The sequence below is a fragment of the Gilliamella sp. B2911 genome (genome assembly GCF_026536965.1).
Taxonomy (GTDB): Bacteria; Pseudomonadota; Gammaproteobacteria; order Enterobacterales; family Orbaceae; genus Gilliamella; species Gilliamella apicola_E.
Window position 1 is genome coordinate 1 of the sequence record NZ_JAFNNA010000016.1, and the last position, 50,696, is coordinate 50,696.

General features: G+C 35.0%; 49 protein-coding genes and 1 pseudogene. 35 read left to right on the forward strand and 15 right to left on the reverse strand.

The window, feature by feature from the left end:
* Positions 1-111 precede the first annotated feature (111 nt).
* From J3U27_RS10870 to J3U27_RS10900, 7 genes and pseudogenes are all read left to right on the forward strand, one after another.
* On the forward strand, positions 112-678 hold the full coding sequence (locus J3U27_RS10870; RefSeq protein WP_267331078.1) for a pseudouridine synthase: 567 nt from the start codon (positions 112-114) through the stop codon (positions 676-678).
* Positions 679-831: 153 nt separating this feature from the next.
* Positions 832-1,755, forward strand: a pseudogene (ftsY, locus tag J3U27_RS10875) (signal recognition particle-docking protein FtsY); the annotation flags it as partial.
* A 9-nt stretch (positions 1,756-1,764) separates the two neighbouring features.
* Positions 1,765-2,424: a cell division ATP-binding protein FtsE gene (gene ftsE / locus J3U27_RS10880; protein ID WP_267331079.1), complete on the forward strand. Its 660-nt coding sequence runs from the start codon at positions 1,765-1,767 to the stop codon at positions 2,422-2,424.
* Entirely contained in the window at positions 2,424-3,392 is a 969-nt protein-coding gene (gene ftsX, locus J3U27_RS10885) for a permease-like cell division protein FtsX (protein WP_267337744.1), read from the forward strand. Before ftsE ends, ftsX begins: the two co-directional genes overlap by 1 nt.
* 163 nt (positions 3,393-3,555) lie before the next feature.
* Entirely contained in the window at positions 3,556-4,416 is an 861-nt protein-coding gene (gene rpoH, locus J3U27_RS10890; protein WP_065733540.1) for an RNA polymerase sigma factor RpoH, read from the forward strand.
* Positions 4,417-4,584: 168 nt separating this feature from the next.
* Positions 4,585-5,166, forward strand: a complete 582-nt coding sequence (locus J3U27_RS10895; RefSeq protein WP_267377449.1) for a DUF2975 domain-containing protein — start codon at positions 4,585-4,587, stop codon at positions 5,164-5,166.
* Between the two features lie 75 nt (positions 5,167-5,241).
* Positions 5,242-5,451 (forward strand): helix-turn-helix domain-containing protein, encoded by a 210-nt coding sequence (locus J3U27_RS10900; protein WP_065733542.1) that lies wholly within the window; start codon positions 5,242-5,244, stop codon positions 5,449-5,451.
* A gap of 4 nt (positions 5,452-5,455) precedes the next feature.
* On the opposite strand, the gene J3U27_RS10905 is transcribed toward J3U27_RS10900, so the two are convergent.
* Positions 5,456-6,145: an aspartate/glutamate racemase family protein gene (locus J3U27_RS10905; RefSeq protein ID WP_267377450.1), complete on the reverse strand. Its 690-nt coding sequence runs from the start codon at positions 6,143-6,145 to the stop codon at positions 5,456-5,458.
* Between the two features lie 204 nt (positions 6,146-6,349).
* Here J3U27_RS10905 and J3U27_RS10910 point away from each other — a divergent pair, with 204 nt between their 5' ends.
* Genes J3U27_RS10910 through cobB form a run of 3 tightly spaced genes read left to right on the forward strand, consistent with a single transcriptional unit; the run spans position 6,350 to position 8,727 of the window.
* On the forward strand, positions 6,350-7,189 hold the full coding sequence (locus J3U27_RS10910; RefSeq protein WP_267377451.1) for a VanW family protein: 840 nt from the start codon (positions 6,350-6,352) through the stop codon (positions 7,187-7,189).
* Complete coding sequence (locus tag J3U27_RS10915) at positions 7,182-7,988, forward strand: hypothetical protein (RefSeq protein WP_267362557.1); 807 nt, start codon at positions 7,182-7,184, stop codon at positions 7,986-7,988. The genes J3U27_RS10910 and J3U27_RS10915 overlap by 8 nt, the downstream gene beginning before the upstream one ends.
* A gap of 46 nt (positions 7,989-8,034) precedes the next feature.
* On the forward strand, positions 8,035-8,727 hold the full coding sequence (gene cobB, locus J3U27_RS10920) for a Sir2 family NAD+-dependent deacetylase (RefSeq protein WP_267377452.1): 693 nt from the start codon (positions 8,035-8,037) through the stop codon (positions 8,725-8,727).
* On the opposite strand, the gene mtgA is transcribed toward cobB, so the two are convergent.
* Together mtgA and mobB are read right to left on the reverse strand one after the other, a co-directional pair.
* Positions 8,724-9,416, reverse strand: a complete 693-nt coding sequence (gene mtgA, locus J3U27_RS10925) for a monofunctional biosynthetic peptidoglycan transglycosylase (protein ID WP_065563836.1) — start codon at positions 9,414-9,416, stop codon at positions 8,724-8,726. The two genes, cobB and mtgA, sit on opposite strands and share 4 nt — an antisense overlap.
* Before the next feature lie 45 nt (positions 9,417-9,461).
* Entirely contained in the window at positions 9,462-9,956 is a 495-nt protein-coding gene (gene mobB / locus J3U27_RS10930) for a molybdopterin-guanine dinucleotide biosynthesis protein B (RefSeq protein ID WP_267354181.1), read from the reverse strand.
* 62 nt (positions 9,957-10,018) lie between these two features.
* Between mobB and J3U27_RS10935 the strand changes: the two genes are divergently transcribed.
* Positions 10,019-11,050 carry a threonine aldolase family protein gene (locus J3U27_RS10935; protein ID WP_065563834.1) on the forward strand — a complete coding sequence of 344 codons (1,032 nt, stop codon included), beginning with the start codon at positions 10,019-10,021 and terminating at the stop codon, positions 11,048-11,050.
* A gap of 117 nt (positions 11,051-11,167) precedes the next feature.
* Here the strand turns inward: J3U27_RS10935 and mobA are convergent, their stop codons facing one another.
* The gene (gene mobA / locus J3U27_RS10940; RefSeq protein WP_267339237.1) at positions 11,168-11,761 is read right to left on the reverse strand and encodes a molybdenum cofactor guanylyltransferase MobA; all 594 of its coding nucleotides are present in this window, start codon (positions 11,759-11,761) and stop codon (positions 11,168-11,170) included.
* 229 nt (positions 11,762-11,990) lie between these two features.
* On the opposite strand from mobA, the gene J3U27_RS10945 reads away from it, so the two are divergent.
* Both J3U27_RS10945 and J3U27_RS10950 read left to right on the forward strand, forming a co-directional pair.
* Positions 11,991-12,260, forward strand: coding sequence for a YihD family protein (locus J3U27_RS10945; RefSeq protein ID WP_065563832.1), 270 nt, complete (start codon positions 11,991-11,993; stop codon positions 12,258-12,260).
* A 14-nt stretch (positions 12,261-12,274) separates the two neighbouring features.
* Positions 12,275-13,018 (forward strand): DsbA family protein, encoded by a 744-nt coding sequence (locus J3U27_RS10950; protein WP_065563831.1) that lies wholly within the window; start codon positions 12,275-12,277, stop codon positions 13,016-13,018.
* Positions 13,019-13,094: 76 nt separating this feature from the next.
* Here J3U27_RS10950 and J3U27_RS10955 read toward each other — a convergent pair whose 3' ends face one another.
* Both J3U27_RS10955 and J3U27_RS10960 read right to left on the reverse strand, forming a co-directional pair.
* Entirely contained in the window at positions 13,095-15,062 is a 1,968-nt protein-coding gene (locus tag J3U27_RS10955; protein ID WP_065563830.1) for a MacB family efflux pump subunit, read from the reverse strand.
* A 1-nt stretch (position 15,063) separates the two neighbouring features.
* A complete protein-coding gene (locus tag J3U27_RS10960) occupies positions 15,064-16,254 on the reverse strand; it encodes an efflux RND transporter periplasmic adaptor subunit (RefSeq protein WP_220225368.1) in 1,191 nt (396 codons plus the stop codon).
* Between the two features lie 579 nt (positions 16,255-16,833).
* Here J3U27_RS10960 and J3U27_RS10965 point away from each other — a divergent pair.
* Positions 16,834-17,088, forward strand: a complete 255-nt coding sequence (locus J3U27_RS10965) for a YfhL family 4Fe-4S dicluster ferredoxin (protein ID WP_065563848.1) — start codon at positions 16,834-16,836, stop codon at positions 17,086-17,088.
* Here the strand turns inward: J3U27_RS10965 and ispH are convergent.
* The 6 genes from ispH to folE all read right to left on the reverse strand — a co-directional run bounded on the left by ispH (position 17,085) and on the right by folE (position 23,725).
* A complete protein-coding gene (gene ispH, locus J3U27_RS10970; RefSeq protein ID WP_065563829.1) occupies positions 17,085-18,035 on the reverse strand; it encodes a 4-hydroxy-3-methylbut-2-enyl diphosphate reductase in 951 nt (316 codons plus the stop codon). The two genes, J3U27_RS10965 and ispH, sit on opposite strands and share 4 nt — an antisense overlap.
* Before the next feature lies 1 nt (position 18,036).
* Positions 18,037-18,501, reverse strand: a complete 465-nt coding sequence (lspA, locus tag J3U27_RS10975) for a signal peptidase II (RefSeq protein WP_065733549.1) — start codon at positions 18,499-18,501, stop codon at positions 18,037-18,039.
* A 102-nt stretch (positions 18,502-18,603) separates the two neighbouring features.
* Positions 18,604-21,411 carry an isoleucine--tRNA ligase gene (ileS, locus tag J3U27_RS10980; RefSeq protein ID WP_267343016.1) on the reverse strand — a complete coding sequence of 936 codons (2,808 nt, stop codon included), beginning with the start codon at positions 21,409-21,411 and terminating at the stop codon, positions 18,604-18,606.
* 38 nt (positions 21,412-21,449) lie between these two features.
* A complete protein-coding gene (ribF, locus tag J3U27_RS10985) occupies positions 21,450-22,388 on the reverse strand; it encodes a bifunctional riboflavin kinase/FAD synthetase (protein WP_220225364.1) in 939 nt (312 codons plus the stop codon).
* Between the two features lie 165 nt (positions 22,389-22,553).
* Positions 22,554-23,033 carry a hypothetical protein gene (locus J3U27_RS10990; protein WP_267377453.1) on the reverse strand — a complete coding sequence of 160 codons (480 nt, stop codon included), beginning with the start codon at positions 23,031-23,033 and terminating at the stop codon, positions 22,554-22,556.
* Positions 23,034-23,068: 35 nt separating this feature from the next.
* On the reverse strand, positions 23,069-23,725 hold the full coding sequence (gene folE, locus J3U27_RS10995) for a GTP cyclohydrolase I FolE (protein ID WP_267331093.1): 657 nt from the start codon (positions 23,723-23,725) through the stop codon (positions 23,069-23,071).
* A gap of 205 nt (positions 23,726-23,930) precedes the next feature.
* Between folE and polA the strand changes: the two genes are divergently transcribed.
* From polA to J3U27_RS11055, 12 genes are all read left to right on the forward strand, one after another.
* Positions 23,931-26,705 carry a DNA polymerase I gene (polA, locus tag J3U27_RS11000; protein ID WP_267377454.1) on the forward strand — a complete coding sequence of 925 codons (2,775 nt, stop codon included), beginning with the start codon at positions 23,931-23,933 and terminating at the stop codon, positions 26,703-26,705.
* 230 nt (positions 26,706-26,935) lie between these two features.
* Positions 26,936-28,360: a glutamate--tRNA ligase gene (gltX, locus tag J3U27_RS11005; RefSeq protein WP_267331095.1), complete on the forward strand. Its 1,425-nt coding sequence runs from the start codon at positions 26,936-26,938 to the stop codon at positions 28,358-28,360.
* 44 nt (positions 28,361-28,404) lie between these two features.
* Positions 28,405-29,991: an intermembrane phospholipid transport protein YdbH family protein gene (locus J3U27_RS11010; RefSeq protein ID WP_267377455.1), complete on the forward strand. Its 1,587-nt coding sequence runs from the start codon at positions 28,405-28,407 to the stop codon at positions 29,989-29,991.
* A gap of 18 nt (positions 29,992-30,009) precedes the next feature.
* Positions 30,010-30,195, forward strand: a complete 186-nt coding sequence (locus J3U27_RS11015) for a YnbE family lipoprotein (protein WP_065563820.1) — start codon at positions 30,010-30,012, stop codon at positions 30,193-30,195.
* A 106-nt stretch (positions 30,196-30,301) separates the two neighbouring features.
* Positions 30,302-30,640: a YdbL family protein gene (locus J3U27_RS11020; protein ID WP_267337758.1), complete on the forward strand. Its 339-nt coding sequence runs from the start codon at positions 30,302-30,304 to the stop codon at positions 30,638-30,640.
* 158 nt (positions 30,641-30,798) lie between these two features.
* On the forward strand, positions 30,799-32,472 hold the full coding sequence (asnB, locus tag J3U27_RS11025) for an asparagine synthase B (RefSeq protein WP_065563818.1): 1,674 nt from the start codon (positions 30,799-30,801) through the stop codon (positions 32,470-32,472).
* Positions 32,473-32,784: 312 nt separating this feature from the next.
* Positions 32,785-33,765 (forward strand): D-isomer specific 2-hydroxyacid dehydrogenase family protein, encoded by a 981-nt coding sequence (locus tag J3U27_RS11030; RefSeq protein ID WP_065733558.1) that lies wholly within the window; start codon positions 32,785-32,787, stop codon positions 33,763-33,765.
* Positions 33,766-33,813: 48 nt separating this feature from the next.
* Positions 33,814-34,632, forward strand: a complete 819-nt coding sequence (locus J3U27_RS11035; protein WP_081303305.1) for a PTS mannose/fructose/sorbose/N-acetylgalactosamine transporter subunit IIC — start codon at positions 33,814-33,816, stop codon at positions 34,630-34,632.
* 38 nt (positions 34,633-34,670) lie between these two features.
* On the forward strand, positions 34,671-35,531 hold the full coding sequence (locus J3U27_RS11040) for a PTS system mannose/fructose/sorbose family transporter subunit IID (RefSeq protein WP_065563815.1): 861 nt from the start codon (positions 34,671-34,673) through the stop codon (positions 35,529-35,531).
* Positions 35,532-35,557: 26 nt separating this feature from the next.
* The gene (locus J3U27_RS11045; protein WP_065563814.1) at positions 35,558-36,055 is read left to right on the forward strand and encodes a PTS system mannose/fructose/N-acetylgalactosamine-transporter subunit IIB; all 498 of its coding nucleotides are present in this window, start codon (positions 35,558-35,560) and stop codon (positions 36,053-36,055) included.
* Between the two features lie 16 nt (positions 36,056-36,071).
* Positions 36,072-36,515 carry a PTS sugar transporter subunit IIA gene (locus tag J3U27_RS11050; RefSeq protein WP_065733560.1) on the forward strand — a complete coding sequence of 148 codons (444 nt, stop codon included), beginning with the start codon at positions 36,072-36,074 and terminating at the stop codon, positions 36,513-36,515.
* 126 nt (positions 36,516-36,641) lie between these two features.
* Complete coding sequence (locus J3U27_RS11055; RefSeq protein ID WP_267331098.1) at positions 36,642-37,583, forward strand: hypothetical protein; 942 nt, start codon at positions 36,642-36,644, stop codon at positions 37,581-37,583.
* A gap of 72 nt (positions 37,584-37,655) precedes the next feature.
* Here the strand turns inward: J3U27_RS11055 and satP are convergent, their stop codons facing one another.
* Complete coding sequence (satP, locus tag J3U27_RS11060) at positions 37,656-38,228, reverse strand: acetate uptake transporter (RefSeq protein WP_065733562.1); 573 nt, start codon at positions 38,226-38,228, stop codon at positions 37,656-37,658.
* Between the two features lie 227 nt (positions 38,229-38,455).
* Here satP and dnaK point away from each other — a divergent pair, with 227 nt between their 5' ends.
* Positions 38,456-40,369: a molecular chaperone DnaK gene (gene dnaK, locus J3U27_RS11065; RefSeq protein WP_267377456.1), complete on the forward strand. Its 1,914-nt coding sequence runs from the start codon at positions 38,456-38,458 to the stop codon at positions 40,367-40,369.
* Between the two features lie 126 nt (positions 40,370-40,495).
* On the forward strand, positions 40,496-41,632 hold the full coding sequence (dnaJ, locus tag J3U27_RS11070; protein WP_065563809.1) for a molecular chaperone DnaJ: 1,137 nt from the start codon (positions 40,496-40,498) through the stop codon (positions 41,630-41,632).
* A gap of 200 nt (positions 41,633-41,832) precedes the next feature.
* Here dnaJ and grcA read toward each other — a convergent pair whose 3' ends face one another.
* The gene (gene grcA / locus J3U27_RS11075) at positions 41,833-42,216 is read right to left on the reverse strand and encodes an autonomous glycyl radical cofactor GrcA (RefSeq protein ID WP_065563808.1); all 384 of its coding nucleotides are present in this window, start codon (positions 42,214-42,216) and stop codon (positions 41,833-41,835) included.
* 167 nt (positions 42,217-42,383) lie between these two features.
* The gene (locus tag J3U27_RS11080; protein WP_267377457.1) at positions 42,384-42,950 is read right to left on the reverse strand and encodes a DJ-1/PfpI family protein; all 567 of its coding nucleotides are present in this window, start codon (positions 42,948-42,950) and stop codon (positions 42,384-42,386) included.
* 243 nt (positions 42,951-43,193) lie between these two features.
* Here J3U27_RS11080 and J3U27_RS11085 point away from each other — a divergent pair, with 243 nt between their 5' ends.
* From J3U27_RS11085 to J3U27_RS11115, 7 genes are all read left to right on the forward strand, one after another.
* Positions 43,194-44,714: an MFS transporter gene (locus J3U27_RS11085; RefSeq protein ID WP_267331102.1), complete on the forward strand. Its 1,521-nt coding sequence runs from the start codon at positions 43,194-43,196 to the stop codon at positions 44,712-44,714.
* Positions 44,715-44,752: 38 nt separating this feature from the next.
* A complete protein-coding gene (locus J3U27_RS11090; RefSeq protein WP_065563806.1) occupies positions 44,753-45,892 on the forward strand; it encodes a glycoside hydrolase family 88/105 protein in 1,140 nt (379 codons plus the stop codon).
* A gap of 95 nt (positions 45,893-45,987) precedes the next feature.
* Complete coding sequence (gene ung / locus J3U27_RS11095; protein WP_065733565.1) at positions 45,988-46,677, forward strand: uracil-DNA glycosylase; 690 nt, start codon at positions 45,988-45,990, stop codon at positions 46,675-46,677.
* Positions 46,674-47,672, forward strand: a complete 999-nt coding sequence (gene gntR, locus J3U27_RS11100) for a gluconate operon transcriptional repressor GntR (RefSeq protein ID WP_065733566.1) — start codon at positions 46,674-46,676, stop codon at positions 47,670-47,672. Before ung ends, gntR begins: the two co-directional genes overlap by 4 nt.
* A gap of 149 nt (positions 47,673-47,821) precedes the next feature.
* Positions 47,822-48,448, forward strand: coding sequence for a uracil phosphoribosyltransferase (upp, locus tag J3U27_RS11105; protein ID WP_065563803.1), 627 nt, complete (start codon positions 47,822-47,824; stop codon positions 48,446-48,448).
* A 98-nt stretch (positions 48,449-48,546) separates the two neighbouring features.
* Positions 48,547-49,785, forward strand: coding sequence for a uracil-xanthine permease family protein (locus J3U27_RS11110; protein WP_065733567.1), 1,239 nt, complete (start codon positions 48,547-48,549; stop codon positions 49,783-49,785).
* A 535-nt stretch (positions 49,786-50,320) separates the two neighbouring features.
* The coding region (locus tag J3U27_RS11115) for a hypothetical protein (protein WP_267377458.1) at positions 50,321-50,696 on the forward strand (376 nt) is incomplete at its 3' end.

Sequence of the window (50,696 nt, forward strand, 5' to 3'; positions counted from 1 at the left end):
ATTACCCATGTGAGAGTAGGGTGCCGCCAGACTTTTAAATTAGAGCGAAAGCCCAGCAGCAATGCTGGGCTTTTTTGCATTCTAAGGTTATTTAATTCTTCTGAGGATAGAATGAGTTCATTAATCGCTTTTAATAAACCATTTAATGTCGTGACACAGTTTTCTGCTCATGAAAAATATCAGACATTAAAAGATTATATATCCATGCCTAGATTTTATCCTGCTGGTCGTTTAGATACTGACAGTGAAGGATTATTATTACTGACCAATGATGGTAAATTGCAGTCTAAAATTAGTTCTCCAAAATTTAAATTACCTAAAACCTATTGGGTACAAGTTGAAGGGTTAATTGATAAGCAAGCGATTGATAAATTAATCAGCGGTGTACAATTGAAGGAATTTCATACCGCACCTGCAATCGTGGATTTTTTGGAAGAGCCTATTAATTTGTGGCAACGAGTCCCACCTATTCGAGAACGCAAAACAATTCCCACTTCATGGATAAGTGTTACTATAACAGAAGGAAAAAATCGACAAGTTAGAAGAATGTGTGCCGCCGTTGGATTTCCTTGCTTACGTTTAATTCGAGTTCAGATTGGCAAGTATAATTTATTTACTCACAACCTACCCCAAGGCGAATGGCGATCTATTACTCTCAACGATCTTTATATTAAATAATTAAATTTAATTCACGAACCTTAAAAGATTCAAGGATCAAATAGATCAATAATATGACTCTCTTTGATCGAATACGTTGGGCTTTATAATAAAATAAGATAAAATGATCATTGATATTGATCATGGGATAAGTTATTTATGATTGAACAAAAAAAAGAAGGTTTTTTTTCTCGTTTAAAAAAAGGTCTTTTTAAAACTAAACAAAATATAGGATCTGGCTTTCTTAGCTTATTTAAAGGAAAAAAGATCGATGATCAACTGTTTGAAGAATTAGAAGAGCAATTGATCATTGCTGATGTCGGTTTCGATACCACACAAAAATTAATAAGCACATTAACACAACAAGCTTCAAGAAAAGAATTAAAAGATGCTGATGCATTACATGATCTATTAAAAAATGAAATGAAATCTATTTTAGATGGTGCTCAACAACCTCTAAACATAGAAAGTCATAAACCTTTTGTTATATTGATGGTTGGTGTAAACGGTGTTGGAAAAACGACGACAATTGGCAAATTAGCTCGTCAATTTCAGCAACAAGGTAAATCAGTTATGCTTGCAGCTGGCGATACTTTTCGCGCTGCTGCTGTTGAACAATTACAGGTTTGGGGTGAACGTAATAATATCCCAGTAATCGCACAACACATTAATGCTGATTCTGCATCGGTAATTTTTGATGCCATTCAAGCTGCAAAAGCGAAAAATATTGATGTATTAATTGCTGATACTGCAGGACGTTTGCAAAATAAATCACATCTGATGGATGAATTAAAAAAGATTGTACGAGTAATTAAAAAACAAGATGAAACTGCTCCTCACGAAATCATGTTAACAATAGATGCTGGAACAGGCCAAAATGCTATTAGCCAAACTAAATTATTTAATGAAGCTGTTGGTGTAACAGGGATGACATTGACTAAATTAGATGGTACTGCGAAAGGTGGTATTATATTCAGCATTGCTGATCAGTTTAATATTCCAATCCGTTATATCGGTGTCGGTGAAAAAATAGAAGACCTAAGACCATTTGTGGCTGATGATTTTATTAACGCACTGTTTGATGAAGCAGAAGAATAGAGATAAATCATGATTCGATTTGAACGTGTTAGTAAAGTTTATTCTGGTGGAAAGCCAGCTTTGCAAAATATAACATTTACTTTATCGCAAGGGGAAATGGCTTTCTTAACAGGCCATTCAGGTGCAGGTAAAAGCACATTAATGCGTTTGATTTGTGGTTTAGAAAAAGCGAATGATGGTAAAGTATTACTTAATGGTGTTGATGTTTCTCGTTTAAAAAAACATCAAGTGCCGTTTTTGCGTCGTACAATAGGTATGATATTTCAAGATCACCAATTATTATTAGATCATACTGTTTATGAGAATGTGGCTTTTCCATTAATCATTTTAGGAAAGCCAGCCGAAGAAATTAAAAAACGAGTTTCAGCAGCATTAGATAAAGTTGGATTGATTGATAAAATGAAATTTTATCCAATACAGTTATCTGGCGGGGAGCAGCAGCGCGTAGGAATAGCTCGAGCTATTGTTAATCGCCCAACCGTATTACTTGCTGATGAACCTACTGGTAATTTAGATGATAAACTTTCAAAAGATATATTGAAATTATTTGAAGAGTTTAACCAGACAGGTGTAACTGTACTGATGGCAACGCATAACATGGGGCTTATTCGTCGAAAACACCATCGAATACTCAATTTAAATCAAGGACGTTTAGAGGTTAAAAGTTGATGATAAAGGCCAAGATTAAACCATCTAAACAAAAAAAGAATAATAGCTTTTTAGGGCGTTGGAAAAGGCAGATTGGCTATGCATGGCATAATGTATTTAACTATTTTTATCAAAATATATTTGCCTCTTTGCTGACTATTTTTGTTATTGCTATTTCAATTACTTTACCGACAATAGGCTATTTACTATTAAAAAATGCAAATCAAGCAGCAGAGCAATGGTATCCAACTCCTAACGTAACAGTTTATATAAACAAAACACTTACGCCAGAGCAAACTAATAATTTAATTGACCAATTTAAAACGATTCCTGAAGTTCAAAATGTGACTTATCTTTCTCGAGATGAAACACGCGATGAATTCAAAACTTGGTCAGGATTTGATGATGCACTTGATTTACTTGCTGACAATCCATTGCCTGCAGTTGCTATCATTTTTCCAGTTGAAGAAGCTAAGCAAACTAATAAATTACACGATCTACAAGCACGATTACGAAAAATAGATGGTGTCGATGATGTACAGCTTGATGACAGTTGGTTTACGCGATTAACGGCATTAACCAATATGGTCAAATCAATAGTATGGACGATTTCAATCTTTATGATCATTGCTGTGTCACTGGTTATTGGGAATAGCATTCGGTTAAATATATTTGCTCGCAGGCAAACGATTATGGTTATGCAATTGATTGGGGCAACGGAAGGCTTTATTTTACGACCATTTTTATATAATGGTATTTTTACTGGATTAATTAGTGCTATTTTGGCTTTGGTTCTATCGAAAGTATTTATCCTTCAAATAGATTCAACCATGTTGCATGTATCGGATGTTTTTGGAACAATAGTTAATATAAATGGTCTTTCATGGGATGAAAGCTTATTAATTATTTTATTCTCGATGATTATAGGTTGGTTTTCAGCATTTATTGCTACTAAAAAGTATTTGAATAAAATGGTTATAGCTTCATAATGGTGGATTAAATATTTGCCATTTTTACCAGATCCTACATAATAAAAATTATGATAAAAATGTGAACTAAATCACATTTTAGTGGTCTAAATTAAAAGAAAGAATTTAAATTGTTACACAAGTAAGATGTAACAAAATTAGTCTAATTTAAGGGGGGAATTAAATGAGTACTGATTTAAAAATGCAAGCAGGTGCTTTAATCCCACAAGGAAATATTGAATCATATCTTCGTATGATAAATACTTATCCGATGCTAACAGCTGAGGAAGAAAAGTCTCTAGGTGAAAGACTTTATTATCATGATGATGTTGATGCAGCAAGACAATTAATTTTGTCTCATTTACGCTTTGTTGCGCATATTGCGCGTGGATATTCTGGTTACGGTCTACCACAAGCTGATTTGATTCAAGAAGGTAACATTGGTTTAATGAAAGCGGTACGTCGTTTTAATCCAGGAATGGGAGTACGTTTAGTCTCTTTTGCGGTACACTGGATAAAAGCTGAAATTCACGAATACGTACTAAAAAACTGGCGTATTGTGAAAGTCGCAACCACTAAAGCGCAAAGAAAATTATTTTTTAATTTGAGAAAAAATAAACAACGTTTAGGTTGGTTTAATAGTGCTGAAGTTGATATGGTTGCTGATGAGCTTGGCGTAAGTCGTAAAGATGTACTAGAGATGGAATCACGAATGTCAGCGCAAGATATGTCATTTGATATTGATAGTGATGACGATGATAATTCAATTGTTGCTCCTGCGCTTTATTTAGAAGATGTTAATTCTGATTTTTCTAAATCAATTGAAAATGACAATTGGGAAAATGATGCAACTGATAAATTACATGATGCATTATCTCAATTAGACGAGCGTAGCCAAGATATTATTAAAGCGCGTTGGTTAGATGCTGATGATAGCAAATCAACATTGCAGGTTTTGGCTGATAAATATAGTGTTTCGGCTGAGCGTATACGCCAACTCGAAAAAAATGCAATGAAAAAACTACGTGTTGCTATTGAAGCATAAATAATTAGTTAATTTTTTGAAGCCTTGCCGTTAAACAGCAAGGCTTTTTTATAATCACAAATAAGTGAATAACGATAAATTATTATCGTTTTATTTTAATAAATTGTTGTTTTTTTATTTCCCTCAGCTTATACTCTATTTGGTAAATTTAACCAAAAGGAAATAAAAATGAACACAGATATAGCTAGAAATCAGACTCGCTTAAATCAATATTGTAAATTGATGTCAGTATTAATTTTGATCCCTATCTTATGTATGCTGATTGGAACGATATCGCCTTTGTTATATTACTTTTTTGATAAGAACAATATTGGGTTTGGATCGGATGGATATTCTTTTTTCATTTCCACGACAATGGATGATAGTATCGACATTTCCACAGGCCTAAACTTTTGGCAAGCTGCCTTAGCAACACTTATTGATACCGGCAGAATTGTTATTTTAATTTATGCTTTTAATCAACTACGATTAATGCTGGTTAATTTTGCGCAAGCGGACTATTTTTCCGTTAAATCAACAAAATACTGTTATAACTTTGGTAAATTTTTGGTAATTTGGGCGATAATAGGCATACTTTCAGAACCGGTAATAACGGCAATATTAAGTTATAATCAACCTGAGCGTTATTTTACGGTATCGTTTACTAGCGAAGATTTTATGACACTGCTTTTAGCAATCAGTATTATGCTAATTGGTCAGATCTTAAAAAAAGCCAGTCAGATCGCTGAAGAAAATAGACAGTTTATCTAAATATGGCATATAAATAATAACGTTGAGTACGATACAATGATGTTAACCTAGAAACCGATTTAATAGGATCTTAATGTGGCAATTATTATAAATTTAGATGTAATGCTGGCTAAACGCAAAGTTAAATCCAAAGACTTAGCAGCCGCAATCGGTATTACTGAACAAAATTTATCATTACTAAAGCAAGGTAAAGTAAAAGGATTCAGACTGGCAACCCTCGAGGCAATCTGTAAACACTTAGATTGCCAACCGGGCGATATACTGGAATATACTGATAAAGAGTAAATGATTAACTTATTGCAAGTAAGGCCGCTTGCTCGGCATGCAATAAAGCGGTATCAAAAAATGGCGTCAGGCAATCTGTCTGTTGGATTAACAAGCCAATTTCAGTGCAGCCCAGTATAACGCCTTGTGCACCTTGGTTAACAAGTTTTTCAATAATATCAAGATAAGCTTGCTTAGCGCTTGGCTTAATTATGCCATGGCAGAGTTCATCATAAATAACCCGATTGATGATTATTCTATCTTGCTCATCAGGAATCAGTACTTTCAAACCTTTATTAGTCAGTTTTGATTTATAAAAGTCTTGTTCCATCGTATATTTTGTTCCTAGCAAAGCAACCGTTTGAATATTGCCTTTGATTAAGTGCTGTGCCGTAACATCAGCAATATGGAGAATGGGAATATCAATGGCTGCTTGAACCTGATCAGCGACTTTATGCATCGTATTGGTACAAATCACGATAAAATCTGCCCCAGCTAATGCTAGTCTTTTCGCTGCATCAATTAAAATGAGCGCACTTTTATCCCACTCACCATGGGACTGACAATGTTCAATTTCTTGAAAGTCGACACTATATAAAAGTGTCTTGGCGGAATGTAATCCTCCTAATGATTTTCCTACCATTTGATTGATCACTTGATAATAAGTCACTGTGCTTTCCCAGCTCATCCCGCCGATTAAACCTATTGTTTTCATTTTATCCATTTCCTAAAAGTATTAAGCGAACTGTATGATTAAAATTATGTCGAAAAGATTAAATTTGTTTAATGTTAAGGTATTTTGGTAAATAAACCAAAGCGTCTTGTAACAATCTTTTAAACTTAAAAAACTTATATAACATAGTATATAAATCTTTTGATGCTATAATCGATATTAGTAGAATATAAGGAAAAAGCAATAATGCTAAAGCCGTTATCCAGTTATCATCCCTTACTTTATTGGTTAAGGGTAAATCAGCGTCGCTTGTTTCGTCATTTGTTTTGGTATTATTCTTCACGTCAATATAGCTTAGAACGAAGTCATGATTTACGTTTACCATATCGTTATAAAAAACATACATCCAAATTAATACGTCGATTGGGTAACAGCGATATTCAGCTTCAATACAATAAAGTCACAAACCTAAAAATTGCCGTTGATTCATTAAATGGAATCTTAATTAAACCTGGTGAATATTTCTCGTTTTGCCGATTAGTCGGAAAACCAACTAAAAAGCGAGGATTTGTGAATGGAATGGAACTTTCATTTGGCGTAGCTCGTTCAGGTATTGGCGGTGGTATATGTCAGATCAGTAATTTAATTCATTGGTTAGCTCTCCATTCAGAACTCCAAATAGTCGAACGAGCAAATCATAGCTTTGATCCTTTTCCTGATGATGGTCGAGTGTTACCTTTTGGTTCGGGTGCCGCTATTTTTTATAATTATATTGATCTTATTATTCATAATCCTACCGATAAAATGTTTCAAATTATGCTTCATGTTGGCGATCACCAACTAGAGGGTGAGCTATTATGTGATGCAGAAAGACTATACAGCTATCATGTTTATGAAAAGCAGCATGCCTTTATTAAAAGGCAAGGTGTTATCTATAGAAAAAATGAAATCTGGAGAGACACCATCACCAAAAACAATGTCGGTGGTGCCCCGGCATGTATTCGTTCTGAAATGATGTATAAAAATAATGTAATTGTAAAATACGAAGTGAATGGAGATTTGATAATAAATGGAGAAAATGAGTAAATACCTATTATTAATACCAATAATGTGTTTAGTTTTATCTTTTTCATGTTTTGCTGATTCAAAAGTGATTCATGTTGTTGTCGCTTTATGTGATAACAAATATCAGCGAATAGCTCCGGTTCCTAAAGCAATTGGTAATGGTCAAGATCCAAAAAATAATCTTTATTGGGGGGCGGCCTATGGTTTTAAAACCTATTTTGATAAACAAAAAGAGTGGCAACAGATAAAAATAAATAAACCAGAGAATAGTAAAATTTTGGAAGAAATAATTTATAAACATAAAACAAAAGATGTTTATATTATAGCACAGGCTTATGATGGTAAATATATTGATGATGCTGTTAATGATTTTATAACCTATTCAGCTGGGAAGAAAGAAGCGTCTTATTCAATCGATAATACTCAAATTATCGCAGGGGGAAAAGCCAATTTAGTTATTTATATTGGTCATGACTCCTTAATGGAGTGGTCATGGCGAAATTATTTACCCGATAATTTACGCTGGGACACTTTGCCCAAAAATGTACAAGAAAAACAAAAATCACGCTATGCAGCAGTATTTGCTTGTAAAAGTCAGAAATATTTTACACCACCACTATCTCGTTTAGGTATTAACCCGTTGATCTTAACCTTGCACCGTATGGCGCCAGAAGCTTATAGTATTCATGCTATGATCAATAGTTGGTTGGATGGTAAATCAAAAGATGAAATAAAATTTGAAGTAGCAACAGCTTATAGTCAATATCAAAAGTTAAGCAAACCAGCCTTACATATATTTACGACAGAATATAGTCAATAATCTGTTTCATTGATAATAAGGCTTATTAATAAGAAGGAAGATAGATATGCTGCAAAAACCTAAATTTGTTATCTTAACGGGTGCGGGTATTTCTGCGGAATCTGGACTATCGACATTCCGTGCACAAAATGGATTGTGGGAAGGATATGATGTTAATGATGTTGCAACCTATGAAGGTTATAGTCGCGATCCCATTGCGGTCCATTCTTTCTATAATATGCTACGAAAAAAATTACAAAGCCCTGAGGTAAAACCAAACTTAGCGCATTTTGCTTTAGCTGAGCTTGAACATAAGCTCGGCAGTGAAAATGTATTAATTGTGACACAAAATGTTGATAATCTTCATGAGCGGGCGGGTTCTAAAAATATTATTCACATGCATGGCGAATTATTGAAAGTTCGTAATGAACAAACTGGGCAAATCATTGATTGTCATCAAGATGTGGATTATGTAAAAAATAAGCTTATTCGCCCACACATAGTATGGTTTGGTGAAATCCCATTAGAGATGAATAAAATTTACCATGCGCTTTCACAAGCTGACTATTTTATTTCGATTGGTACATCGGGCAATGTTTACCCGGCAGCGGGTTTTGTAGAGGTTGCTAATCAATCGGGGGCAAAAACTGTTGAGCTCAATTTAGAGCCGAGTTTGGGGGAAAGTTTATTTCAAACCAAAATTTACGGCCCTGCAAGTAAAATTGTGCCTGAATTTGTAAAAACATTAAGCGTTAATTAATTAAGTTTCTTCAAATATTTTTTCGTATCTAAATTTTCCATTTGGCCTAGGATCCATTTTGCTTTTTTTTGTGTAAGGATATTAGGATTAACTGGACTCCATTTTCTAGGATTAGGTAAAATTGCAGCCAGTAAACTAGCTTGCTCTTTGGTTAATTGCTTTGCGCTGACACCAAAGTAGTGGCGTGAGGCGGCCTCAATACCAAAAATCCCTTCACCCCATTCAACGCTATTTAAATAAATCTCAAGTGTCCGTTGCTTTGACCAAATAAGCTCAATCCAAACTGTGAACCATGATTCAACACCTTTGCGGATCCAATTTCGCGATGACCATAAAAAAATATTTTTCGCAACTTGCTGAGTGATGGTACTGGCGCCACGGATTTTTCTATTATTTTTATTATAATTTAACGCACGGTTTATAGCCTTAAAATCAAATCCCCAATGATTGGCAAATTGCTGATCTTCAGCAGCTATAACGGCAATCTTAATATTATCTGAAATTTGATCCCAATCTTTCCAAATTCGTTGTTGATTAATATTCCAGTTAGCGATCTTTCTTTCGACCATCAACATGGAACCCCAAGGATTAACCCAACGCATAAGCAGAATAAGAAAAACAGAGAAAAGCATTAATCCAATTAGGACTTTCTTGGCAATGCTTATAGTTTTTCTTAGTCGAAATTTCATAATGATAATATTAGTTAAAAAAACAGTTAAGTAAAATACGATATATTAACGGCAAAATAAATAATTATTTATAAAATTCACAATTTGCTCTGGTTGATTAATATCTAATACAGGTAAAGATGTTATTAACGGCTCATCGCTAGCAACAGCAATGGTAAAATCATCAATAAATAATGGTTTTTGACATTGTTTTAGATGACACATAATTTTAGGAATTTGTTCATCTTTAAATCCCTCAATTAATATCACATCAACATCGGTAAACCGATTAATAAGCGTTTTTAGATCTGCTGGGGTATCGGGTGTTTCTTCAATCAATGCGTAACGTTTATCGCAGGCAACAATAGTTTGTAATGCCCCCGATTTGCGTAGCTCATAACTATCTTTGCCAGGGATATCTAACTCAATATCATGATGGGCATGTTTTAATGAACCTACTTTAATATTTCGCAATACCATTAACTGAATAATCTTTTTTAGCAAAGTGGTTTTACCACATCCACTATATCCAGTAATACCAATAATTTTTTTATTATTCATAGATTCTCAACAATAACGTGCTATATTTAAACGTAAATATTATTTTATACAAGATTAATGATATGTACGATTTTTTAAATGATTATAATCAAACAGTACACCCTAAATTGTTAGAAGAATTTATCAATATCAATAATAAAAAGTTGATTGGATATGGCTTAGATGATTGTTGTAATGATGCAATCGATCAGATTAGGAAAAGATTAAAATCCCCGAATGCAGACATACATTTTATGGCTGGTGGGACAATTACCAATTTAACAACCATTTCACATATACTAAAACCATATCAGGCTGTGATTGCAGCGGAAACTGGACACATCAATGTGCATGAAACGGGTGCAATTGAAGCCACAGGACATAAGGTTGTAACGGTTAAAACTGAAGATGGAAAATTAACACCAGAATCAATACAACCTGTTTTAGATTATCATTGTGATGAGCATATGGTCCAACCAAAGCTCATATACATTTCCAACACTACCGAATTAGGTACCCTATATACCAAACAAGAGCTAAAAAAACTGTATCAATTTTGTCAAAAAAATCATTTATATCTTTATTTAGATGGTGCGCGTTTAGCTATGGCATTAGGCGCTAAAGATAATGACATTACTTTCCCTGATTTAGCCAAATATACCGATGTATTTTATATTGGTGGCACTAAAGTTGGTGGTTTTGCTGGTGAAGCGTTGGTATTTAACAATCATACTATTAATCGCGACTTCCGTTTTAATATGAAACAAAAAGGAGCAATATTAGCTAAAAGTTGGATTATAGCTGTACAATTTAAAGCGTTAATGCAAAATAACCTTTATCTTTCATTAGGCAAACATAGCAATATGATGGCTGAAAAACTTACAAACTTATTTGAAAATGAGGGATTCACCTTTGCAGCCAAACCACAAACCAACCAGCTGTTTGTCAATTTACCGAATCAATTAGCCAAAAAAATTACTTCACGTTATGCTGTGGATAATTTAGGGCAAAGTGATCCAAACCATATTTGTTTACGTTTTTGCACTTCGTGGTCAACACAAGAAGTTGAAATAGAAAACTTTGCTCAAGAATTAAAAAAATTGCTTAAAAAATGACAGTAAGTTTTTATCTATCAAACTGTTAATAATTAAAATATAAAAAAAGTTGAGGAACGGGGTTTTTAAACAAAAAAAATCAATAAGCTAACGTATAAAAAAGGCTCGATTTGTGATTTATTTATTCGCCTCAATTACCAAATTGGCACTTTCTAGCATATCAACTGTATTAATATTGATAAAACTAGTAGGCGTATCGCTAAAATCAACAGCAGTTGCATGAATCTTCTTTAAAAACAACATCAGTTTGCGATCACCGTTTTCCAAATATTTTTTTAGTTGAGTAATGACAGATTTATTGATTAATAAAATGGTTGGGTGATTATCCTTACCATCAAAAGGGAAAATAGCTTGATGAGTAGCTGAAAATTTTGTTAAACGAGCGAGCAAATCATGTGGTAAAAAAGGGGTATCACAACTAACAAATAAGTTCCAATCTGTATTGCTTCGTAATAAGCCACTATAGATTCCGGCAAGCGGCCCTAAAAATCCTGTTAAATCATCACCAAAAATAGGGTAGTTTAGCGAGCCATACTGATCATCATGCCGATTACAATTAATCATTATAAAATCGACTTGAGGTTTGATGCGATCAATTACATGTTGAAAAAGTGGTTTCCCAGCTAATAACATCAAGCCTTTATCCACACCATTCATGCGGTTACTCTGACCACCAGCTAAAATAATAGCAGTAATAGGCAGTTTTTCCATAAATTCTTTCTCTTTTACATTGCCAAAAAGCAAAATAACATTACTATATAGCAAAGTTATTTTTTAGACATAAAATATATTTGTTTATGAATCTTTTAAATGGACAATTTAAATTTAAAGCCGAGTATATACTAGAAGCTTATTAATATATAGATTGTAAAGTAAAGATTAACATAAAGGTTTATGTCATCACCTATCAACTTAGTTGAATAATTAAAAGGTAGTTATTATGAAATGTCATCGTATTGATGAGTTAATTGAGTTATTACAACCAGCTTGGGAAAATGATTCAGATCTCAATTTATTACAGCTTTTAGATAAATTGGGTAAAGAAGCTGGTTTTGATGGTAATTTAAAAGATCTTAGTGATGAAGTTTTAATTTATCATTTAAAAATGCGTAATTCAGATAAAAACGAAGCTATACCTGGATTAAAAAAAGATTATGAAGATGATTTTAAATCAGCAATATTAAAAGCTCGCGGAATTATTAAAGAATAAGGAGAATAAATTAAATGAAAAAAACGCTTATTGCTATTGGAGTATTATTAACTTCTATAACCTGTTTTGCGCAAGAAGCGCCGGCAGATAATAAAAATGATACTCAACCAGCTACAGCAAATGTTGCTGAGCAGTTAAAACCGATTGAACAAGGTGAACAATATGGTGTTTTACCATTTGAACCCTCTCCAGATAAAGAGGTTGTAGAGTTTTTCTCATTCAACTGCCCTAGCTGTTTTAAATTTGAAAGCGAATATCATGCAACAGACGCGATTGCTAAAGCTTTACCAAATGGTACTAAATTTAAACGTTATCATTTAGACAATTTTGGTCCGTTAGCTAAAGAGCTAGCTGAAGCATGGGCGGTGGCTAATGTATTAGGTATTGAAGATAAAGTGTCAGATGCACTTTATAAAGCTGTACAAACCGAGCGTAAATTAAAAACTGCTGATGATATTAAAGCTGTCTTTGCAGACTTAGGTGTTGATGCTGAACAGTTTGATAAAACCAAACAAAGTTTTTTAGTTAAAGCGTTTATGACACAACAAACTGAGGCCTATAACCAATTAAGACCTGAGTCAATTCCAACTGTTGTGGTTAATCGTAAGTTTTTTGTGAACTCACGTGGTCTTAATACTAAAAATACCACTGATTATGTCAAAGATTATGCGAGAGTTACTGCCTACTTAGTAGATTTAGATCCGCATGTTAAGGTAGAAATTGATAAAAAAACTGAAAGTGAAGAACAAAATAATTAATTTTTAAACGGTTATTAACAAATTGTCATCCCTTTGCAGTTTATCGTGCAAAGGGATTTTATTTTAACAGCGCTTTTTATTCTCTTTCTAATGCATAAATTGGATCAAGTTTTGCGGCTCGTTTTGCTGGAAAATACCCAAAAATTATGCCAATTATACTTGAACAGCTAAAGGCAGCGATAATTGAAATGATTGAAAAACGCATTGCAAATGATGTGACAAAATAATTAAAAATCCCACCGACCACAAATGATAATAAAATACCTAATGTTCCGCCGATCAAACACACTAATACCGCTTCGATTAAAAACTGTTGCAATATATCACTTGAGCGTGCTCCAACAGCCATGCGCACACCAATTTCTCGAGTTCTTTCGGTAACCGATACTAGCATGATATTCATTACCCCAATACCACCGACTAACAGTGATATAAATGCAATGGTTGAGATTAATAATGTTAACACCCAAGCCGAGGAATTAACCGTTTCACGGATACTATCTGAATTAAAGATAAAAAAGTCTTTAACACCATGCCGTTGTATCATGATTTTATTAATCGCTTGTTCAGCAACTGATAAATCAACATTATCATTAATCCGAACCGTAATACTTCTTAACGATGTTTGTCCAACCATGCGATTAATGACAGTGGTATAAGGTAACCAGATATTAAGACTCTCATTATTACCAAATCCCTGTTGTTGTTTGGTGGCAACACCAATTACTCTTACCGGTAATTGACCCACCATAAGAATTTTTCCAATTGGATTTTCATTCTTAAATAACTGTTTAACGGTATTTTCATCGATAACGGCATCTTGTGCTGATGATGCAACGCTAGCTTGGTCAAAAGCAATGCCTTGGGTGATGTTATAACCACGAACGGCAAAAAATTGCTCTCCCACACCATTTACTGTACCAGTCATCGCCAAATTTTTGACTCGAAAATAGACTGATGTTGCCAGATTTGGGGTTGTGCTATGAACAAAATTCTGTTTCGCTAAAAAGTCAGCATCGGATGAGCGTAGGGTGGTAATTTTATCTGCATTACGATCCCCAAATCCGCTACCGGGATAAATCTCTAGCGTGCTTGTTCCTAATGAGTTTATATTCGAGAGTATTTTTTGTTTTGTGCCTTCTCCTAATGCAACCATGGAAACGACAGAGGCTATGCCAATGATGATACCAAGCATGGTTAGAAAAGTGCGTAATCGTTGAGAACGCATCGACAATATCGCCATATTAAAGGCATCTCGAAAGCGATTGTATTTAGCTTGAAAGTTGTCTTGGGTTTTAGTGGTTTCGATCTGTTTAACTTGGCGATTATCTTTTTTTTCTTCTACCTGATAATTAGGATTGATTGAATCTGAGATAATATTTCCGTCACTGATTTCAATAATTCGCTCTGCACTTTGGGCAATATTGCTATCATGCGTTACAATAATCACAGTATGCCCTTGTTTATGAAGTTCTCGCAAGATAGCCATAACTTCTAATCCGCTTTTACGGTCAAGTGCGCCTGTTGGTTCATCTGCTAAAATAACCTGTCCGCCATTTATTAAGGCTCGAGCAATACTGACACGCTGTTGTTGACCTCCCGATAATTGGCTGGGTTTATTATTAATTTTATCTTCAAGCCCTAAACGCGTTAATATTTCAATAGCTCGTTTTTTTCGTTGTTCATTAGTGATTCCTGCATAAATGGCGGGAATTTCAACGTTACCTTGTGCAGTTAAGGCGCTTAATAAATGATAGCGTTGAAAGATAAATCCAAAATGTTCTCGACGTAATTCAGCTAATTCATCGGGTGATAATTTATTGGTGGTTCGACCTCCAATGGTATAGACCCCCGAGCTTGGTTTATCTAAACAACCTAAAATATTCATTAACGTCGATTTGCCTGAGCCAGATGCACCAATAATGGCAACCATTTCACCGGCATTAATCGTTAAATTGATATTTTTAAGCACTTGTATGGTTGAATCACCGGCTGGAAATTCACGAACAATATTTTCAAGTTTGATAAGTGGATTATTTGTCATATCAAAATCTTATCCTCGGCGTGCGTCCATTAGGATTAAATAATGCGCCATTGTTACTACCAATAATGACGACTTCACCTTCTTTAAGTCCCGATTTGATTTCCACATTGATATTATTATTGATACCTAGACTGACTTCTCGTTCTTCAACATTATTATGTTGATCAAGTAGATAAATAATCGCTTTATTATCTGCTAAATTTTTTTGAACAGCTTGGGATGGAATAGTCAGTACATTTTTCGCTTCAGCTAACACAATATAAACTTGAGCTGTCATTGAAATACGTAAAAGATGATCAGGATTATCAACATCAAATAAACCATTGTAGTAAATTGCACTTTTGGTGGTAGATGATGCGCTTAACGTAGAGTTTTCAGTATTAATTGAGTCAGGTGCAGGCTCAATCGATCTTAATGTTAATCCCTCAAACCGCTTGTTTGGTTGTCCTAATATAGTGAAATAAACGGGCATACCTTTTTTAACACCAATAACATCGGCTTCCGAAATTTGTGCTTCAATGGTCATTTTATCCAATTGAGCGACTTTAACGATAGTCGGAGCACTTTGTACCGAGTTTACCGTTTGCCCTTGGTCGACCGGAATGGCAACAATAACACCATCAATTGGTGAGCGTATTTTGGTATAACCTAAATTAACTTTTGCAGTATCAACCGCCACTTGAGCGCTAACAATATCTGCATCAAGCGCTGCAATATCAGCTTTGATTGCATCAAGATCGGCTTTTGCTGAATCTAAATCTGATTGGACACCAACCCCTTTTTTAACCAGTTTTAATTGGCGTTCATAAGTTAGTTGATAGTTAACTAATTTTGCTTGCTTAGATGTACGCTGAGCTTCCAAGCTGTTTAATTTTGCTTCAGATTGTTTGAGATCGTTACTTTGTTTAAGATCATCAATCTCAGCTATCATATCTCCCTGCTTAACTTCATCGCCAAGTTCAACATACAATTTTTTGATTTGTCCAGAAACTTGTGCACCAACACTAACTTGTTTAAAAGCGCTTATAGTGCCATCAGCAAGAACCGTTTTCTCAACATTTCCTTTCGTTACTGGCGACGTAATATAATTAACGGCCTGCTCTGAAGGAAAAAAAATTAATTTTCCTAAATAAAGCACAACTAAAGTGGCAATAAAGATAACGATATATTTGAATCTAAAGAATTTTGCCAATTTTTCATCCTTTCGTTTTTGTTATTTTTTGAGCATTGTATCGTATTAATTTCATTTGCAATGATAACTAAAGATAATAAATTGTAATTTTTATGAAAATTTTTAACTGTATTAAAGATATTTCTGAATTGATAGAAAAAATCACCTTTCTTTTAATATGTACTTAAAAATTTGATTATAAATATCATTAGATAATCATACATAGGAATACTTGTTTATTGCACAAAAAAGTAGGCAATTCCTAATTAACTTACTAATGGAAATTAGTGAAGCTTTGAGCCGTTCCTTTGTTCAATTTACTAATAAAACTATTTTCGCGTCAAGCTGATAAGTTTCTAAAATAATTCTAAAATTCCAATAACTATTTAGGTGGATAATCTGATTAGGTACACTTATTTTGATATGCATTAGGCGTTAATTTCCAAATTTATGCAATTTTAGACCTTCAAAAACCCCGTTCCTCAAAATTTTTTGCAAAAGTTTTGTCAATACTCAATGTAAATGTAGATCCGTATTAGGATTTATTTAGGATTGCGTTATAATGGCGCAAATTTTTTATTCGTTAAAGATATTGTAGCAATGGCGTTAAAAATAACTGATAAGTGTATTAATTGTGATATGTGTGAACCTGAATGTCCAAATGAGGCCATTTCAATGGGGTTCGATACTTATGAAATTGATCCAAATAAATGCACTGAGTGTGTCGGTTATTATGATCATTCTACCTGTCAACGCGTCTGTCCAATTCAAAATGCGATTATTGCTGATCCAGAGCATGTTGAAACTCAAGACGAATTATTGCAAAAATTTAAGCAACTAACACACTCTTCTTAATCAGTTGTTTTAACTTCTATACGTAACTCTTTGGGAATTTCAAAGGTAATATTTTCTGAAATACCTTCGGTTTCAATCATTGATGTGCAACCTAAACTTTTTAGATGCTCAATAACTTGTTTAACTAAAATTTCTGGGGCAGAAGCGCCAGCGGTGACACCAATAGTTTGAGCATTTTCTAGCCATTTAAGATTGATGTCTGAGGCGTAGTCGATTAAGTAGGCATTTTTGCTGTTTCGTCTTGCAAGCTCTGCTAATCGACTGGAGTTTGATGAATTTTTAGATCCAACCACTAAGACAATATCGGCTTGAGATGATAACTGCTTAACTGCTTGTTGGCGGTTAGTGGTGGCATAACAAATATCGTTTTTACGAGGGCTACGAATATTGGGAAATCGATTTTTTAACGCTTCAATGATTTCTGCGGTATCATCAACCGATAAGGTTGTTTGTGTTGTAAAACAGAGATGATTGTCATTTTTTACTTGCAAGTTTTGTACATCTTTAATTGATTCGACTAAATAGATTCCACCTGCTGGATTACTATATTGTCCCATCGTGCCATCTACTTCAATATGGCCAGCATGACCAATAAGAATAACCTCTTCACCTCGATAGCTTGCTCTGGCGACTTCCATATGAACTTTAGTTACTAAAGGGCATGTAGCATCGAATATTCGTAGCTGGCGACGTTTGGCCTCATCACGAACTGTTTTAGATACGCCATGGGCAGAAAAAATAAGGATACTGTCGTCTGGGACATCATTGAGATCTTCGATAAATATTGCGCCAAGTTCTTTAAGACGGTTAACTACGTAGCGATTATGTACAACTTCATGGCGAACATAAACAGGAGCACCAAATAGCTCAAGCGCGCGTTCAACGATAGTAATAGCTCGATCTACTCCAGCACAAAAGCCACGAGGATTAGCGAGTATAATCTGCATATTAGTCAGTCTTTTTAGCATAATTGCTTAGGATGTAAAATCCAATACCTAAACAAATCGCACAATCAGCAATATTAAAAGTTGGGTAGTGCCAATCACCAAAATTGACATCTAGAAAGTCGACAACAAATCCATGATAAAGACGGTCAAATAGGTTTCCTAATGCACCACCTAAAATTAATGCTAATGAAAAATTTTCTAATTTTTGCTTATGGTTACTGCGATATAACATATAAACAATTACGACACTAACAGCAAAAGCTACGGCAGCAAGTATCCATCGTTGACCTTCAAAAATACTGAAAGCTGCGCCAATATTATGTACATAGGTGATAGAGAAGAAGGGTAAAAGATTTACAGATTCAAATAAGTAAAAATTATTTATAATCCAGAATTTACTTGCGATATCGATAATAAAAACTACAACCGCAAATAATAACCAGTGAAGTCCGTTATCTTTTTTCATATAATTTATGCTCATTATTATAATACCGCCGACAATCGTCGGCGGTAAGTGTTCTTAATTGCTATAAAATTATTTTTATAGCCCTATTTATTTTTATATCACTTAGGCAAAATGTCTAACTTCACCATTACCATGAATGTTTTGTTCACAACGTTTACATAAGTGAGTGGTTGGGTTGTTATCAACTGTAAAATGCCAGCAACGAGGACATTTATCGCCTTGTGCTTTAGCAAGCTCAATTTTAAGACCTTGAATATCACTTTGTACCGCATGTTGTGGTGCATTTTCTAAAGGTTTCACCGTCGCTTGTGAAGTCAGTAATACAAAGCGTAATTCGTTTTCTAATTTAGCGAGTGCCGTTGCTATTTCGCTATTAGCATAAAGGGTTACCGCTGCTTCAAGTGATCCCCCGATAACTTTATCATTACGGCCTTGTTCTAAAACTTTATTGACTTCACTTCGAATAGCTAAGATTTGAGCCCAATAAGCACTGTTTAATGTTTCACTATCTGATAAGGTAAATAGCAAGGTATACCATTCATCTTCAAATACAAATTCAGATTTTTCAGAAGCAGGTAGATATTGCCAAATTTCATCAGCAGTGAATGATAAAACTGGTGCAATCCAACGAACCATTGCTTGAGCGATATGATATAACGCAGTTTGACAACTATGGCGCGCAACACTATCGCTTTTTGCTGTATATTGACGATCTTTGATAATATCTAAATAGAATGAGCCCATTTCGATTGAGCAAAATTGCATAATACGTTGTACGACTCTATGGAAATCGTAGTTTTCATAAGCTTGAATGATTTGCTCTTGAGCTTCTTTAGCTATACTGACAGCCCAACGATCAAGTACTACCATATCTTCTGGTTTAACCATATCTTTAGCTGGATCGAAACCATTTAAGTTAGCCAGTAAGAAGCGTGCGGTATTACGAATACGACGGTAGCTATCGGCTGCACGTTTAATGATTTCATCTGAATAACTCATTTCGCCTGAATAATCAGTCGATGCAATCCACAAACGTAAAATATCTGCCCCAAGTTTATTCATCACTTCTTGTGGCGTCACAATGTTACCGAGTGATTTAGACATCTTACGTCCTTGTCCATCGACCACAAAACCGTGAGTTAATACTTGTTTATACGGTGCTTTGTTATCAATTGCCGTTGATAGCATTAATGAAGACATAAACCAACCACGATGCTGATCTGAACCTTCTAAGTACATATCGGCTTCGTGCCCTGCAAATTCAGGACGCACGCCAACCACTGAGTAGAATGTTGAGCCTGAATCAAACCATACATCTAGTGTATCGGGTACTTTACGATAATCATCAGCATCAGGACCTAATAAATCTTTAATATCGGCATCCCACCATGCTTGAATACCGTTTTGTTCAACCAATTTAGCCACTTTCTCAACTAGTTGTAGTGTGTCTGGATGTAACTCTTCAGTTTCTTTATGCACAAATAGCGTCATAGGCACGCCCCATGTGCGTTGACGTGAAATACACCAATCAGGACGGTTCGCTACCATAGTTTCAATTCGAGCTTGTCCCCAATCTGGAATCCAACGAACTTGTTTGATCTCTTTTAGTGATTGAGCACGTAAACCTTGTTTATCCATACTGATAAACCATTGTGGTGTTGCGCGGTAGATAACAGGCGTTTTATGTCGCCAGCAACAAGGATAGCTATGTTCAATATTTTCAAAGTGTAGTAAAGCATTGCGTTCTTTTAATAGTTCAACTACCACTTTATTGGCTTTGAAAACAAATAAACCATCTAAACCAACACCTGTTCCAGGTAAATAACAGCCATTGCCACCAACTGGGTTAGCAACTTCAAGCCCATATTTTTGACCAACTAAAAAGTCTTCAACACCGTGACCAGGCGCCGTGTGCACTGCACCTGTACCTGCGTCAACTGTCACATGTTCACCAAGTACAATTGGTTCATCAAACTCAAGGAAAGGATGTTTAAAGCGTAATAGCTCAAGCACATCACCTTTACAGCTGCCAAGTACTTTCCATTCTGAAATTTCGGCACGTTTCATGACTGATTCGACCAGATCAGCGGCTAAAATTAAGCATTCTTTATCGTTTATTTGTACTAGTTGATACTCAAATTCAGCATTTAAGGCAATACCTCGGCTGGCAGGTAATGTCCAAGGTGTTGTCGTCCAAATCACGGCATAAATAGTTAGGTCGGTATTAACACCAAATTTACTTGCAACAGCTTGGTTATCTACGGCTTTGAATTTTACATCTATTGCGGGCGATGATTTATCATAATATTCGACTTCAGCTTCCGCTAAAGCTGACATACAATCTGTACACCAATAAACTGGTTTAGCACCTTTGACTAAATGCCCATTTTGAATCACTCTACCTAAAGCACGAATAATATTCGCTTCAGTATCATAGTCCATTGTACGGTATGGATTTTGCCAATCCCCAAGCACACCCATGCGAATAAAATCAGCTTTTTGTAGTTCAACTTGTGAGGCAGCATAATCGCGACAAATTTGGCGAAACTCAGCTGGTGTTACTTTTACACCTGGTTTACCGACTTGCTCCTCGACTTTTTGCTCAATCGGCAAACCATGACAATCCCATCCTGGAATATATGGGGAGTCATAACCACTTAAGCCTTTTGATTTGATAATAATGTCTTTAATAATTTTATTAACGGCATGACCAATATGAAGTTTTCCGTTTGCATAAGGAGGGCCATCATGCAGAATAAAAGCTTTTTTGCCTTTTTTGCCTTGACGGATTTTGCGATAAAGTTCTTTATCGTACCAATTTTGCAACATCGCCGGTTCACGTTTAGCAAGATCACCTCGCATAGGGAATCCGGTTTCCGGTAAATTCAATGTGTTTTTATAGTCTGTCATGCTGATTTATTCCAGTTAATTTTTGTTGAAACTACTTTTTAATTGGTTAATTTTGCACTGATCTGTTTCGCAGTGCAAACATCTTGTGCAATTTGTTGTTTTAAATCGGTTAGCGAATCAAATTTTTTCTCGTCGCGTAACTTATGAACGAATATAACGTCTAAATATTGTCCATAAATATCACCTGAAAAGTCAAATAGATTAACCTCTAAAATAGCCTTTTTGCCTTCAATGGTTGGTCTTATACCGATATTGGCAATACCATGATAATGCTGATTACTACAACAGTTTTTGACTTTTACAAAATAGACACCTTGTAAAGCGGGTTTTTTTCGATTTAAATGAATATTGGCTGTCGGAAATCCTAATTGTCTGGCTAACGCATTGCCATGAACCACTTTCCCTTCAATGGCATAATTACGGCCTAAAAGGCAATGAGCCAATTTAAAATCACTATTAAATAACGCCTCACGAACAGCCGTACTGCTGATCCTTAAATCATTCCAAACAAACGTGGGCATACTCTCAACTACAAATTGATTGTTATGAGTATATTGTTGTAAAAGATTAATATCACCTTTACGCTCACGACCAAATCGGAAATCATCACCAATAACAATATATTTAGCTTGTAATTTGTTTATCAACCAATCTTGAATAAAATCTGGTGCTAACATATTGGCAAAGGTTTGGGTAAATGGCACCGCAATAATATAGTCGATACCCAATTTTTTAATTAATTCCACTTTTTCTTTAAAAGACGTTAACCTAGCGGGAGCATTTTGTTTGCAAAAAAACTCTAAAGGTTGAGGCTCAAATAACATAACCACTGTTGGTAAGTTTAATTTCTTACTTTGTTTTATTAAATGGTTAATTAATTGTTGGTGTCCTAAATGCACGCCATCAAAGTTGCCCAATGTAAGTACACATTGAGTAAATTGATTGTTTAAATTATCAATACCGCGAATGATCTTCATGAAAGCGTGCTATTAATTGTGATGTTTTAACTAAAATAGCTGTGAATTATACCAATCTTTCTTAAAGATGCACGTAATATAAAGTTGATTTGTATTTGATTTTGGGATTTTGATGAATAATCAATTCCCATACAACTGTCACAAAAATCCACTGAATTTAGATTGTTACCAAAAAATCCGACAATAAGCCAGTTCTTTTGCCCGTTTTTTATATTCAGCTTGTTGCTCATTAGGAATAAAAAATCGGTTTTTTTCTATCTCTTCGCACTCTTTTACATCGCGTTTAATGTGCTCTGCTTCTTCTTTTGAAATTCGAAAGAAATGGGTATTAAATATACCGATTTTTGTATCATCATCCATAGTTACTTTGTTTTCTAAACCAAAATTTCTTTCTGATGGATAAGCCAGTCCGTCGAAATAGTCTTGTGATTTTGTGAGTTTTCGCATTGCAATGGTTTGGCCATTACCATAAACGTAATTTTCATTGATAAAGTAATTGTCTCCTTGTTTACTTATTTCAACAAGATTGGCGATCGATGCCGTATGCTTATAATCCGGACCACCTTCAACCCAAAAACCAATAAATTTATCATTATGATTAGATTCCTGTTCAGAACATGCTGTAATAAACAGTATCATAAACATGAGTGATAAATATTTCATTCAATACCTTTATATTATTAATGATTTAATGCGCGCAAAAACTCTTGTCGGGTGCTTGGATTCGTTTTAAATCCTCCCCCTAATGCGGTCGTGGTAGTTAAACTATTGGAATCTTTAATACCTCGAGCTTTAACGCAATAGTGTGTAGCGTCAATTGAAACAGCAACATTAACTGTTCCTAATAGCGTCTGTAGTGCCACCAAAATTTGTTGGGTTAATCTTTCTTGCACTTGCGGGCGCTGGGAAAAAAATTCAACAATCCGATTGATTTTTGATAAACCAATCACTTTATCTTTTGGGATATAAGAAACGGTGGCTTTACCGTCAATGGTCACAAAATGGTGCTCACAAACACTGGTTAAAGTAATATCACGAACGGTAATCATTTCATCAACCTGCATTTTGTTTTCAATCAGGGTGATTTTGGGAAAGTTATGATAGTTAAGTCCGGAAAATATCTCATCAACATACATTTTTGCAACGCGATGCGGAGTTTCAGCAAGGCTATCATCACTCAAATCAAGTTCCATAAGTTTCATGATTTCTCGGAAATGCGCTTCTATTTTTGCTTTCCGTTCGCTATTGTCCATAGGTAAACGACATGATGGGGTTTCAAGATTTTTAGCTGCTAGTGCTTTTTTGACCTCTAGTGCTGCAGGACTTAATTCTGTCATTTATTTGATACTCAGACGAAAATAGATATCAGTATTATATAATAGTGATATAGCGATATACAGTATTTTTAATTAATCAATTTGACTTAAAGATCGATGCGATCTCGAATATTTTTACACTATATTATCGGTGTTCACAAGAATATTGTTACTAATTAGGTTATACTACTAATAATTGTATTAAATAACATTTGGGTAACTATTAATGCCAAATAATACGCCAATTATTTTAATTGATGGCTCTTCTTATCTTTATCGTGCTTTTTTTGCATGTCCTCCATTAACTAATTCCAAAGGTGAGCCAACAGGGGCTATTTTTGGTGTGGTCAATATGATACGCAGTCTAATGAATCAATATGATCCAACTCATATTGCTGTCGTTTTTGATGCGAGTGGCGGATCTTTCCGTAATGAACTTTATAGCGAGTATAAAGCGACTCGAGAAGAAATGCCTGAAAATTTACGGCCCCAAATCGAACCAATTCATACTATTTTAAAAGCGATGGGATTACCGCTGCTTTGTGTAGATGGTGTAGAGGCTGATGATGTGATAGGCACATTGGCTAGACAAGCAGAAAAAGAAAATCTAGAGGTACTAATCAGTACTGGTGATAAAGATATGGCACAATTAGTCAGTGATAAAATCACTCTAATAAATACCATGAATAACACAATTCTTGATCCAGAAGGTGTTATGAAAAAATTTGGTGTGCCGCCAGAAAAAATGATTGATTATTTAGCATTAAGAGGTGATACGTCTGATAATATTCCTGGTGTTCCGGGAATTGGTGAAAAAACGGCACTAAATTTATTAACGCATTTTGAAAGTTTAAATGATATTTATAGCCATTTGGATGAAATTGAAAAATTGCCTATTCGTGGTGCTAAATCATTGAAAAGTAAATTGGCTGATCATAAAAAAGAAGCTGACCTTTGTTATTTATTGGCGACAATTAAAACGGATGTTCCATTAGATTTCACGACGGAACAATTACTTATAGGTGATATCGATGCAACTAAATTAGTTGAATTGTTTGCTTATTATGATTTCCATCGTTGGCAAAAAGAATTAATCACTGGTAACTTTTTAAATCAGCAAAGTCAAATTCCTGTCGAAATTGCAGGAGAATTGCCCTCAATTGACCAAGAAGAGCTAGAGACTGAAGTACACGAAAAGGATTATCAATGTATTTTAACCAATACACAATTAGATGAATGGATTGCAACATTAACTAGTTGCGAAGCCTTTGCATTTGATACGGAAACGGATAATGTCGATCATTTCCATGCTAAGCTTGTTGGGATATCGCTAAGTGTTACTCCAAATCAAGCTGCTTATATTCCTCTAGCTCATCAATACCTAGATGTTCCAGAACAGCTACCGCTTAATGATGTATTGGCAAAATTAAAACCAATATTAGAGAATCCTCAAATCAAAAAAATCGTCCAAAATGCCAAATTTGACTACAGTGTATTGGCGAACTATGGCATCCAAGTGCAGGGTATTGCTTATGACACGATGCTAGAGTCCTATGTATTAAATAGCACTCAACGACATGACATGGATAGTATGGCAAAACGCTATTTGAAATATAAAACAATTACTTATGATGAATTAACTAAAGTTGGTAGAAAGCAATCAAGTATTGATACTATTGATATTGAAAAAACAACTCAATATGCAGCAGAAGATGCTGATATTACTCTTCAATTACATCAAAAATTATGGCCACAGCTAGAAAAAAATGAAAAACTCACTAAGTTATTTTCAGACATTGAAATGCCACTAGCAATTATTTTAGCTAACATGGAAAGAACTGGGGTTCTTGTTGATGCTGAACAATTAAAAGCGTATTCAAAAGAACTTAACAAAATATTAAAGGATACTGAAGAAGAGTTACAATTCCTTGCGGGTGAAAAATTTAATCCGGGTTCACCAAAACAAATTCAAGCAATTTTATTTGATAAACACCAATTACCCGTACTCAAAAAAACGCCTAAAGGTGATCCTTCAACAAGTGAAGAAGTATTAAATGAATTAGCAAATACATATGTATTACCTCGTAAAATTTTATATTACCGTGGTTTAGCCAAATTAAAAAATACTTATACCGATAAACTACCGTTGATGATTAGCCCAATTGATCACCGAATTCATACCAATTATAACCAAATTGGTACTGTAACAGGACGATTATCATCAAACGACCCTAATTTACAAAATATTCCTGTGCGAACCGAGGAAGGTCGCCGTATTCGCCAAGCGTTTATCGCCCCAAAAGGTTATAAAATTATTTCAGCTGATTATTCGCAAATTGAGCTACGTATTATGGCGCATTTATCGCAGGATAAAAGTTTGCTAAATGCTTTTGCTCATGATAAAGACATTCATCGGGTGACAGCGAGTGAAATTCTAAGTAAACCAGAGCCAGAAGTTACCGCAGAAGAGCGAAGAAGAGCTAAAGCTGTAAATTTCGGATTAATTTATGGCATGAGTGCTTTTGGGTTATCTAAACAAATTAATATTCCTCGTAAAGAAGCAAAATTCTATATTGATCGTTATTTTGAACGTTATCCTGGTGTACAAGTGTATATGGACAGAATTCGTCAACAAGCATCCGAGCAAGGCTACGTTGAAACCTTATCAGGAAGACGATTATATTTACCAAAAATTAGCTCATCTAGAGTTAATGAAAAACGAGGTGCTGAGCGTGCGGCAATTAACGGACCAATGCAAGGTACAGCAGCTGATATTATCAAAATAGCAATGATCAAAATGAGTGAATGGATTAAAACCCAGTCTAACGGTAATATCAGAATGTTAATGCAAGTACACGATGAACTTGTATTTGAGGTTAAAGAAGAGCTTGTTAGTGAATATAGTAAATCTATTAAATCTATCATGGAAAATTGTTATCAACTCTCAGTACCATTAAAAGTGGATGTCGGTATTGGTAATAATTGGGATGAAGCTCATTAATCGCTTTGATAATTTATATTTTTATACTCGATTTTATATTGAGTAACTACTTAAATTAGTTGCTAATTTTGTCTATTACTGACGGCTTGCTGAAACCTTTTGACGTGTTAAAATAAGCAACTAAATTGAACTTATTGCAATTGCCTTTCCTATCTATGGAAAGCGGTTAAATAAAAAGAGCATAAGTGATAAATTGACATTTTAGGGCTCTTTATTAATAGGATTATTTCATGAAAATTAAAACCCGTTTTGCACCAAGCCCAACTGGTTACTTACATGTTGGTGGTGCACGTACTGCGCTTTATTCTTGGCTATATACCCGCCATGCGCATGGCGCCTTTGTATTGCGTATTGAAGATACCGACCTTGAACGTTCAACACCAGAAGCGATTGACGCGATTATGGAAGGTATGAATTGGTTAAAATTATCATGGGATGAAGGCCCATATTTCCAAACTAAACGTTTTGATCGTTATAATCAAGTTATTGACGAAATGTTAGCCAATAAAACGGCTTATCGTTGTTATTGCTCAAAAGAGCGCTTAGAAAAATTGCGCGAAGAGCAAATGGCGAAAGGTGAAAAAGCCCGATATGACGGTCATTGTCGTTGTGATGAAGTACAAAAACAGCATTCACACACTGAGCCACATGTTGTCCGCTTTGCTAACCCGGTAGATGGCGTAGTTGTTTTCAATGATCTGATACGTGGTCCAATTGAAATTGCCAATAAAGAGCTTGATGATTTAATCATACGCCGTACTGATGGTTCTCCAACTTATAACTTTTGCGTCGTTGTTGATGATTGGGATATGGAAATTACCCATGTTATTCGTGGTGAAGATCATATTAATAATACGCCTCGCCAAATTAATATTTTAAAAGCACTAGGCGCACCATTACCTGAATATGGTCATGTATCAATGATTTTAGGTGACGATGGACAAAAACTCTCTAAACGTCATGGTGCAGTGAGTGTGATGCAATACCGTGATGATGGTTATCTGCCAGAAGCCTTGCTTAACTATTTAGTTCGTCTAGGCTGGTCTCATGGCGATCAAGAGATATTTTCTGTACCAGAAATGATTGATTTCTTTTCATTAGATGCAGTAAGTAAATCTGCCAGTGCATTTAATACTGAAAAATTACTTTGGTTAAATCATCATTATATTAACCATTTAGATGCTGATTATGTTGCACAGCATTTAGTTTGGCATATGAATCAGCAAGGTTATGATTTAACACAAGGTCCTGATTTAATTACTATAGTGAAACTATTTGGTGAACGTTGTAAAACATTGAAAGAAATGGCTGAGTCATGTACTTATTGCTATCAAGATTTTGATGAGTTTGATGCTGATGCAGCTAAAAAACATTTACGACCTGTTGCAAAAGAACCTTTAGAGGTAATCAAAGCTAAAATTGCAGCAATTTCAGATTTTGATTGGCAAATTGATAAAATTCATCATGCTATTGAGGCAACAGCCACCGAGCTTGAAGTCGGGATGGGTAAAGTAGGTATGCCACTTCGTGTTGCAGTGACGGGAATTGGGCAATCGCCTTCTGTTGACGCAACTGTTTATGCTGTTGGTAAAAAACGTACATTAGCAAGAATTGACAAGGCATTGGCTTATATTGCTAACAGAGAACAAGCATAATAATCGCCGATACTATTCGGCGATCCACTTGTTGAGAGTTTATTATGGCTCGCTTAAAAAAACGTTATTGGATTCCATCTCTTATATTACTCATAATAGTGATATTAAGCTTATATGGTTGGCGATATTGGTTATCATTCAAGGATGAACATAATCTTTCTATAGATTGGCAAGGTATTGATATCGGCCTCGGCGGATTATCTTTTGATGAACTAACTATTTCACAACAGCCACAATTATCGTTAAAAGCGAGCAATGTCAAACTATCGTTGTCAACCTTTACGGCAAAAAGTATTGATATTTACTGGTCCGATTCAACTGATAAATCAGGCTTGCCAAAGGTGACAGATACACAAGAGCTCAATCAATCTTCTCCTAATTCTTCCACTGTATCGACTATCATTTATTGGCTTCCAAATAATATCAATGTCGACTCTTTAACATTTTATCAACAGAAAAAAGAGTTAGTTAACCTGAAGGTTCAGGCCACTAAAGAGCAAAATACAATACAACTTAATCTATCAAGTAATAATCAACACACATTAACTGCTAACCTTTCGTTTGATCAGTTAAATTCTTGCTTCGAAATCAAAGAGGGGGTCTTGACGACTTCCTTGAATCAATTTGGAATAGAAAAAGGTAATCTGACTTTACCATTTACTGGGGTTTTAACTAGCGATAAAGTTATTTTAAAGAGTTCAGACAACGCTTTATTTAATATTGAAAAAGCGAAATTTTCAGATGACTTAATTGTTAAACCATTAGTAGGAAAGCTGACCTTTGAAGTAACAATACCTATTTCGCTTGAATCGAAACAAATTAATGCAAAATCAACATTAACAATTAATAAATTTGATGGCATATTTAAAGCGAGTGAATTTAAATCCGCAGTTGGCAACATCGACATTTCATTTAATAACAATCAATTTACTATTTCAACGCCCGCATTAACTATTGAACAAGTTAATATTGGTGTTAATTTCGAGAAGATTAGATTAGCAGGTAGTTATTCAGCATCGCTAAATGCACCGAGTAAAGGGTTAGTGAAATGGACGAAAGCGCAAGCCGCTATTTTTTCTGGCTCAGTTTTTCTTGATCAGGGACAATTGAATTTAGCTAAATTACCCCAACAATTTAATTTAAGGCTAAAAAAGATACAATTGAAAGATATCTTGGCTAAATATCCTGCTGATGGTTTAGCTGGAGATGGGGCAATTGATGGCACTTTGCCAATAACATTATTACCGTCCAGTAAAAAAGGGACAGCTTTTAATGAAGTCGTCATAAAAAACGGCCAGTTAGTTACGGTTAATGAAGGATATTTACAGTTTGAAAATACGGCACTGAAAAATTATGCCCAAGCTAACCCGAATATGAAAATTCTCACTGATATAATTAAAAATTTTCATTATACTAAGTTGTCGGGTATGGTGAGTTATCAAAATGAAATTGCTAAATTAGGACTAAATATTCAAGGTAATAACCGTGATGTTGAAAATGGTAAATCGGTGAATTTGAATATAAATCTTGAAGAGAATATTGCAAAACTATTAATAAGTTTACAACTTTCCGATCAAATTAACGAACCTATTCGTAAACGTATTGAAGCGTATTTAAAAAGGAAATCTTGATAGATAAGAGGTTATTCTATGATTAAAACTATTATTACAATTATAGTGTGTAGTGCTGTACTAATGGGTTGTACGCCAACGGTTAAAGTGCAAGCACCAAATGAGCCAATTAATATCAATTTGAACGTTAAGATTGATCACGAAATTAATATCAAAGTGGACAAAGCGCTAGATAATATTATTAATAAATCAGGTTTATATTAATATTAATGAGTGCATAAACACGACTTTTATAGCAAAACATTAAAATTTCAACCGTTTTTACATATTTAATTCATCTTAATATGATGTATTTAATAAGGAGTCTGTTATGAATAAAAAAGCGATAGTAGCATTATTATCAATCTTATTAGCTATGCCAGTTTTTGCTTTAAATTTAGATCAAGCGATTAATTCACTACCTCAAGCAAAAGCAAATGGTTTAGTTGGAGAACAAACCGATGGTTATTTAGGCGTTGTAAAAAATGAAGGTAATGCAAGCGAAATTGCCCAATTAATTAATCAGGCTCGTAAACAAGAGTACCAAAAAGTATCAGCTGAAAGTAACGTGCCACTAGTTGAAGTTCAAAACAAAGCAGGAAGTAAAGCTCAAGAAAAAACGCCTGCTGGTCAATACATCAAACAGCAAGGGCAGTGGATAAAAAAATAAAAGCAATCTTTATTATAGGAAAAGTATAACGATATTGTACTTTAATTGTTAATCAATAATGTGTATCCTGTTATTTTTGTGATTTGCTTGCAATAATATTTAAAATAAATTTTATTAGTAAATAGTATCGCTATAGCGATTTTAAATGGAGAAATTCAATGTGTTCGATTTTAGGTATTCTTGATATTAAATCAGATCCGGAACAGCTACGAACAAAAGCATTAGAGCTATCAAGCCTGCAACGTCATCGTGGCCCTGATTGGTCTGGTATTTTTGCTTCTGATAAAGCGATTTTAGCTCATGAACGTCTATCAATTGTAGATGTTAATACTGGATCTCAACCGCTTTATAATAAAGATAAAACATTAGTTTTAGCGGTTAATGGCGAAATTTATAATCATCAAGAACTCCGAAATCAGTACAAAGATCGTTATGAATTCCAAACAGGCTCTGACTGTGAAGTCATCTTAGCTTTATATCAAGAAAAAGGTATACACTGTCTTGATGACTTACAAGGCATGTTTGCGTTTATTCTTTATGATATTAATAAAGGCACCTATTTTATTGGTCGTGATCATATCGGTATCATTCCGATGTATATGGGACATGATGAAAACGGCACGTTTTACGTTGCGTCTGAAATGAAAGCATTGGTTCCGGTTTGTAAAACGATTGAGGCTTTTCCTCCTGGAAGTTACTTATCAAGTACAGAAGGTGAAATTAAAACCTATTACAAACGTGATTGGATGGAATATGATAACGTCAAAGATAATAAGACAGATATCAATGAACTTCGTGTTGCACTAGAAGAGTCTGTAAAAAGTCATCTTATGTCAGATGTTCCTTATGGCGTTTTATTATCTGGTGGACTTGATTCTTCTGTTATTTCAGCAATTACTAAAAAGTTTTCTGCTCGTCGCGTTGAAGATCATGAAAAATCAGAAGCATGGTGGCCACAATTGCACTCGTTCGCGGTTGGTTTAAAAGGTGCCCCAGATCTTAAGGCTGCACAAGCAGTTGCTGATCATCTAGGTACTGTTCACCACGAAATTAACTTCACCATTCAAGAAGGTATTGATGCAATCCGTGATGTTATTTATTTTATCGAAACGTATGATGTAACAACGATTCGTGCCTCAACCCCAATGTATTTAATGGCAAGAAAAATTAAAGCAATGGGCATCAAAATGGTCCTATCAGGTGAAGGTGCTGATGAAGTGTTTGGTGGTTACCTCTATTTCCACAAAGCGCCAAATGCCAAAGAGTTCCATGAAGAAACTGTCCGAAAATTAGCTGCGTTACACATGTACGATTGTGCACGTGCTAATAAAGCAATGGCTGCATGGGGCGTTGAAGCGCGTGTACCTTTCTTGGATAAAAAATTCTTAGATGTGGCAATGCGTATTAATCCGAAAGATAAAATGTGTGGTAGTAACGGTAAAATGGAAAAACACATTGTTCGTGAAGCATTTGAATCTTACTTACCAGCTTCAGTGGTATGGCGTCAAAAAGAACAATTCTCTGACGGTGTAGGCTACAGTTGGATCGATACCTTAAAAGAAATTGCTGAAAGCAAAATTACGGATCAACAGCTAGAAAATGCAAAATTCCGTTTCCCATACAATACGCCAACATCAAAAGAAGCGTATATGTATCGTGAGATTTTTGACGAATTATTCCCTGTTGAAAGTGCAGCACACTGTGTACCAGGTGGTCCTACCGTTGCTTGTTCAACTGCAAAAGCAATTGAATGGGATGAATCATTTAAAAATCTAAATGATCCGTCAGGCCGTGCAGCAGTTGGTGTACATAATGATGCTTATAAAAAATAGCAATCTTAAATTTTATAAAGGGCATGATTGCCCTTTTTTTATGTCTTGAACTCGTTAATGCTACATTCCTAAAGCTATATTCTTAAAGTCCTCCAGCATTATTAGTATATTTTCTGATAGAAAATAAATATCCCCTTATCAAAGCCGATTTTTATAATATTTCTTAAATATGTGATCTAAATTCATTTTTTTTTAAATCATTTTAATTATAATCAATGTTACCTGTCACATTTAAGTTAAAAAGAGGTTTATGAGCGTTAATTTTTTATAAAAAAGCAATAACGTTTATCTTTTATAAATTAGGAGTATGGAGTGGATAATTATAAAATTGCGATAATTAACTCAAGTAGTTTTGGAAAGTATTTTCCAGATCATTTAAAACGATTAGAAAAAATTGGCGAAGTAAAGCATTTTACTTTTGATAATGATATACCAGGGAAGGAATTAGCAAAGGCTTTAGAAGGTTTCAATATTTTTATTGCTAGTGTTAGACCTTTTTTTAACAAAGATTTTTTTGATAATAAAAAAGACCCTTTGTTTTTAATTTCTCGTCATGGAATAGGTTTTAATAATGTTGATGTTGTTGCTGCAAGGGAACATGGAACGATTGTAACAATTGTACCGCCTCTAGTGGAGCGAGATGCTGTAGCCGAAAATGCAGTGACTAATTTACTTGCATTAATTAGGCAAACAGTTCAGTCACAAGCTGCAGTGAAATCAAATGATTGGAAAAAAAGAGCTTCTTTTTTGGGTATCAATGTTACGGGTAAAGTTGTTGGCGTTATTGGTTGTGGGAATATTGGAAGTCGTGTGGCAGAAATTTTTAAACACGGGTTTAATGCGCGCTTACTTGTTGTAGATCCAAACGTAAATAAACAATGGGCTAATCAACATAATATTGAAATTGTTGATTTAGAGTATTTACTAAAACATGCGGATATCATTTCTCTAAATGCTTCATTAAATGAAACTAGTTATCATATCTTAAAAGATCACCAATTTTCTTTAATGAAAAAAGGCGTTTACATTACCAATACTGCTCGAGCTGAATTGATTGATGAAAATGCACTATTACACGCATTAAATGAAGGTATTGTCGCTGGTCATGCAACTGACGTAATGTATGTCGAGCCTTCATATAACGATAATCCTTTAGTTCAACACCCAAAAGTTCTTGTTACTCCACATACATCCGCTTATGCCATTGAGTGTTTGCAAGGTATGGGGGAGAAATGTGTCGAAGATGTAGAGAAATTTGTCAATAAGCAAGAATTACAATCAATTGTTTCTTAAAATTTTTTAAACATTATAAAAAAATCGAGGAGTTTATATATGCAAGAAATGCATGTAACGTTTCTTCAAGCAACCATTATTTCAATATGGGTTGCAATGGTAATGTCTCGGGGGCTGGGTGGAGCAACATTAACACTCAGATTCTCACCGATGATGACGGGGTTAATTGTTGGAATAGTCTTTAATGATATTTCAAACGCGATGATAATAACCGCAGCAATACAGTTAATTTATATGGGGGTATTTTCTCCTGGCGGACAAATGCCATCAGAACCCGCAATTGCAACTGCTGTCGCTGTACCTGTCGCATTACTCGGCGATATGCAACCAGCAGCTGCGGTGGCGGTAGCCGTACCTGTTGGTTTGTTAGGATCGTATTTATACCAATTAAGATTTTTCCTCAATACAATGATTATGAAATTAACTGAACGATATGCTGACGAAGCTAACAGTTCGGGATTAACTTTATCAATTATTATCTTACCAATCATTTGTAGTGTCGCACTCTTTTTACCATTTATGTTTGTCGCACTCTATTTTGGTGCGCCAATAATTGCAGATATCATTAAATCCAATGCTGGTGGACTTGTTTTCCATATTCTTAATGTAATTGGTGGTGGTCTTGCAGCAGTAGGTATTGCTCTGACTATTTATGTTATCGGTAAGAAAAATTACATCATTTTCTTCTTATTAGCTTACTTCATGGCCGTAATTGCAAAACCACTGAATATCACAATGGTTACCTACGCAATTGTCGGTGCTATTGTTGCGTTTATCTTTGTCCTTGCAAAGAATGAAGCGGTTAATTCTGCAGCTGAGCAACCTAGAAGTAATTCAAATAACCAAGTAGATGATGACGATTATTAATCTTTAATTGATTAATAAATTAAAAAGAGGAATTTATAATGACTGAAATCGTACAAGAAAGTATTGATCTCAAACCGGAAGCAATAACTAAAAAAGATATCACTATTGCATGGTTACGTTGGTATTATGCAAATGAAATCCCACACTCATTTGACCGCTATCTAGCCGCTTCTTTAATGTGGGGATTGATGCCAATTCTCAAAAAATTATATAAATCAAAAAGTGAGCTTTCTGCCGCTTATCAAAGACACTTATTGTTCTTTAACACTCAATTAACCTGGGGTGGCGGAACAATTTCAGGAATTATGGCGTCACTAGAAGCTGTAAGAGCAGATGAAGTTTATCAAAAGAAACCGATCAGCATTGATAACGACGTTCTCTATAATACAAAAGCTGGTTTAATGGGGGCTTTAGCCGGAATAGGTGACGCAATCGACTCTGGAACAGTGCAATATATCTTTATTGCAATTGCGCTTCCTTGGGCTCAAGAAGGCCTAGCAATTGGTGCTTTATTTCCTTTCATTGCATTTGTTATCTATCAACTTTTTGTTGGGTACTATTTTGCTCAGTTAGGATTCAAATTGGGTAGAAATGCAGCTACCGAAGTGGTTGGTAATAAAATGCAAATGGTCATTGAAGGCTTGTCCATTCTAGGCCTATTCATGATGGGTATTTTAGCTGCTAACTACATAAAAGTATCATCAAGTTTGAAATTCAATTTATCCGGTAAAGAATTTGTCATCCAAGATACGTTGGATAAAATCCTACCGGGTGTATTGCCTCTTATGGTCGTGATGGGATTATATTTCTATTTTTCTAAGAAAGGGTTAAAAGTAACTCAAGCATTAGTTGGATTAACCATAATACTTGGTGTATTAGCAGCCATTGGAATTTTATAAAATTAAAAAAATATAGAGGTAAAATTATGGGAAAAGTAGTGTTAGCGCGTGTAGATAGCCGCCTTATTCATGGTCAAGTTGCAACTAATGTCTCTAAAGCAGCTGGAGCAAATGCGTTATTTGTAGCCGATGATTACTCAGCAAATGATGAATTTACTAAAAATATTATATTAGGTGCTGGGGCAAGTACAGGACACAAAATAAGAGTATTAAAAGAAGATGGCGCGGTAAGATATTGGAATGATCGCCAGTATGATGATTTTAATGTTATTTTGATAACAAAAAATATAGAAGTTATGTATAAAATCATTAAAGCGGGTGTGCCAATAACTAATCTTAATATTGGGGGTTTACCGCTAGTACCTGGAGCAACTTCAATAATTAAAGAAGTATCGATTAATAAAGAACAACTTGATTTACTAATCGATTTACAAAACAGCTTCCCTAATATGGATATCTATTTTCAAGCGACGCCTTCGTTGAAAAAAGTCACATTAAACGAAGCGATTAAGATGTTTGAATAATATAGGTATCGAAAATATGATAGGTGTTTTATTAGTTAGTCATGGCAAAATGGCTGAAGGGATTAAAGATAGTGTATCAATGATTGTTGGAGAACAAGATAAATTTGAATCACTATCACTCAATCCAGGACAAGATATTGAACAATTAAAAGATAATTTATTTGATTGTTCAAAATCTCTAGACTCAGGGCAAGGTGTCTTAATTTTTGTTGATTTATTGGGTGCCTCGCCTTATAACGCATCAATGCGATGTTTGCCAGAATGGGAAAAATTAGGTATGAATGTCCGCGTCATTACCGGTATGAACTTGCCAATGGTAATTAATGCTGTATGTAATAGAGATTCATTATCACTACTTGATTTGGCAAAAGAGTGTGTTGAAACTGGACATGAGAATATCCAAGAAGCGATTAGCAATATGGCTAATTTCTCCCAATCTCAAAATGAAGATGATTATTGATTAAACTAACATCTTCTATAGATAATATTATTTGATAATCATTATTTTAATATTATCTATTTGTTTCGCTGTTAGTGTGACTAATATCGCACTAACAGTTTTTCTAAATTTGAATAATTATTAAAAATGGATAAATTTAAAGACCTTGTACTAAGATACTGTGTCATTTTTGGCAAAAGATTTACGTCTAAAGAAAAAATCACTTTTTTAAGAGTGATATCTAAAGAACTTACTCAATTGGGCTATATAGTTGATGCTAAATTAGCAAAATTAAAGTTAGCAACAAGACGGTATGAAAATTATTACAACGCTTATATTGGTAATTTAGATCAAGCTGAATTAATCATTTGTACCTATTATGATACTGGTATTAAAAATTTTAATTTTAATAAAAAATATGCATTCACGCCTCACTTTAGTAAATTAGGCTATTTTATAAGTATTTCGCCAATTATTTTCTTATTCATCACCTCATTGGTATTAAATTACTGGGTGTTCATACCCAAAATTCAGTCGCAGGGTTTTTTTAGTATTCCCGGTGTATCGTCTATTGTTTCGACTATTTTATTATTTTTTATTATTTTGAAATACAAAAGTGGCATTCCGAATCAAAAGAATTTTGTTTGTAACTCTTCAAGTATTATTACAATTATCAATTTAATTAATAAATTAGATAAAAAAGAAAAGAAGAAAATTGCTTTTGTTTTATATGATGATGGTAATAATGGACAATATGGCCTAAAGATGCTGGAAAGCTATGCAAAACAATTGAAAAATAAAAAATTCATATTTATTGATAGCATTGGAAATGGTGATGAATTGATTTATTTAAAACCTGAAGAGTCAAATATTCATTTAGAAAATATTGTTTTTAAACAAGGAACAATGGACATCCAATTTCCAAATTACATTATGATGACATCGGGAACAATGGATAACAGTGGTAAAATTATGATAAATAACGCTTTTAGCTCAAAAGATAATAATTTATCTGAAGAAACAATAAATAAACATACCCAGTCTCTTTTAAATGTATGTAAATCATTGATAAATTCAAATAAAAATTAAAAGCTAGATTTTTTATTTTCCTTTTCAAAAAAATCACATCTACCAATTTTGTTAGTAGATGTGATGTTCTTATCAATGCTGAGATTTTGCACCAACTGGTAAAATTGTACGTCCATATTGTTCATTAAGCACTTCAGCCATCGCTAAATAAATAGCACTGGCACCGCAAATAATACCCTCAAAACCGGCAATATGAATGATGTCATGGTTACCACAAATGTTACCAATTGCTAATAAAGCAAATAAAACAGTTAAACTTGCAAAAACAAATTGTAATACTCGATTACCTTTTAAAGTACCGATAAACATAAATGCGGTAAAAATTCCCCATAATGCCAGGAAGATACCCACAAAAGTTGCATCAGTTGGAGCGGTTGCTGGTGATGTCGGTAAATACCAAATACCAACAAGAGCGATCCAAAAGAAACCATATGAAGTAAACGCTGTAGTACCAAAAGTATTACCTTTACGAAATTCTAAAATTCCAGCGATCACCTGTGCCAGTCCACCATAAAAAATACCCATTGACACAATGGCCGTCATGACAGGAAAAAAACCTGCGTTATGAATATTTAATAAAATTGTAGTCATACCAAAACCCATCAAGCCGAGAGGACCAGGGTTTGCTAATTTAGTTTGTTCCATAAAGATCCTATAAATTAATTCTCATAATAAAAAGGCGGCAATAATAAGTGTAGAGAGGTCTATAATCAAGATTTAAGAAAAAATAATTTATTTTGCCCCTTGATATTAAAAATATTGTTCCCATTTATGTGAAAACAATTACATATCTTTGTCAAAATAAGGACTTGAAATTAAATATTTAAGACTTATATACAAAGAATAAAATACAGGTTTGAGGAGAAACGATTATGGGTAAAATTATTGGTATCGACTTAGGTACAACAAATTCATGTGTTGCAGTAATGGATAACGGCCAAGCAAAAGTATTAGAAAATGCCGAGGGTGATCGCACAACCCCATCGATTATTGCTTACACACAAGATGGCGAAATTCTAGTTGGTCAACCAGCTAAACGCCAAGCAGTAACCAATCCACAAAATACATTATTTGCGATTAAACGTTTAATCGGTCGTCGTTATGAAGACGCTGAAGTACAACGTGATGTTGGCATCATGCCATATAAAATTGTTAAAGCAGACAATGGCGATGCATGGGTTGATGTTAAAGGCCAAAAAATTGCTCCACCACAAATTTCTGCTGAAGTATTGAAGAAAATGAAAAAAACAGCAGAAGATTATCTTGGTGAGCCAGTAACTGAAGCAGTAATTACTGTTCCTGCTTATTTTAATGACGCACAACGTCAAGCAACTAAAGATGCTGGTCGTATTGCTGGTTTAGATGTTAAACGTATCATCAACGAACCAACAGCAGCAGCATTAGCGTATGGTTTAGATAAAGATGTCGGTAACCGCACCATTGCAGTTTATGACCTTGGTGGTGGTACATTTGATATCTCAATTATCGAAATTGATGATGTTGATGGTGAAAAAACATTCGAAGTATTAGCAACTAATGGTGATACTCACTTAGGTGGTGAAGACTTTGACTCTCGTTTAATTAACTATTTAGTTGATGAATTTAAACGTGAACAAGGATTCGATCTTAAAAATGATCCACTTGCAATGCAACGTCTAAAAGAAGCAGCTGAAAAAGCGAAAATTGAATTATCATCAGCACAACAAACTGATATTAACTTACCATATATCACTGCTGATGCAACTGGACCAAAACACTTAAATATCAAAGTGACTCGCGCTAAACTTGAATCATTAGTTGAAGATTTAGTTAAACGCTCAATGGAACCAGTTAAAACAGCATTAAAAGATGCAGGTCTTACTGTTTCTGATATTAAAGATGTGATTTTAGTTGGTGGTCAAACACGTATGCCAATGGTACAAAAAGCCGTTGCAGACTTCTTTGGCAAAGAACCACGTAAAGACGTTAACCCTGACGAAGCAGTAGCAGTAGGTGCTGCGGTACAAGGTGGTGTATTAGGTGGTGATGTTAAAGACGTATTATTACTTGACGTAACACCATTATCATTAGGTATTGAAACAATGGGTGGTGTAATGACTACCTTGATTGAGAAAAACACAACTATTCCAACTAAACATAGTCAAGTGTTCTCAACTGCTGAAGATAATCAATCTGCGGTAACCATTCATGTGTTACAAGGTGAACGTAAACGTGCAAGTGATAACAAATCATTAGGTCAATTTAACCTTGATGGAATTCAAGCTGCACCACGCGGTATGCCACAAATTGAAGTAACATTTGATATCGATGCTGATGGTATATTGCATGTATCAGCAAAAGATAAAAATACTGGTCGTGAACAAAACATTACCATTAAAGCTTCTTCAGGATTAAGTGAAGAAGAGATCCAAAAAATGGTAAATGATGCAGAAGCAAATGCAGATGCTGACCGTAAATTTGAAGAATTAGCTCAAATTCGTAACCAAGCTGATCATCTTGTTCACTCAACTCGTAAACAAGTGACTGAAGCTGGCGATCAATTATCAGCTGATGACAAAACCGCTATCGAAAGCGCCGTGAGTGATTTAGAAAATGCTGCACGCGGTGAAGATAAAGCAGAAATCGAAGCTAAAATTAATGCATTAATGGAAGCTTCAAAAAAATTACTTGAGTTAGCTCAACAACAAGCTCAAGCTGATCAATCTGCAAGCCAAGCAAATAGCGCAAACTCTGCTGATGATGTAGTTGATGCGGACTTCAAAGAAGTTGATGATAAGAAAAAATAAGCATTAACTAATATGTTTTTTAATGAGTTATTTCAACGAGTTTTAAACATGTAAAACATTAAACGGGCGCGAGGTAACTCAAGCCCGTTTAGTTGTTTATATAATGATTAAAGTTAAAGGTTAATTATGGCGAAGAAAGATTATTATGAAACATTAGGCGTAAGTAAAAGTGCTACTGAAGCTGAGATAAAAAAAGCCTACAAACGCCTAGCCATGAAATATCATCCGGATAAAAATCAGGATAATAAAGCAGAAGCTGAAGCGAAATTCAAAGAAGTCAAAGAAGCTTATGAAATCTTAACCGATCCACAAAAGAAAGCTGCTTATGATCAGTATGGACATGCTGCTTTTGAACAAGGTCAAGGTGGTGCTGGAGGCGGTGGCTTCGGCGGATTTGGTGGTTTTGGTGGAGGTTCTGCATTTGATGATATCTTCAGTGATTTCTTCGGTGGTGGGCGCGGACGTGGTCAAACCGCGTCACGAGGCGATGATTTACAATACAACATCTCATTAACGCTAGAAGAAGCAGCAAGTGGCGTAAGTAAAGAGATAAAAGTACCAACATGGGTAACTTGTGATGTATGTCATGGACAAGGAACAGAAAAATCATCTGATGTCGTAACGTGTGATACATGTCATGGCGCTGGTGTTGTACAAATGCGACAAGGCTTCTTTGCTGTACAGCAAGAGTGTCCAACCTGTCACGGTCGTGGAAAAATCGTTAAAAATCCATGTAAAAAATGTCATGGTGAAGGACGTATTCAGAAAACGAAAACACTATCTGTTACCATCCCTGCTGGCGTGGATACCGGAAACCGTATTCGACTTTCAGGCGAGGGTGAAGCGGGACTTAATGGCGCCCCAGCTGGAGATTTATACGTTCAGGTACAAGTAAAACCACATGCAATCTTTGAACGTGATGGTACAAACTTACATTGTGAAATTCCAATTAACATTGTTTTAGCATCACTTGGTGGTGAAGTAGAAGTACCAACACTAAATGGTAAAGTCAGCTTAACCATACCAGCTGAAACTCAAACAGGTAAAATGTTCAGATTGCGTGGAAAAGGAATTAAATCATTACGCGGTAGCGCAGTAGGTGATCTATACTGCCACGTAGTGGTTGAAACCCCAGTAAACTTAACTGGCAAACAAAAAGAGCTACTAAAAGAATTGGGTGAAAGTTTCAAAGCGGACAAAAACTCAAAACACAGCCCAAAAGAAAAAAGTTTTTTTGATAAAGTGAAAAAGTTTTTTGGATAAAATCAATTATCACTTAATAGCGAAGCAGGGTTTCCTACTTCGCTATTTTTTTGACACTCAAACAAGACTAAATGTATCTGTAAATATTAAATGTAAATTTGACCCGGCGCAGTAGTTAACTTGGGTGAAATAAAACCTAAATTAAAAGTTAAAAAAAACCCAGCATAAAGCTGGGCGAAACTTATTGTCAAATAAGAAACTTAGATTTTAGTTGTAAAAGTACGAGCAATAACATCGCGTTGTTGTTCAGCTGTTAACGAGTTAAAACGAACAGCATAACCAGAAACACGAATAGTTAATTGTGGATATTTTTCTGGATGTTGAACAGCGTCTTCTAAAGTCTCACGACGAAGAACGTTCACATTTAAGTGTTGACCACCTTCAACTTTAATTGTTGGTGCTACATCTAATGGAATTTCACGATATTCGATTTGACCAAGTTCAGCAGTTGGGACAACTTGATCTTCTTTATAAACTGATTTAGCAGCAACACAACGAGCTTCTTTTGTTGAATCATCTAATAACCAGAATGAGTTAAGTAGTGCTTTATTATCAGCTTTAGTAATTTGGATACCTGTAATCATTTTAAATCCTCCTAATGGATCTGGACGTTATTGTCCTAAACTATTGAGACTAATATAGCACTTTAAAAATTTGATTAAAATCAAAAAAAGCTATTAATCTGATAAGTTTTACCGTTGATTAGCTTTTTAACAATTAATAAGGTATAAACTTCAATTATATTGGGGGGTTAATAATTGATATAAATATGTTCAGCTTGAAAGTGAACTTCATCTTTATCTATTTTTAACGATTCTGCTAGTGTAAAAGCGAATTTAAATGCCATACCCAGCCCTTTACCACTCAAAAGATTTCCGTCACAGACAACATCTTGATCAACAAAGATCCCATCTTGAACATTTTTATATAAATCACCAGAACAGACATATTTCCGACCATTTAATAGCTTATTCTTACTCAACACTTTTGCTGCTGCCGAGCAAATCGGGCAAATCCACTTATTTTCCTTATCGTGGCGTTTAATAAAATCAATCACATTGGGATTATTGCCTAAATTAACTGTGCCATCTGGCCCACCCGGTAAAATCACTGCATCGTATAGCGTTGTTTGTTTATCCTTAAGCAATGCATGAGCTCTCATCTCAATACCATGGTAACTTTTAACCTCAATATCATCTTGGCAGGCTAATAGATGAACGGCTATTTTTACTCGGCAAAGTGCGTTATAGATAATAATGGCTTCAGCTTCTTCAAAACCTTCAGCTAATAAAATGGCTACTTTTGGGATCTTCATCATAAATACTCATAATAATGATTGAAATTTGAATCATTGTTTCATAAATTTTTTTACCAAATAAAAATTATTTTATAAAAATAAGATATATGTGAACAAAATCACATCGACTTTCAAAATTTTGCCATTTTTATAAAAAGTTGGCATATATATTAAAGTTTAAGAAAAGCACCCACCATAGACTAGCTAAAGAATGTGAAAAGGATATTTTATTTTTTGAAATAAGGAAAAATGAGTGGGGCAAATATGAAAAAGAGAGTGATAGGTTTAAAAAATTACTTAGCTTATGGCGCTGGTGATTTTTTAGGTGCGGGAACAACAGCATTGACTGCTGTGTGGTTATTATATTTTTATACAAATTTTTGTGGACTAACGCCTATCGAAGCCACATTTATTTTTGCGGCAGCAAGGGTTCTTGATGCAGTGATTAGCCCATTGATGGGTTATTTAACGGATAACTTTGGCCGAACTCGATTAGGTAAACGTTTTGGTCGTCGTAAATTCTTTATCTTACTTGGTATTCCACTCATATTTAGCTATAGCGTAATGTGGGCACCTGGTATGAATTATCTCTACTACTTAATCACCTACCTCTTCTTTGACATGGTCTACACCATGGTGCTGGTTCCATACGAAACATTAGTTCCTGAAATGACCGATGATTTTAAACAAAAAACCAAATTTTCCGGTGCACGAATTTCAATGGCACAATTATCGGCAATATTAGCCGGGTTCTTACCGGGGATTTTACTCAACTATTTTGGTAAAGATAATGCAATATCATTCTTCTATGCAAGTTTAGTCTTCTCAATCCTATGTTCTTTTGCCCTTTGCATGGTATACCTATTTACATGGGAAAGACCAAATGAACTAAAATCGAAAGAGGCTTTACAAGCAGAACAACTAGCTGCTTCATTATCATTTAAAGAAAGTATCCGCCATTTGGTTATCGAATTATTATCCACCTTCAAAATAAAAATCTTCAGACAGCATTTAGGCATGTATCTTGGTGGATATATTGCTCAGGATGTATTTAACGCCGTCTTTACCTATTATGTAATTTTCGTTCTATTACAAGAGCCAACCGTTGCTTCAATGCTAATTGGAACCATGTCTATCACCCAATTTGTTGCTGTACTTTGTATGATGCCATTATGCATAAAATATGGTCCAGCGCCGGCATACCGAGCTGTTGTAACTATCTTTGGCTTAAGTTGCCTCTCTTATGGCATCATTTGGTATTACAACTTAAGTCACATTCACACTTTACTTGTTACCATCTCAGCAATAGCTGGATTAGGTCGAGGTGGTATCAACTACGTTCCTTGGAATATCTACACTTATATTTCAGATGTTGATGAAATTATTACCGGCAAACGCCGAGAAGGTATTTTTGCTGGCGTAATGACATTTACCCGAAAAGCTTCACAAGCGGGAGCAGTAATGTTGATTGGTGTATGTTTACAATGGTCGGGCTTTGTGAGTGGCCAAAATCAGCAACCTGAACAAGTCTCGCTAACTATCTTATTCTTATTAGTGATTGGAACAATATTCGTTCTCTCATTAGGATTTTTCATTTCGTTGAAATTCAAATTAAATCTAACCACTCACAAAATTTTAATCAATGAAATTAATAACATAAAAGGTATTGGAACGAGTTCTGAAAGACGAATTAGTGATGAAGGCAAACCGGTTGTAGAAATGTTAACTGGTATGCCGGTTTCCCAGCTCTGGGGAAATAACAATATAGGTTATAAAAATAAATAAAAAAAGAATTCAAATTTAATGATTAGTAGAGGTACAAAATGCAGATATTTCCTGTAAAACATAGCAAATTACTTTGTAAACCTGAATATATAATTTCACGTTCTGAATTAAAACAACTGATACATAAAATTATTAATAATCTAATTAATATCAAAGATGAAACCGGTGAATTTCTATTACGCTTAGATGATGGACGTGTAATAGACACTAAAGGTTGGAATGGCTGGGAATGGACTCATGGCATTGGACTTTATGGTATGTATCAATTTTATCAACAAACAGGCGACAAACCGACGCTCGACATTATTGACGACTGGTTTACACAGCGCTTATCAGAAGGAACACCAACCAAAAATGTGAATACGGTTTGTCCATTTCTAACGTTAGCCTATCGATATGAAGAAACCAAAAACCCTGTTTTTCTACCATATTTAGAGCGTTGGGCTGACTGGGTAATGTATGAAATGCCAAGAACGAAATTTGGCGGTTTACAACATATTGTCTACAACAATGAAAATCATCAACAACTTTGGGATGACACGCTCATGATGAGTGTATTACCTATCGCCAAAATCGGTAAATTACTCAATAGACCAGAATATATACAAGAAGCCATTTACCAAATACTGATTCACATCCAATATCTAATGGATCGCCAAACTGGGCTTTGGTTTCATGGATGGACTTTTGACGGCAACCATAACTTTGCCAAAGCCAGATGGGCAAGGGGAAACAGCTGGTTAACCATCGTCATTCCCGAATTTATTGAACTACTTGATCTTGATCAAAACGATCCATTTAGAAAACTACTAATTGAAGTGCTCAATGCGCAAATTCAGGCACTGGCTAAATACCAAAATGAAAATGGGTTATGGCACACAATCATCGATGATCCAGATTCCTACTTAGAAGCATCGGCAACCGCGGGATTTGCCTATGGTATTTTAAAATCGATAAGAAAACGTTATATCTCTGATGAATATACCGTAATGGCAGAAAAAGCAATTAAAGGAATATTAACAAACATAGATGACAACGGAACACTACTCAATGTTTCATTTGGCACTGCAATGGGTAGCGACTTAGCATATTACAAACAAATCCCATTAACATCGATGCCATATGGCCAATCCATGGCAATTTTGTGTTTAACTGAATATTTAAGAGTGTTTATTTAATATCATCCAGCATTGATTAGCATTAGGTTTATTATTATTTTTAGGTATAATTATTATTAATGCAGTACCGTATAAAATTTTAGTAAAGGCAAAATATGAGTAATCAATTAACCTGGAACGATGTTATTGGCTCTGAAAAAGAGAAACCCTATTTTCAACATATAATGCAATTTGTTGCCACACAACGCGCTGAAGGTAAAACCATTTATCCTCCTCAGCGCGATGTGTTTAATGCATTTCGTTTCACTGAATTTAATAACATCAAAGTGGTAATTCTAGGGCAGGACCCTTATCATGGCCCAAACCAAGCTCATGGTTTATCCTTTTCTGTATTACCGGGAATCAAACCACCGCCATCACTACTCAACATCTATAAAGAACTCTCAACGGATATTGACGGATTTACTATTCCAAATCATGGTTACTTAGGTTACTGGGCAACTCAAGGCGTACTACTACTTAACAACGTATTAACGGTTGAAGCTGGTCAGGCCCACTCTCATGCCAAAATAGGTTGGGAAACCTTTACCGATCATGTTATTGCTGCGATCGATAAACATTTGGAAGGCGTGGTATTTTTACTTTGGGGCTCGCCGGCTCAGAAAAAAGGTCAATTTATTGATCGGCAAAAACATCATGTATTAACCGCGGTACATCCATCGCCATTATCTGCACATCGTGGCTTTTTTGGATGTAAACACTTCTCAAAAGCAAATGCGATCATTACACAGCATGGTAAAACACCAATCGATTGGCAACCAAGATTACCGGAAAATAAACAATGAGTAAAAAACGTCGCCCTGGCTTACAAGAAATCGCCAACTTAATCGGCATCAGCAAAATGACAGTCAGTCGCTTTTTGCGAGATCCCAACCTAGTATCAGAATCACTTCGGTTAAAAATCTCATCGGCTATTGATAAATTAGGCTATATTCCAAACAAAGCGCCTGACATGCTATCTAATGCCAAAAGTTATGCTATTGGCGTGGTATTACCCTCATTAACTAACCAAGTCTTTGCTGATATTTTAAAAGGTATCGAAATGGTTACTGATGTAAAAGGGTACCAAACCATGATCACCCACACTGGATACAGTGCGGATAAAGAAGAGCTACGGGTTCGTTCATTACTCTCTTACAACATCGATGGACTCATATTAACAGAAAGAATACACAATCCGGCTACGCTCAAAATGATCGAAATATCTGGCGTCCCAGTAGTTGAAATAATGGACAGTATCTCACCTTGCATAGATATGGCTGTTGGCTTTGATAACTTTACTGCCACCAAAAATATGATTCATCACATGATAGAGAAAGGGCGACGCAACATCGTCTACTTTAGTGCAAGGCAAGATCAGCGAAGCATCATACGTCAGCAAGGTTATGAAAAAGCCATGCAAGAGGCAGGATTAACGCCTAAAACATTAGCAACCAAAGAAGCCTCATCCTATGAACTAGGCGCAAGATTTTTACACCAAATACTAAAAGAGTACCCAAGTGTCGATGGCATATTTAGTACTAATGATGATTTGGCGCTAGGTGTACTACTTGAATGTCAACGTATTGGTATTAAAATACCGAAACAAATAGCCATCGTTGGATTCCATGGTCATAAAATTGGTCAATATATGAATCCCAAGCTAGCCTCAATCCAAACCCCAAGAATCGAAATGGGCAAAATTGCTGCCGAATTACTACTAAAACGTATCAATGGTGAAAAGGTCGAGCAAAAAGTTATCGATTTACCAGTTGAATATCTCGAAGGTGAAAGTTTATAAAAAAATGACAAGCAAGTATTCACATCATCAATAATAATGCCTTTATTGGGATTTCGGGTTTTCATGATTTGATAACTCTGCTATAATTACCTCTCAGTGGTTATTTATACCTACTAATTAGATCATCGAAAAATAACACTGAGGCCCCCATGAAAATTGTTGAAGTAAAACACCCTCTAGTTCGCCATAAAATCGGCTTAATGCGTGAACACGATATTAGCACAAAAGATTTCCGAGACCTTGCTAGTGAAGTTGGTAGCTTATTAACTTATGAAGCGACAGCCAATCTACCGACTGAAAAAGTCACAATTCAAGGTTGGTGTGGACCTGTTGAAGTAGAACAAATCAAAGGTAAAAAAATCACCGTTGTGCCTATTTTACGTGCTGGTTTAGGAATGATGGATGGTGTCTTAGAACATATACCTAGTGCAAGAATTAGTGTTGTTGGTTTTTATCGTAACGAAGAAACGCTTGAACCAGTCCCTTATTTCCAAAAACTAACTTCTGATATTGAAGAACGAATGGCATTAGTCGTTGATCCAATGCTTGCTACCGGTGGTTCAATGGTTGCAACTATTGATCTGCTTAAAAAAGCTGGATGTAAAAATATCAAAGTACTTGTATTAGTTGCTGCGCCAGAAGGAATCAAAGTATTAGAACAAGCTCACCCAGATGTAGAACTTTATACCGCATCAATCGATGAACGGTTGAATGAAAAGGGCTACATTTTACCAGGACTTGGTGACGCCGGAGACAAAATATTCGGCACTAAATAAAATCTCAAATTTTAGACCGGTTTTAACCGGTTTTTTTATGCCTACTATTTGATTATAAATAGATATGATTAACATTAAGTGGAATAAGAGAGGACAATGTGTCTAAAAATATCGATAATGAAGCATCACAACACTCGTGGCAAGACATTTTTACCGGCGCCCAAATGCTATTTGTTGCATTTGGTGCATTAGTACTTGTGCCATTATTAACCGGCTTAAATACCAATGTTGCTTTATTCACAGCCGGATTGGGCACACTATTATTTCAACTCACCACCAAAGGAAAAGTCCCGGTATTTTTAGCATCATCCTTTGCTTTTATTGCACCGATCTCTTTTGGCGTTGCACAGTGGGGAATTCCTGCAACATTGGGTGGACTTGTTGCAGCCGGTTTTGTGTTTATGTTTTTTGCCTTTTTGGTCAAAATTAACGGAAAGCACGTAATTGATCGCATTTTACCGCCAGTGGTTACCGGACCGATCATAATGGTTATCGGTCTATCACTTGCACCGGTAGCCGTCAAAATGGCAATGGGAACCGACAGTGGAATACCCGCCGAAAACTATCAATTAATTTTGATCTCAATGGCGTCACTATTAACCACCTTAATTGTAGCAATTTGGGCCAAAGGCTTTTTTAGATTAGTCCCTATCATTGCAGGTATTGTTGTGGGATACGCATTGTCTTGCATAATGGGCATAGTCAATTTTCAACCCATTATTGATGCGCCATGGTTTAAAGTACCAGATTTCACCTTTCCAGAGTTTCACTGGCAAGCTATCTTATATATGATCCCAATTGTAATTGCACCGACGATCGAGCATGTTGGTGATATTATGGCGATCAGCGCAGTAACTGGAAAAGATTATACCCGAGATCCGGGCTTACAAAGAACATTGCTTGGTGATGGATTAGCAACCTCAAGTGCAGGCTTCTTTGGTGGTCCACCTTGTATCACTTATGCCGAAGTTATTGGCGCGGTCACATTAACCCGTAATTTCAAAACACGAGTAATGACTTGGGCGGCAATTTGGGCGATTTTCATGTCATTTGTTGGAAAGATCGGCGCTTTTTTAAGTACGATCCCAACAGTTGTTATGGGTGGAATTATGGTGCTTTTATTCGGATCGATTGCATCAGTCGGTATTAATATATTGATCAAACATAAAGTCGATCTTTCTATATCACGCAATATGTGTATTGTCTCATTAGTATTAGTTTTTGGGATCGGCGGAATGATCTTTGATTTTGGATCTTATGCACTACAAGGCATTAGCTTATGTGGAATTTTAGCGATTTTATTAAATTTAATCTTACCTAAAAAATCAACTGACTAATAAATAGCTGTTAATCATCAAATTGATTAACGGCTAAAAAAATTACTGATTTTTACAAAAAAAAGTGAGGAGTGGGGTTTTTAGCGTTTAAAACTCCACTTAAAAATCAATAAATTATTCCAATAAAATAAAATTTTCCTGAATTAAAGATTATAGTTTTTAAGGATTTGTAAAGTTGATATTTATCAATTAAAACATAATTTCACAAAAAAATGTTTAGATCTTTTTCTGAAGATCTTTACAAAGATTAACGATCTAAAATGAAAAAATTATTGCGTCATATTTTTTCAGTCACTATACTTCCGGATCATTATTAGTTAGACAGATAAAATTTAACTAAAAAATATAAAAAAGTAAATAAATCATAAATATACTTGACAGGATTGTCGCATATGTTCTATAATTTTCAACAGGCAACAGGCAACAGGCAACTTGGCCAACCTATAATTTAAATTCGCCAAATTCAAACTCTCAGCCTATTTTTTTTCATTCCAGTTTATTAATCGACGAAAATTTAAGATCGCGTAGTCGATCGTTGCGCCGATCGTTATTTCGATCATCATTTGGATCATCATTCCGATCATCTCGTCGATCATCTCTCGGATCTAAATTACGCCGACAGATCTTTTTATCGCTCGGCTTTTTGCTAATACCTTTTTATTCCAGCCATGCATTAACCGTTAAAACCTCGAATATAATTCAGGGTAATGCGCCTTATTTAACTTTCGATGGTGGTAGAACACGAGCGCTTAATATTGAAGTTTTGCTCGGTATTACACTCTCTAACGGAGAACAGTACACGGCTAAAACCAATACTTCATCATCTTCAAACCCCATTGAGTTACCGGTTGCAGGTCAAAGTTTTGCTGATATAGATATGATCTTTCCAACGAATGTCGATTTAATCGCTT

What these genes read in the sequence shown, in the direction of transcription:
- J3U27_RS10965 (WP_065563848.1), top strand. Translation starts at nt 16,834, where the DNA reads ATGGCGTTAAAAATAACTGATAAGTGTATTAATTGTGATATGTGTGAA.
- ispH (WP_065563829.1), bottom strand. Translation starts at nt 18,035, where the DNA reads ATGCAGATTATACTCGCTAATCCTCGTGGCTTTTGTGCTGGAGTAGAT.
- J3U27_RS11050 (WP_065733560.1), top strand. Translation starts at nt 36,072, where the DNA reads ATGATAGGTGTTTTATTAGTTAGTCATGGCAAAATGGCTGAAGGGATT.
- gntR (WP_065733566.1), top strand. Translation starts at nt 46,674, where the DNA reads ATGAGTAAAAAACGTCGCCCTGGCTTACAAGAAATCGCCAACTTAATC.
- J3U27_RS11045 (WP_065563814.1), top strand. Translation starts at nt 35,558, where the DNA reads ATGGGAAAAGTAGTGTTAGCGCGTGTAGATAGCCGCCTTATTCATGGT.
- polA (WP_267377454.1), top strand. Translation starts at nt 23,931, where the DNA reads ATGCCAAATAATACGCCAATTATTTTAATTGATGGCTCTTCTTATCTT.
- J3U27_RS10955 (WP_065563830.1), bottom strand. Translation starts at nt 15,062, where the DNA reads ATGACAAATAATCCACTTATCAAACTTGAAAATATTGTTCGTGAATTT.
- asnB (WP_065563818.1), top strand. Translation starts at nt 30,799, where the DNA reads ATGTGTTCGATTTTAGGTATTCTTGATATTAAATCAGATCCGGAACAG.
- J3U27_RS10910 (WP_267377451.1), top strand. Translation starts at nt 6,350, where the DNA reads ATGCTAAAGCCGTTATCCAGTTATCATCCCTTACTTTATTGGTTAAGG.
- mtgA (WP_065563836.1), bottom strand. Translation starts at nt 9,416, where the DNA reads ATGAAATTTCGACTAAGAAAAACTATAAGCATTGCCAAGAAAGTCCTA.
- J3U27_RS10870 (WP_267331078.1), top strand. Translation starts at nt 112, where the DNA reads ATGAGTTCATTAATCGCTTTTAATAAACCATTTAATGTCGTGACACAG.
- cobB (WP_267377452.1), top strand. Translation starts at nt 8,035, where the DNA reads ATGCTGCAAAAACCTAAATTTGTTATCTTAACGGGTGCGGGTATTTCT.
- J3U27_RS10950 (WP_065563831.1), top strand. Translation starts at nt 12,275, where the DNA reads ATGAAAAAAACGCTTATTGCTATTGGAGTATTATTAACTTCTATAACC.
- J3U27_RS11035 (WP_081303305.1), top strand. Translation starts at nt 33,814, where the DNA reads ATGCATGTAACGTTTCTTCAAGCAACCATTATTTCAATATGGGTTGCA.
- ftsX (WP_267337744.1), top strand. Translation starts at nt 2,424, where the DNA reads ATGATAAAGGCCAAGATTAAACCATCTAAACAAAAAAAGAATAATAGC.
- J3U27_RS10895 (WP_267377449.1), top strand. Translation starts at nt 4,585, where the DNA reads ATGAACACAGATATAGCTAGAAATCAGACTCGCTTAAATCAATATTGT.
- dnaK (WP_267377456.1), top strand. Translation starts at nt 38,456, where the DNA reads ATGGGTAAAATTATTGGTATCGACTTAGGTACAACAAATTCATGTGTT.
- J3U27_RS11015 (WP_065563820.1), top strand. Translation starts at nt 30,010, where the DNA reads ATGATTAAAACTATTATTACAATTATAGTGTGTAGTGCTGTACTAATG.
- ftsE (WP_267331079.1), top strand. Translation starts at nt 1,765, where the DNA reads ATGATTCGATTTGAACGTGTTAGTAAAGTTTATTCTGGTGGAAAGCCA.
- mobA (WP_267339237.1), bottom strand. Translation starts at nt 11,761, where the DNA reads ATGGAAAAACTGCCTATTACTGCTATTATTTTAGCTGGTGGTCAGAGT.
- J3U27_RS10905 (WP_267377450.1), bottom strand. Translation starts at nt 6,145, where the DNA reads ATGAAAACAATAGGTTTAATCGGCGGGATGAGCTGGGAAAGCACAGTG.
- J3U27_RS10915 (WP_267362557.1), top strand. Translation starts at nt 7,182, where the DNA reads ATGAGTAAATACCTATTATTAATACCAATAATGTGTTTAGTTTTATCT.
- J3U27_RS11080 (WP_267377457.1), bottom strand. Translation starts at nt 42,950, where the DNA reads ATGATGAAGATCCCAAAAGTAGCCATTTTATTAGCTGAAGGTTTTGAA.
- J3U27_RS11020 (WP_267337758.1), top strand. Translation starts at nt 30,302, where the DNA reads ATGAATAAAAAAGCGATAGTAGCATTATTATCAATCTTATTAGCTATG.
- mobB (WP_267354181.1), bottom strand. Translation starts at nt 9,956, where the DNA reads ATGAATAATAAAAAAATTATTGGTATTACTGGATATAGTGGATGTGGT.
- J3U27_RS11010 (WP_267377455.1), top strand. Translation starts at nt 28,405, where the DNA reads ATGGCTCGCTTAAAAAAACGTTATTGGATTCCATCTCTTATATTACTC.
- grcA (WP_065563808.1), bottom strand. Translation starts at nt 42,216, where the DNA reads ATGATTACAGGTATCCAAATTACTAAAGCTGATAATAAAGCACTACTT.
- J3U27_RS11055 (WP_267331098.1), top strand. Translation starts at nt 36,642, where the DNA reads ATGGATAAATTTAAAGACCTTGTACTAAGATACTGTGTCATTTTTGGC.
- dnaJ (WP_065563809.1), top strand. Translation starts at nt 40,496, where the DNA reads ATGGCGAAGAAAGATTATTATGAAACATTAGGCGTAAGTAAAAGTGCT.
- J3U27_RS10935 (WP_065563834.1), top strand. Translation starts at nt 10,019, where the DNA reads ATGTACGATTTTTTAAATGATTATAATCAAACAGTACACCCTAAATTG.
- J3U27_RS11085 (WP_267331102.1), top strand. Translation starts at nt 43,194, where the DNA reads ATGAAAAAGAGAGTGATAGGTTTAAAAAATTACTTAGCTTATGGCGCT.
- gltX (WP_267331095.1), top strand. Translation starts at nt 26,936, where the DNA reads ATGAAAATTAAAACCCGTTTTGCACCAAGCCCAACTGGTTACTTACAT.
- J3U27_RS11040 (WP_065563815.1), top strand. Translation starts at nt 34,671, where the DNA reads ATGACTGAAATCGTACAAGAAAGTATTGATCTCAAACCGGAAGCAATA.
- upp (WP_065563803.1), top strand. Translation starts at nt 47,822, where the DNA reads ATGAAAATTGTTGAAGTAAAACACCCTCTAGTTCGCCATAAAATCGGC.
- folE (WP_267331093.1), bottom strand. Translation starts at nt 23,725, where the DNA reads ATGACAGAATTAAGTCCTGCAGCACTAGAGGTCAAAAAAGCACTAGCA.
- ribF (WP_220225364.1), bottom strand. Translation starts at nt 22,388, where the DNA reads ATGAAGATCATTCGCGGTATTGATAATTTAAACAATCAATTTACTCAA.
- J3U27_RS10990 (WP_267377453.1), bottom strand. Translation starts at nt 23,033, where the DNA reads ATGTTTATGATACTGTTTATTACAGCATGTTCTGAACAGGAATCTAAT.
- lspA (WP_065733549.1), bottom strand. Translation starts at nt 18,501, where the DNA reads ATGAAAAAAGATAACGGACTTCACTGGTTATTATTTGCGGTTGTAGTT.
- J3U27_RS11090 (WP_065563806.1), top strand. Translation starts at nt 44,753, where the DNA reads ATGCAGATATTTCCTGTAAAACATAGCAAATTACTTTGTAAACCTGAA.
- satP (WP_065733562.1), bottom strand. Translation starts at nt 38,228, where the DNA reads ATGGAACAAACTAAATTAGCAAACCCTGGTCCTCTCGGCTTGATGGGT.
- ileS (WP_267343016.1), bottom strand. Translation starts at nt 21,411, where the DNA reads ATGACAGACTATAAAAACACATTGAATTTACCGGAAACCGGATTCCCT.
- rpoH (WP_065733540.1), top strand. Translation starts at nt 3,556, where the DNA reads ATGAGTACTGATTTAAAAATGCAAGCAGGTGCTTTAATCCCACAAGGA.
- J3U27_RS10945 (WP_065563832.1), top strand. Translation starts at nt 11,991, where the DNA reads ATGAAATGTCATCGTATTGATGAGTTAATTGAGTTATTACAACCAGCT.
- ung (WP_065733565.1), top strand. Translation starts at nt 45,988, where the DNA reads ATGAGTAATCAATTAACCTGGAACGATGTTATTGGCTCTGAAAAAGAG.